This is a genomic window from Flavobacterium flavipallidum (assembly GCF_038289905.1).
GTDB classification, from domain to species: Bacteria; Bacteroidota; Bacteroidia; order Flavobacteriales; family Flavobacteriaceae; genus Flavobacterium; species Flavobacterium flavipallidum.
Genome location: NZ_JBBYHU010000009.1, coordinates 1 through 57,671 on the forward strand (window position 1 = coordinate 1; position 57,671 = coordinate 57,671).

55 protein-coding genes (1 of these 55 running past the window's edge) are annotated in these 57,671 nt (G+C 32.7%); 25 read left to right on the forward strand and 30 right to left on the reverse strand.

Annotation, left to right across the window (positions count from 1 at the left end; translation table 11 throughout):
- Positions 1-139 precede the first annotated feature (139 nt).
- The 5 genes from AAEO59_RS06360 to AAEO59_RS06380 form a co-directional block, all read right to left on the reverse strand.
- The gene (locus AAEO59_RS06360) at positions 140-1,225 is read right to left on the reverse strand and encodes an AI-2E family transporter (protein WP_341699901.1); all 1,086 of its coding nucleotides are present in this window, start codon (positions 1,223-1,225) and stop codon (positions 140-142) included.
- A 54-nt stretch (positions 1,226-1,279) separates the two neighbouring features.
- Positions 1,280-2,383 carry a PAS domain-containing sensor histidine kinase gene (locus tag AAEO59_RS06365; protein ID WP_341699902.1) on the reverse strand — a complete coding sequence of 368 codons (1,104 nt, stop codon included), beginning with the start codon at positions 2,381-2,383 and terminating at the stop codon, positions 1,280-1,282.
- Positions 2,384-2,591: 208 nt separating this feature from the next.
- Positions 2,592-3,434 (reverse strand): hypothetical protein, encoded by an 843-nt coding sequence (locus AAEO59_RS06370; RefSeq protein ID WP_341699903.1) that lies wholly within the window; start codon positions 3,432-3,434, stop codon positions 2,592-2,594.
- 18 nt (positions 3,435-3,452) lie between these two features.
- Positions 3,453-4,271 carry a 3-deoxy-8-phosphooctulonate synthase gene (kdsA, locus tag AAEO59_RS06375; RefSeq protein WP_341699904.1) on the reverse strand — a complete coding sequence of 273 codons (819 nt, stop codon included), beginning with the start codon at positions 4,269-4,271 and terminating at the stop codon, positions 3,453-3,455.
- Positions 4,272-4,378: 107 nt separating this feature from the next.
- A complete protein-coding gene (locus AAEO59_RS06380) occupies positions 4,379-4,900 on the reverse strand; it encodes a 2-dehydro-3-deoxyphosphooctonate aldolase (RefSeq protein ID WP_341699905.1) in 522 nt (173 codons plus the stop codon).
- A gap of 176 nt (positions 4,901-5,076) precedes the next feature.
- Here AAEO59_RS06380 and AAEO59_RS06385 point away from each other — a divergent pair, with 176 nt between their 5' ends.
- Positions 5,077-5,634, forward strand: a complete 558-nt coding sequence (locus AAEO59_RS06385) for a YeeE/YedE family protein (RefSeq protein ID WP_341699906.1) — start codon at positions 5,077-5,079, stop codon at positions 5,632-5,634.
- 46 nt (positions 5,635-5,680) lie between these two features.
- Complete coding sequence (locus tag AAEO59_RS06390) at positions 5,681-6,094, forward strand: DUF6691 family protein (protein ID WP_341699907.1); 414 nt, start codon at positions 5,681-5,683, stop codon at positions 6,092-6,094.
- A 90-nt stretch (positions 6,095-6,184) separates the two neighbouring features.
- On the opposite strand, the gene AAEO59_RS06395 is transcribed toward AAEO59_RS06390, so the two are convergent.
- The 6 genes from AAEO59_RS06395 to AAEO59_RS06420 all read right to left on the reverse strand — a co-directional run bounded on the left by AAEO59_RS06395 (position 6,185) and on the right by AAEO59_RS06420 (position 10,686).
- Positions 6,185-6,460 carry an ATP-dependent Clp protease adaptor ClpS gene (locus AAEO59_RS06395; RefSeq protein ID WP_341699908.1) on the reverse strand — a complete coding sequence of 92 codons (276 nt, stop codon included), beginning with the start codon at positions 6,458-6,460 and terminating at the stop codon, positions 6,185-6,187.
- 46 nt (positions 6,461-6,506) lie between these two features.
- Positions 6,507-7,340: a 50S ribosomal protein L11 methyltransferase gene (prmA, locus tag AAEO59_RS06400; protein ID WP_341699909.1), complete on the reverse strand. Its 834-nt coding sequence runs from the start codon at positions 7,338-7,340 to the stop codon at positions 6,507-6,509.
- Between the two features lie 103 nt (positions 7,341-7,443).
- Complete coding sequence (gene tpiA / locus AAEO59_RS06405; protein ID WP_341699910.1) at positions 7,444-8,196, reverse strand: triose-phosphate isomerase; 753 nt, start codon at positions 8,194-8,196, stop codon at positions 7,444-7,446.
- Between the two features lie 37 nt (positions 8,197-8,233).
- On the reverse strand, positions 8,234-8,755 hold the full coding sequence (locus tag AAEO59_RS06410) for a TlpA family protein disulfide reductase (protein WP_341699911.1): 522 nt from the start codon (positions 8,753-8,755) through the stop codon (positions 8,234-8,236).
- Positions 8,756-9,028: 273 nt separating this feature from the next.
- Positions 9,029-10,132: a BT_3928 family protein gene (locus tag AAEO59_RS06415; RefSeq protein WP_341699912.1), complete on the reverse strand. Its 1,104-nt coding sequence runs from the start codon at positions 10,130-10,132 to the stop codon at positions 9,029-9,031.
- 5 nt (positions 10,133-10,137) lie between these two features.
- Positions 10,138-10,686: a DUF1599 domain-containing protein gene (locus AAEO59_RS06420; protein ID WP_341699913.1), complete on the reverse strand. Its 549-nt coding sequence runs from the start codon at positions 10,684-10,686 to the stop codon at positions 10,138-10,140.
- Positions 10,687-10,839: 153 nt separating this feature from the next.
- Here AAEO59_RS06420 and folP point away from each other — a divergent pair, with 153 nt between their 5' ends.
- Both folP and AAEO59_RS06430 read left to right on the forward strand, forming a co-directional pair.
- Positions 10,840-11,664 (forward strand): dihydropteroate synthase, encoded by an 825-nt coding sequence (gene folP, locus AAEO59_RS06425; RefSeq protein ID WP_341699914.1) that lies wholly within the window; start codon positions 10,840-10,842, stop codon positions 11,662-11,664.
- A gap of 2 nt (positions 11,665-11,666) precedes the next feature.
- Entirely contained in the window at positions 11,667-12,302 is a 636-nt protein-coding gene (locus AAEO59_RS06430) for a hypothetical protein (protein WP_341699915.1), read from the forward strand.
- Between the two features lie 49 nt (positions 12,303-12,351).
- Here AAEO59_RS06430 and rlmH read toward each other — a convergent pair whose 3' ends face one another.
- Entirely contained in the window at positions 12,352-12,825 is a 474-nt protein-coding gene (rlmH, locus tag AAEO59_RS06435) for a 23S rRNA (pseudouridine(1915)-N(3))-methyltransferase RlmH (RefSeq protein WP_341699916.1), read from the reverse strand.
- Between the two features lie 52 nt (positions 12,826-12,877).
- Entirely contained in the window at positions 12,878-13,339 is a 462-nt protein-coding gene (locus AAEO59_RS06440; protein WP_341699917.1) for a hypothetical protein, read from the reverse strand.
- A gap of 303 nt (positions 13,340-13,642) precedes the next feature.
- Between AAEO59_RS06440 and nadC the strand changes: the two genes are divergently transcribed.
- The 3 genes from nadC to priA are packed head-to-tail and all read left to right on the forward strand — an operon-like array spanning position 13,643 to position 17,955.
- A complete protein-coding gene (gene nadC, locus AAEO59_RS06445; RefSeq protein WP_341699918.1) occupies positions 13,643-14,503 on the forward strand; it encodes a carboxylating nicotinate-nucleotide diphosphorylase in 861 nt (286 codons plus the stop codon).
- 24 nt (positions 14,504-14,527) lie between these two features.
- A complete protein-coding gene (locus AAEO59_RS06450; protein WP_341699919.1) occupies positions 14,528-15,460 on the forward strand; it encodes a YihY/virulence factor BrkB family protein in 933 nt (310 codons plus the stop codon).
- 41 nt (positions 15,461-15,501) lie between these two features.
- Positions 15,502-17,955 carry a replication restart helicase PriA gene (priA, locus tag AAEO59_RS06455; protein WP_341699920.1) on the forward strand — a complete coding sequence of 818 codons (2,454 nt, stop codon included), beginning with the start codon at positions 15,502-15,504 and terminating at the stop codon, positions 17,953-17,955.
- Between the two features lie 5 nt (positions 17,956-17,960).
- Here priA and AAEO59_RS06460 read toward each other — a convergent pair whose 3' ends face one another.
- Positions 17,961-18,656 carry a LytR/AlgR family response regulator transcription factor gene (locus AAEO59_RS06460; protein WP_341699921.1) on the reverse strand — a complete coding sequence of 232 codons (696 nt, stop codon included), beginning with the start codon at positions 18,654-18,656 and terminating at the stop codon, positions 17,961-17,963.
- A 168-nt stretch (positions 18,657-18,824) separates the two neighbouring features.
- Here AAEO59_RS06460 and rpsF point away from each other — a divergent pair, with 168 nt between their 5' ends.
- The 17 genes from rpsF (at position 18,825) to AAEO59_RS06545 (ending at position 34,686) form a co-directional block, all read left to right on the forward strand.
- Positions 18,825-19,166, forward strand: coding sequence for a 30S ribosomal protein S6 (rpsF, locus tag AAEO59_RS06465; protein WP_278035532.1), 342 nt, complete (start codon positions 18,825-18,827; stop codon positions 19,164-19,166).
- Between the two features lie 5 nt (positions 19,167-19,171).
- Positions 19,172-19,468, forward strand: coding sequence for a 30S ribosomal protein S18 (gene rpsR / locus AAEO59_RS06470; protein WP_007138295.1), 297 nt, complete (start codon positions 19,172-19,174; stop codon positions 19,466-19,468).
- 65 nt (positions 19,469-19,533) lie between these two features.
- Positions 19,534-19,977 (forward strand): 50S ribosomal protein L9, encoded by a 444-nt coding sequence (rplI, locus tag AAEO59_RS06475; RefSeq protein ID WP_341699922.1) that lies wholly within the window; start codon positions 19,534-19,536, stop codon positions 19,975-19,977.
- Between the two features lie 130 nt (positions 19,978-20,107).
- Entirely contained in the window at positions 20,108-20,581 is a 474-nt protein-coding gene (locus AAEO59_RS06480) for a DUF6495 family protein (protein ID WP_341699923.1), read from the forward strand.
- 76 nt (positions 20,582-20,657) lie between these two features.
- Positions 20,658-22,664, forward strand: coding sequence for an NAD-dependent DNA ligase LigA (ligA, locus tag AAEO59_RS06485; RefSeq protein WP_341699924.1), 2,007 nt, complete (start codon positions 20,658-20,660; stop codon positions 22,662-22,664).
- Between the two features lie 152 nt (positions 22,665-22,816).
- Positions 22,817-23,335, forward strand: coding sequence for a DUF6913 domain-containing protein (locus AAEO59_RS06490; RefSeq protein ID WP_341699925.1), 519 nt, complete (start codon positions 22,817-22,819; stop codon positions 23,333-23,335).
- Between the two features lie 11 nt (positions 23,336-23,346).
- Complete coding sequence (gene dapA / locus AAEO59_RS06495) at positions 23,347-24,228, forward strand: 4-hydroxy-tetrahydrodipicolinate synthase (protein WP_341699926.1); 882 nt, start codon at positions 23,347-23,349, stop codon at positions 24,226-24,228.
- A 135-nt stretch (positions 24,229-24,363) separates the two neighbouring features.
- Positions 24,364-25,158 carry an outer membrane protein assembly factor BamD gene (locus tag AAEO59_RS06500; protein WP_341699927.1) on the forward strand — a complete coding sequence of 265 codons (795 nt, stop codon included), beginning with the start codon at positions 24,364-24,366 and terminating at the stop codon, positions 25,156-25,158.
- Between the two features lie 9 nt (positions 25,159-25,167).
- Positions 25,168-25,485 (forward strand): DNA-directed RNA polymerase subunit omega, encoded by a 318-nt coding sequence (locus tag AAEO59_RS06505; protein ID WP_278035539.1) that lies wholly within the window; start codon positions 25,168-25,170, stop codon positions 25,483-25,485.
- A gap of 6 nt (positions 25,486-25,491) precedes the next feature.
- A complete protein-coding gene (coaBC, locus tag AAEO59_RS06510) occupies positions 25,492-26,703 on the forward strand; it encodes a bifunctional phosphopantothenoylcysteine decarboxylase/phosphopantothenate--cysteine ligase CoaBC (RefSeq protein WP_341699928.1) in 1,212 nt (403 codons plus the stop codon).
- Positions 26,696-27,580 (forward strand): type IX secretion system protein PorD, encoded by an 885-nt coding sequence (gene porD / locus AAEO59_RS06515; RefSeq protein WP_341699929.1) that lies wholly within the window; start codon positions 26,696-26,698, stop codon positions 27,578-27,580. The genes coaBC and porD overlap by 8 nt, the downstream gene beginning before the upstream one ends.
- A gap of 43 nt (positions 27,581-27,623) precedes the next feature.
- Positions 27,624-29,276, forward strand: a complete 1,653-nt coding sequence (gene recN, locus AAEO59_RS06520; RefSeq protein ID WP_341699930.1) for a DNA repair protein RecN — start codon at positions 27,624-27,626, stop codon at positions 29,274-29,276.
- Positions 29,277-29,380: 104 nt separating this feature from the next.
- Complete coding sequence (fabV, locus tag AAEO59_RS06525; RefSeq protein WP_341699931.1) at positions 29,381-30,574, forward strand: enoyl-ACP reductase FabV; 1,194 nt, start codon at positions 29,381-29,383, stop codon at positions 30,572-30,574.
- A 155-nt stretch (positions 30,575-30,729) separates the two neighbouring features.
- Positions 30,730-31,740 carry a glycosyltransferase gene (locus AAEO59_RS06530; protein ID WP_341699932.1) on the forward strand — a complete coding sequence of 337 codons (1,011 nt, stop codon included), beginning with the start codon at positions 30,730-30,732 and terminating at the stop codon, positions 31,738-31,740.
- A complete protein-coding gene (coaE, locus tag AAEO59_RS06535; RefSeq protein WP_341699933.1) occupies positions 31,733-32,317 on the forward strand; it encodes a dephospho-CoA kinase in 585 nt (194 codons plus the stop codon). The genes AAEO59_RS06530 and coaE overlap by 8 nt, the downstream gene beginning before the upstream one ends.
- 71 nt (positions 32,318-32,388) lie before the next feature.
- Positions 32,389-33,972: a sensor histidine kinase gene (locus AAEO59_RS06540; RefSeq protein ID WP_341699934.1), complete on the forward strand. Its 1,584-nt coding sequence runs from the start codon at positions 32,389-32,391 to the stop codon at positions 33,970-33,972.
- Positions 33,973-33,975: 3 nt separating this feature from the next.
- A complete protein-coding gene (locus tag AAEO59_RS06545) occupies positions 33,976-34,686 on the forward strand; it encodes a response regulator transcription factor (RefSeq protein WP_341699935.1) in 711 nt (236 codons plus the stop codon).
- 78 nt (positions 34,687-34,764) lie between these two features.
- Here AAEO59_RS06545 and AAEO59_RS06550 read toward each other — a convergent pair whose 3' ends face one another.
- The 9 genes from AAEO59_RS06550 to AAEO59_RS06590 all read right to left on the reverse strand — a co-directional run bounded on the left by AAEO59_RS06550 (position 34,765) and on the right by AAEO59_RS06590 (position 49,438).
- Positions 34,765-37,173, reverse strand: coding sequence for an alpha-ketoacid dehydrogenase subunit alpha/beta (locus AAEO59_RS06550; protein WP_341699936.1), 2,409 nt, complete (start codon positions 37,171-37,173; stop codon positions 34,765-34,767).
- A gap of 186 nt (positions 37,174-37,359) precedes the next feature.
- On the reverse strand, positions 37,360-40,191 hold the full coding sequence (locus tag AAEO59_RS06555; protein ID WP_341699937.1) for a gluzincin family metallopeptidase: 2,832 nt from the start codon (positions 40,189-40,191) through the stop codon (positions 37,360-37,362).
- A 94-nt stretch (positions 40,192-40,285) separates the two neighbouring features.
- Positions 40,286-41,014 carry an LOG family protein gene (locus AAEO59_RS06560; RefSeq protein ID WP_341699938.1) on the reverse strand — a complete coding sequence of 243 codons (729 nt, stop codon included), beginning with the start codon at positions 41,012-41,014 and terminating at the stop codon, positions 40,286-40,288.
- Positions 41,015-41,301: 287 nt separating this feature from the next.
- Positions 41,302-42,189, reverse strand: a complete 888-nt coding sequence (locus AAEO59_RS06565) for an alpha/beta hydrolase (protein WP_341699939.1) — start codon at positions 42,187-42,189, stop codon at positions 41,302-41,304.
- Between the two features lie 138 nt (positions 42,190-42,327).
- Positions 42,328-45,159: an excinuclease ABC subunit UvrA gene (gene uvrA / locus AAEO59_RS06570; RefSeq protein WP_341699940.1), complete on the reverse strand. Its 2,832-nt coding sequence runs from the start codon at positions 45,157-45,159 to the stop codon at positions 42,328-42,330.
- A gap of 122 nt (positions 45,160-45,281) precedes the next feature.
- Positions 45,282-46,235: a Fic family protein gene (locus AAEO59_RS06575; RefSeq protein WP_341699941.1), complete on the reverse strand. Its 954-nt coding sequence runs from the start codon at positions 46,233-46,235 to the stop codon at positions 45,282-45,284.
- A 120-nt stretch (positions 46,236-46,355) separates the two neighbouring features.
- Positions 46,356-48,140 (reverse strand): chloride channel protein, encoded by a 1,785-nt coding sequence (locus tag AAEO59_RS06580; protein WP_341699942.1) that lies wholly within the window; start codon positions 48,138-48,140, stop codon positions 46,356-46,358.
- Positions 48,141-48,177: 37 nt separating this feature from the next.
- On the reverse strand, positions 48,178-48,852 hold the full coding sequence (locus tag AAEO59_RS06585) for a DNA alkylation repair protein (protein WP_341699943.1): 675 nt from the start codon (positions 48,850-48,852) through the stop codon (positions 48,178-48,180).
- A gap of 1 nt (position 48,853) precedes the next feature.
- A complete protein-coding gene (locus AAEO59_RS06590) occupies positions 48,854-49,438 on the reverse strand; it encodes an acyl carrier protein phosphodiesterase (protein WP_341699944.1) in 585 nt (194 codons plus the stop codon).
- A 100-nt stretch (positions 49,439-49,538) separates the two neighbouring features.
- Here AAEO59_RS06590 and glmM point away from each other — a divergent pair, with 100 nt between their 5' ends.
- Positions 49,539-50,933 carry a phosphoglucosamine mutase gene (gene glmM / locus AAEO59_RS06595; RefSeq protein WP_341699945.1) on the forward strand — a complete coding sequence of 465 codons (1,395 nt, stop codon included), beginning with the start codon at positions 49,539-49,541 and terminating at the stop codon, positions 50,931-50,933.
- Positions 50,934-51,096: 163 nt separating this feature from the next.
- On the opposite strand, the gene AAEO59_RS06600 is transcribed toward glmM, so the two are convergent.
- From AAEO59_RS06600 to AAEO59_RS06630, 7 genes are all read right to left on the reverse strand, one after another.
- Positions 51,097-51,495, reverse strand: a complete 399-nt coding sequence (locus AAEO59_RS06600; protein ID WP_341699946.1) for a DoxX family protein — start codon at positions 51,493-51,495, stop codon at positions 51,097-51,099.
- Positions 51,496-51,637: 142 nt separating this feature from the next.
- Positions 51,638-52,186: an REP-associated tyrosine transposase gene (locus tag AAEO59_RS06605; RefSeq protein ID WP_341699947.1), complete on the reverse strand. Its 549-nt coding sequence runs from the start codon at positions 52,184-52,186 to the stop codon at positions 51,638-51,640.
- Positions 52,187-52,327: 141 nt separating this feature from the next.
- Positions 52,328-52,789: a hypothetical protein gene (locus AAEO59_RS06610; protein WP_341699948.1), complete on the reverse strand. Its 462-nt coding sequence runs from the start codon at positions 52,787-52,789 to the stop codon at positions 52,328-52,330.
- A 346-nt stretch (positions 52,790-53,135) separates the two neighbouring features.
- Complete coding sequence (locus AAEO59_RS06615) at positions 53,136-53,657, reverse strand: hypothetical protein (RefSeq protein ID WP_341699949.1); 522 nt, start codon at positions 53,655-53,657, stop codon at positions 53,136-53,138.
- A 188-nt stretch (positions 53,658-53,845) separates the two neighbouring features.
- Positions 53,846-56,374: a TonB-dependent receptor gene (locus AAEO59_RS06620; RefSeq protein ID WP_341699950.1), complete on the reverse strand. Its 2,529-nt coding sequence runs from the start codon at positions 56,372-56,374 to the stop codon at positions 53,846-53,848.
- Positions 56,361-57,275: a FecR family protein gene (locus tag AAEO59_RS06625; protein ID WP_341699951.1), complete on the reverse strand. Its 915-nt coding sequence runs from the start codon at positions 57,273-57,275 to the stop codon at positions 56,361-56,363. Before AAEO59_RS06625 ends, AAEO59_RS06620 begins: the two co-directional genes overlap by 14 nt.
- Before the next feature lie 58 nt (positions 57,276-57,333).
- A protein-coding gene (locus tag AAEO59_RS06630) for an RNA polymerase sigma factor (RefSeq protein WP_341699952.1) crosses the window boundary here: on the reverse strand, positions 57,334-57,671 show its 3' portion. 178 nt of this gene lie beyond the right edge of the window; the window shows 338 of its 516 coding nt (coding positions 179-516); its start codon lies beyond the right edge, outside the window; it ends in the stop codon at positions 57,334-57,336.

The window sequence follows — 57,671 nt, forward strand, 5'->3', positions numbered from 1 at the left end:
AGAAGAATCGCAATGGAACTTAGAGATATGATTACAGCGATTTTGATAATATTCGCAGGTGGAAATCCTGATAAAGTATTTAAAACATAAAAAAATGGCCAGAATTTCTTCCGACCATGACTACTTTCGGGAGGCTTTTTTATTTTATTTTTTGTTCATTTCCATCACTTAAAAATATGGAAATTGCTTTTAAACTTTCTGTACGATCAGCAATTAATTTAATGATACTTGTGAAAGGTATGAATAAAATCATTCCTGCAGCTCCCCATAAGATACCACCTAGGGTAATCATAAGAATAATAGCAAAGGTGTTTATCTTTAATTTATTACCTACAATATATGGGAAAATAATATAAGCTTCTAAAACCTGAACAAAGGCAAAAACAGAAATTACACCTATAGGGTACCATATTGAATTGTAAGTAATCCAGGAAATAGTAATAGGTAAAAGTGCCGAAATCATGATACCAACATAGGGAATGAATGTAAGTATAGCAGCAATAAATCCAAACATAAATGGATGGGGAATTCCAATTATTAATAGTCCGATGCTATTGAAAATTCCAACAATTAAATAAACCAAGAGCATTCCGTTAATAAAATTATGGTAGATATTTATAGTTTCCCTTAGTATTTCAATGATTTTCTTATTTTGTTCTTTAGGAAAATAAACAAGTATTGCATTTATAAATATTTTGTGATAGTAAAGAATAAGTGCAGTAAAAACCGGAATGATTATTATATAATATAAAACATGAGAAAATGAATAAAATGAAGATTCTAAAATAGATAGTAATTGATTTTCGGAATGGTTTAGTATGTTTTCAAAAAATGAAATTTGTTCAGTATTCGTAATATTCAGGTTTTTAGAGATATAAGTGCTTATTTGATATAAGGTTTCCAGAAGTTTTGATTTAAAAGGTTCCCATTCTAAAAGAAATTCTTTAGCTTGGAAAATAAGCAAACTTAATATGCCAATTAATAAAATAAACAGAGCGGATAATGCTATACCTATTGCAATTACTGGGTGTATTTTGTTTTTTTCAAGTCGTTTGCATACAGGATAAAGGATGAAACTTACCAGAATGGCAAAACTAAGGGGGATAAAAAGAAGTTTGCCAAAATAAAGTATTAATGCCGTCAGGAAGAAATAGTGCAAGAGTTCTAAGCCTGAGATAGCATTTGTATTTTTAGTATGGCTTGATGTTTTTGGAAAAAGACTCATAAACAACAAATTATTTTTTATTAAATTAATAAAAATAATCAGATTAATAGTCTTTTAATCCTTAAAAGTTATTGTAAAAGTAGATCCCATATTTAGTTGACTCTCAAGCATGATTTGGCCTCCAAGATTAGTTACATGATTGTGTACTAAATACAATCCTATACCACTACTATCAGCGTGATCATTGAAAGTTTGGTGTAATCCAAATACTTTGTCTTTCACATTGTCAAGATCAAAGCCAATTCCGTTATCTGAAATGATTAACTGTGTACCATTATTTGTTATTTTTGAACGAATAGCAATAGTGGATAAAGTATTAGGTTGTGCATACTTAATTGAATTTGTAATTAAGTTTAGAAAAATACTTTTTAAATAAGTTTTGTTGAAATTAATTTGGTCAATTCTTGAAAAATCAATGCTAATCGTAGCCTGCGAATTTTGTATTAAAGAATTTATTGATGCTAAAACTTCGTTTAATGTGGTGCTTAAAGTAATTTCTTCTAACTGTGAGTCAGGGTTTTTATTTTTGTCATTCAGAAACTTAAAATGTTCGTTTAAATTTTCTTTTAAGGTGTCAGTAGTAGCTTTTAGAATATTAATGAATTCTAATGTTTCTTCGTTTTTAATTTCACTAATATCCATCAATTCAAGAATGCTGGTAATATTGTTTACAGGTGATCGTAAATCGTGTGCTGTAGAATAACTTAATTTCTTAAAACTCTGATTGATTTCTGTTAGTTGCTTAAGATGTAGTGTTCGTTCTTTTTCAAGCTCTTTTTTATGCGTAATGTTCTTAGCTACCGCATAAATTACTTGTTCATCTTCAACAGGGATTGAGGTCCATAACAACCAAACTACTTGTCCGCTTTTCGTTACATATCTGTTTTCAAAATCAAATAGAGGAATCAGGCTTTTTAGTTCGTTTCTAGCTGTATTTGTTTTTTCTTTGTCGTTTTTATAAACAAAACTATTGATTGGATTGGCAAATAATTCTTCGTGTGAATATTCCAATAATTTAGAAACAGCAGGATTTATTCTCTTGAAATATCCATCGTATCCAGCTATGCAAAATAGATCATGAGAGGTGTCAAAAAAACTTTCAAAATTATTAAAAACCTCAAAATTGCAAGCATTATCATTTTCTCTATTTTTTGTCATAGCATTATTTAGAAATAGTGGCTTAATACAAGTAAATAGGTTGTAAAAAAGACTTGGGGAAGTGTTTTTTACAAAAATAATTTTTTTTTAGAATTATTGAAGATGAGTTAAATAAAATTATTGTGTTTTAGTATGTTATTTTTTTATAAAAAGAAAAAAGAGATTCGTTATGCACAAACCTCTTTATGAATGATCAATATTTTTTGATTTATATTTTAAAAACACCTCCAAAAGAAATGATTTTTTGGAAAAAATAAAAATCCTGTGCCGCTTTGTCTGTTGTACTTTGAGTGGTGCGTATATCCTGCATATTGATATATCCTCCTTTTAATTCACCCTGAATAAAGAAATGTTTAAAGAAAGTAATATTCAAACCTGCTTTAGCAGATATTCCATATCCTGAAGTGTGAAAATCATCATGACGTTCTTTGCCTAGTAAAGTGGTATTTGTTTTTGGGTATAAAAATCCAAAACCAAGACCTTCCGTTAAGTTTATTTGAACTTTATCAGTATTAGGAAGTTTAAATAGAGAGGAAATGTCATCAAATCTGGAAACTTCGGTATGAACGTAATTTAAACCATCGGTATGCTCATATTTTAGGAATTCAGGTGTCATTTCCGTTAATTCATGATTGTAAGTTCCATCAAATTCAGAACCAATATTGATATTTCCGTTAACTTTAGCCATTTGATTTTGTGTCATCACATATTTCATATGATCTAAACCTACAGTTACACTATAATGGTCGTTAATGAAATATCCTAAACGGAAATTAGTTTGCGGTATGGTTATTCTAGAAGGGTTGATATAATCAATATGCCAGCCTTTAGGTTTGTCATGTGCAACCATGTCTTCAACAGTAAATCGATAACCTTCACCACTAAAAGTGACATCTGATTTAGAATAACTGTCTCTGTTTCCTCCCCAGGAAATGAAAAATTTCCCTTTATTGTGAGCGGTATATTTCTCTTGAACTTTTAGTTCTTCTTGCGCACTAAGGCAGTTTGTGAATAAGAATGCCACCAAAGCAGCAGTATATAATTTTTTCACGAAAGTTTTTTTAGAAAATTAAAATGAATTTACAGTTTTTCTGATAGCAACCAATTTGGTCATTAAATCTTCAAAATAATCCAAGTGTAGCATGTTAGCACCATCACTTTTTGCATTAGCAGGATCAAAATGCGTTTCAATGAAAATTCCATCAACACCTACAGCAATACCAGCTTTGGCAATAGTTTCAATCATATCAGGACGACCTCCGGTAACACCTGCAGTTTGGTTAGGTTGTTGTAATGAATGCGTAACATCTAATACTGTTGACGCATATTGTTGCATAGTAGGGATTCCTCTAAAATCAACAATCATATCTTGGTAGCCAAACATAGTTCCTCTATCAGTAACCATAACATTTTGATTGTTACAATCCAATACTTTTTGAACGGCATGCTTCATGCTTTCCGGACTCATAAATTGTCCTTTTTTTAAATTAACTGTTTTTCCAGTATTGGCAGCAGCCACAACTAAATCTGTTTGACGTACTAAGAAGGCAGGAATTTGTAAAACATCTACATATTGTGCGGCCATAGCTGCATCTTCATTAGTGTGGATATCAGTAACAGTTGGAACATGAAAAGTTTCAGATACTTTTCTAAGAATTTTTAAAGCTTTTTCGTCTCCAATTCCTGAAAAACTGTCAATACGTGAACGATTGGCTTTTTTAAAAGAACCTTTAAAAACGTAAGGGATTTGTAATTTATCTGTAATGCCAACAATTTTTTCAGCAATACGCAATGCCATTTCTTCTCCTTCGATGGCGCATGGACCTGAAAGTAAAAAGAAATTACCACTTTCAGTATGCTTGATTTGAGGAATATTTTGTATGTTCATAGTTGATTTTTTGAAGTTGCAAAGGTAGTTATGATTTGCGACTTTGCGATTTTATTTTTTGTTTTTTTGGGGTTTAAAAAATTTAAAAATGTGTTTTTTGCGTATTACTATTTTTTAATAGTAAGACCCATTGGACACATCAAAAAACCTTTTTCGTAAATGTTCAAGTAGAGAATAATAGGTTTTTTTTGGCCTTCCCAACGAATTTCATATGCATTTAAAAATCCAGCTCCCATAGCGGTTCTTTTTGAAGGAAAGGGGCAACAGGTTTCAATTTTTGTATAACTGATTTTTTCACCCTTAGGACCTGCCAATGCATTTAAATAGCGTTCCTCATTTAATTTTTCATTAGTAGTTGTGTAGTAAAAAATATTGATAGGGTAATCTTTGTTATAGCCGTATTTTTTGTCTTTACTGTATTCTGTAATTATAAAAGTGTTGTCTTTAGAAAGTTTTGGGATAGGGGCATTATCATTTACATTTCTTAACGTTGATTTTGTGCTAATACAGGAAGAGCTTAAAAACAGCAAAGCAATAGTGACAATCACTTTTTTAGCCACTAAAAAAGCAAATAGCCTCTTGTTTTCTTTTATCTTTTTTACTATTGTAGTTATATATTGTGACTTCATGAAGATGAATTGATTTTGATAGATTGGCTTTTAAATAGTTGTACAAAGATATTGAGAACTTCAAATTTTAAAGTGATATTTTACTTTTTTTTAAGTGAAGATTTTTTTTGGCTTTTGTAACATTTCTCACATTGCATTGAATACTTTGTATTTAAATTTGCATAAAAATAATTTATATGGAATTAATTTATCATACCTGGTCGTGGTATATTTCAGGTTTCTTAATTGGTCTAGTAATGCTGGTACTGGTTTATTTTGGGAAAACTTTTGGGATGTCGTCTAATTTGAGAACTTTATGTAGTCTGGCAGGAGCAGGAAACAAAGTAGCTTTTTTTAATTTTAATTGGAAAGCACAACGTTGGAATCTTGCTGTGGTAGCAGGAGCGATGTTAGGAGGTTTTGTAGCAACTCACTATTTGAGTGATGCTTCTAATGTTTCGTTAAATCCTAAAACGATAGAACAGCTTCAAACTATGAATATTGATGCTCCAGAAGGGAAATTAATGCCGAACGCATTGTTTGCTAAAGAAATTTTTAATTCACCTAAAAGTATCGCAATTTTGGTTTTAGGTGGGATATTGATTGGTTTTGGATCCCGTTATGCAGGTGGTTGTACTTCTGGTCATGCTATTTCCGGATTAAGTAATTTACAACTTCCTTCTTTAAAAGCGGTAATTGGCTTTTTTATAGGCGGATTGATTATGTCTCATTTTATTTTACCATTAATTCTATAAATATGTAATAGGCATATTGCTTATAACAAACAATAAATATTAAAATATGAAATTGATAAAGTTTATTTTAGTTGGATTTATTTTCGGAATTGTTTTAACTAAATCTGAGGCGGTTTCCTGGTATCGTATTTACGAAATGTTTCAGTTTCAATCTTTCCATATGTACGGAATTATTATGGTTGCAGTTGCGACGGGGGTAATTGGACTTCAGTTGATAAAAAGATTTAAGGTTAAAGATATAACTGGAGAACCAATTTGTATTGAGGATAAAGAGCCGTCAACACTGCGTTATATTATTGGCGGATTGATTTTTGGTTTAGGATGGGCATTAGCTGGTTCTTGTCCGGGGCCAATTTTTATTTTGATTGGTGCAGGATTTACAACGGTTATTATTGTTTTACTAGGGGCATTGTTAGGAACTTTCCTTTATGGTGTTGTAAAAGATAAATTGCCTCATTAATTTCTTAAGAGTAAATTTTAATTAAAAGCTATTATTACCTCATAAAAAAAACATCCGCCAAAAGCGGATGTTTTTTTATGGTAATCTTGATTAAATTATTTCAGCGCTTAAACCAGCTTCTAATAACTGCGTACATTGCGGTTTTAGCTTATCTATTGAATCAGTTTTAACAGTGCATTTACCATTATAATGTACTATTAAAGAGCATTGTTCAGCTTGTTCAGGAGTATGTTCGCATACACGCATCAAAGTTTCAATTACGTGATCAAAAGTATTTACATCGTCATTATAAAGAATAATTTCGTTGTTTTTAGATGTGACTTCTTTTACACTAACTTTTTCTTTAACTTTTTCTATCGTACTCATACTGATATTTATTTATACTTTTAAATATTTGATAATTAACAAAGTACTAATTTACGTATTTAAGTGAAACCCAGTTGTTTCTTTCGAATTTTTTAACATAAGTTAAACCTTTTTCGGTACAACAAGCATCAATTGCGGGAATGTCTTCGTTGTAAAATCCGCTTAACAATAAGGTTCCTTTTGGATTTAAACAGTCAACATAAGTTTGCATATCATTTAGCAAAATATTTCTGTTGATGTTTGCAATAATTAAATCGTATTTTTTTCCTTGTAATAATGCAGCATCACCTTCATAGACACTAATGTTCTTGCAATTGTTACGCTCGGCATTTTCAATAGAATTCAAATAACACCAGTTGTCAATATCGATGGCATCAATTGGTTGAGCGCCTTTCATTTCAGCAAGTATAGCAAGAATAGCGGTACCGCAACCCATATCTAAAGTTTTCATCCCAGTAACATCCATTTCTAGTAAATGTTGAATCATCATGTGTGTGGTTTCATGATGTCCGGTTCCAAAACTCATTTTAGGTTCAATCAAAATATCAAATTCAGCTTCCGTTTTTGGGTGAAATGGAGCTCTTACATGACATCTTCCGTCTACGTCAATAGGTTCAAAATTCTTTTCCCATTCTTCATTCCAGTTTACCTGCTCAATTTCTTCATAAGAATAGTCAATTTCAAATTCTTCGGAATGAAGAATGTTGACATTTTCCAGAATCATTTCGTCCCATAAATCTTTTTGAACAAAAGCTGAAATTCCGGTTTCTGTTTCAGTAAAACTTTCGAATGCTAATTCGCCTAATTCGGCAATTAATATTTCCGAACCCAGTTCTTTTGGTTCAATACTAAAATGATAGGCGATATAAATATTTGACATAAAAATTATTTTTTTGCAAAGGTACTATTTCTCTTTGATGAACTGAAAATAAAAAAAGCGATAAAGTAAATTATCGCTTCTAATAGTTTTGTAAAGTATATTTTTAGATCGCAGTAACAATAGCTACGAAATCATCAGCTTTTAGAGCAGCTCCACCAATAAGGCCACCGTCTACGTCTGGTTTAGAGAAAATTTCTTTAGCATTTTCAGGTTTAACTGAACCTCCGTAAAGAATAGTAGCGTTTTCAGCAATTTCTTTTCCGTAAGCTTTAAGAATTGTTTTTCTGATAAATTCGTGCATTTCCTGTGCTTGTTCTGGAGAAGCAGTTTCACCTGTTCCAATAGCCCAAACTGGTTCGTAAGCTAAAACGATTTTATTCCATGATTTAGCATCCACTTGGAACAAACCATCTTTTAATTGGTTTTCAACAATGTTGAAATGATTTCCTGACTGACGGTCTTTTAATTCTTCACCAAAGCAAAAAATTACAGTCATATCATGTTTTAATGCAGTATTAACTTTATCAGCAATTAAAGCATCACTTTCGTGAAAAATTGCTCTACGCTCAGAGTGACCAAGGATTACAGTATTTACACCAACTCCAGTTAACATATCAGCAGAAATTTCTCCTGTAAAAGCACCACTTTCAGTTTGGTGAACGTTTTGAGCTGAAACACTGATGTTTGTTCCTTTTAATTGGTTTACTGCTGCAGCTAAGTTTACAAATGTAGGTGCAACAATTACTTGTGCTGTTGTATTTGCAGGGACTTTTGCGATTAATTCACTTAATAATTCACTAGTTTGTGCTGCATTTTTGTGCATTTTCCAGTTTCCTGCTACAATTTTCTTTCTCATTGTCGTTGTTATATTTGAATTTTGTTTTTACTAAATTTTAAATTGTTTCTTTTTCTAATCGATCCAGAGTCGCATTGACTTTTTCAAAATCAGTCTCTACAGCACGGTATATTACAATTTTTCCTTTTTTGTCGATCACGATGCATCTAGGAATCCAATCTAAATCTATTGCTTTGGCAAATACTCCTTTCATTTGATCTTTTGCCATATAATGCTGTCCTTTCAATTGGTATCTTTCAATTCCGTTTTTCCATTTTTCGGCATTATCATCCATTGAAATATAGACATAATTTGTTTCAGGATGTGATTCTTGTAACTCTTTCATCCTTGGCATTTCTTTGACGCAGTCACGACACCAAGTTGCCCAGACTTTAATAACTAGATTTTTTCCTTTGTTTTGAGCTAAAATATTTTTGAAAGCAATCTCACTTCCATTCGTATTTAATACTTTTTCAGCTAAAGCTTCTTCAGAAAAAGCTGATTTTTGAGCATTTGATTTTGAACAAGAAATTGTTGCAAAAACGAATAATAATAAAATAGTATTTTTTAATTTTTTCATCGTTCCAAAGTTAAAATAAACAATTTGATTGTAATTTAGAGATAGCTGTTTTTTGAAATTTATCATATAAAATAACAAAAACTAATTTTTGAGTTATAAAAATATAAATGAAAACGTAATAGTTTGTCAGAATTGATTCAATCAAATAATTCGATTTCAAAGTTTATTTAAAAAAAGCATTAAAAAGGATTCTTTCTAATTGTTTTTTGATGCTTTTTGAGTTTTAAAAAAGCTCACAAACGACTTTTAATGTCTTAAGTGAGCTTTCAATTATTATAATTTTAAATCTTTAATATCGTTGTAATGAACTTTTTGTTTGATGGTTCCTTTGTTCAAAATTACAATACTTGGATTAGCTCGTTCGATTGTTTTTAGTGCAATAGCATCACAACTATAAAAATCAAATTTCAGATTGTATTTTTTTTGAGCTTTTTCAATTTCTGCCTTGGACGAATTAGTCATACCAACTACTTTGTATCCTTTGACAGAAGCTTCATTATATAGTGAAGCTAATTTTATCATACCTTCTTCTTTGGATAAAGTTAAATCATATGTTACAATCATTAAAAGTTTTGGTTCCAGAAGCAATTCGTCTTTATAATCTGAATCGTCTTTTGTCATTGTAAAATCGTGGATAGGTGGTATATAGCCCTGACTGATGATTTTGTCTTTTCGGTCTACAAATTCAGCGCCTTCCGGAAGATTCATTAAATCTTTTTCAGTGAATTCTTTCAGAGCTCCGTTTACTTTATAAATAAATACCATTTCTACAACTGGAGTAGGTGCACCTTGTGGAATTCTCATTCCTTTTTGAATGTTGTTGCCTACTTTGTAAGGACGAAAATCAATTATTGGTAAATGATTTAAAACTAAATATGCTATAAAAATACTAATTGCTAAACTTAAATATACAATGGCATTTTGAAAACTATTATTATTAAATAGCGGTTTGATGCGCTTTTGATTTATGTATAAAATCAGGATGAAACCTAAAAGAATAACATCTTTAGTGAAAGATTCCCATGGAGTTAGGTGCAAGGCATCTCCAAAGCATCCACAATCTTTAACTACATCAAAATAAGCAGAATAGAAAGTAAGGAAAGTGAAAAATACAATCATTAACAATAAGCTCCAAATTGTAAATTTAGACTTGTAACCTATAAGTAACATAACGCCTAAAACTACTTCTACAATGACTAAAAATACAGCTAAATAGAGGCAATACGGAGTTAAAAAAGGAAGATTAAAAACGGGTTCGCTGAAATACTCAGTTAATTTATAAGAGAAACCTACTGGGTCATTTAATTTGATTAATCCGGAGATAATAAAAAGGATACCAACAAATAAACGTGAAAATTGGCTGATGAAATTTTTCATGATAATTATTTGTTATTAGTGAAATTCATTAAGATTAATGCAAAAACTGAGTAGTTAATCATGTCTTGGTAATTAGCATCTATACCTTCTGAAACGATTGTTTTACCCTTGTTGTCTTCAATTTGTTTTACACGAAGTAGTTTTTGAAGAATTAAATCGGTCAATGAACTTACTCTCATATCACGCCAAGCTTCACCATAATCATGATTTTTAGCTTCCATTAAATCTTTGGTCAGTTTTACTTTGGCATCATATAATTCAGAAGCTTTTTCAACATTCAAATCGGGCTGATCTACAACTCCCAATTCTAATTGAATTAAAGCCATAATCGAATAATTGATAATTCCGATAAATTCGCTTGACTCATCTTCGTCTACTTTTCGAACTTCGTTTTCTTGTAAACTACGAATACGTTGTGCTTTGATAAAAATTTGATCAGTTAGAGATGGTAAACGTAAAATGCGCCAGGCACTACCATAATCCTGCATTTTATTAACGAATAAGGAACGACAAATTTCAATTACCTTATCGTATTCTTGAGAAGTGTTCTTCATTATTATTGCTGTATATTTGTCTAAAAATTTTTCCAAAAATAGGGATTAAATTTAAAATGTTTGAAACTTGAAAGTTTAAAGTTCTCATAAAAAAAATGTTTTTAATGAGTTGAATTGAAAACTTTAAGGTTTGAATCAAAAAACAATGAAAAAATGACAATAAACTGCAAAGGACAGCTCATAGATATATCACAACCTAAAGTGATGGGAATTTTAAATATTACTCCTAATTCTTTTTTTGACGGTGGTAAATATGCAACTGAGGAAGAAATTATTACCAAAGTTGAAAAAATGCTTGATGAAGGTGCAACTTTTATTGATATTGGAGCTTATTCCAGTAAACCCAGTGCCGAATTTGTTACTGAAGAAGAAGAATTAAATCGAATTGTTCCTGTTGTTCAATTATTAGTAAAACATTTTCCAAATATTCTAATTTCTATTGATACCTTTAGAAGTAAAGTTGCCAGCGCTTGTATTGAAAACGGAGCGGCAATAATTAATGATATTTCGGCTGGAAATCTTGATGATAAAATGTTGGAAGTAGTTGCGCATTATCAGGTTCCGTATATTATGATGCACATGCGAGGAACGCCTCAAACGATGCAAAGTATGACAACTTATCAGGATATTGTGAAAGAAATGTTGTTCTACTTTTCAGAAAAAATAGCGCAGGCAAGAAGTTTAGGGATAAATGATTTGATTGTTGATCCTGGTTTTGGATTTGCAAAAACGATAGAACAAAATTACGAAGTGATGCAAAAATTGAGTTTGTTTCATAATTTTACATTACCTGTTTTAGTTGGTATTTCCAGAAAATCGATGATTCATAAAGCTTTATCAATTTCAGCAGATGAAGCTTTAAATGGAACTACGTTTTTAAATACCATTGCTTTAACTAAAGGTGCACAAATATTGCGTGTACATGATGTAAAAGAGGCTGTTGCATGTATAAAATTGTTTGAAAAACTGAATGCTTAAAAATGAAATATTTTAGTCTTATCGCAATTCTTTTTTTGATTTCCTGCGGAAGTAAAGAAGATGTATTACTTCCTAAATCAGATACAACTGTTGTTAGTAATGTTGAGGATCATTCGCCAATTTATATCTTTTTTAGAAACGAAGGAAAAGATACTTTGGCTGAAGTGAATCGAAAAAACAGTATCATTACGACCAATTGGATTTTTAACATAGACAAGCGTTTACCGTTACGATTAGTTATTCCTGAAGTCATAAAATTGCAGGAGAAAAAACGTAATGAAAAAGCACATCAAAATGAAAAAGCCGAGAATTATTACTCTTATGCTGATATAGTAAAAGAAAATTTAGCTTTTTTACCATTTACTAAAGTGTATTATAAAATGGCTAAGCCTAAGAAAAATGATTTTGTTATTTATTTTAAAAAAGGCAATGCTTTGGTTTCTCTAAACGGGAAAAATGTCAAAAAATCAGACTTACTACAGGAGTTTTTTAGCATTCAGTTTATTCTAAAACCTCGAATTGTTGTTCAGTTTGATAAGAATATGTCCTACGGAGAATACATCGAAAATAAAATCTTGTTGCGAAAATTTGACTTGTACAGTACCAATCCAATTTCGGTGAATGAATTTATTTTTTGATGATAATTGTAAGTTGATAGCTTACTGCATTCTGAACACTGAACACTGCTTACTGATGATGATAAGGTTCATTTCTTAGAATTGTAAAACCGCGGTACAATTGTTCGATAAAAAATAAACGAACCATTTGGTGTGAAAAAGTCATTTTAGAAAGTGAAATTTTTCCTTGTGCTTTAGCATAAACTGTTTCCGAAAATCCATAAGGCCCGCCAATTACAAAAACCAGGGTTTTGATTCCCGAGTTCATTTTCTTTTGTAATTCTTCCGAAAATCCAACGCTGGAAAAGTTTTTTCCATTTTCATCCAATAAAATCAATTGGTCAGAGGGACCAATTTTGGACAAAATCAATTCACCTTCTTTTTCTTTTTGTTGATTTTCCGATAAGTTTTTTACATTCTTGATGTCAGGAATAATTTCTAACTCAAATTTGATATAGAATGACAATCGTTTGGTGTAATCATCAATTAAGCTTTGCAAAGCTTTATTATCTGTTTTGCCTATGGCGATGAGTTTGATGTTCATTTTGAGGATGATTTTCGAAGCTGCAAAGATATTAAACTAACTTACTTTTTAATTATTTCGGATTATTGGTTGTAATAACAAAAACAATCAATATTTCGTTAGTGGTGTTAATTAGCGAATGAAAACCTTCACCACTCATGGCGGTAATACTGCCTTTTGTTAGTGTTTTTTTTCTGATAATTCCGTCTTTTTTAGTCATTTCGGTGTATTCGCCTTCTCCATGCATGACAATATAAAGTTCTTCTTCATGACGAGTGCCATGAGTATGAAATCCAGCTTCGTCACCTTTGTTGCAAAAAACCATGTAAGCCCCAATACGGTTATTAGTTAATTCGCCCTCGTCAAACATTTGTAGTAAATAGACAATTCCTTTTCCTCCGTACATTGGGTCGCGTTTGTCAACTCTAACAACAGTTCTTTCAGGTTTGTTAAACGGTGTTACACTTAAATCAATGTATTGCGATACCAATTCGATTATTTTGGCGTTTTCATTTTCAGGAGATAAAGTAGACATTGTAGTTGTATTTTTTTTCAAATGTAAAACATATTTTTTATGGATTTGTCTTCCAAAACAATTTAGAAAAAAGAATAGTGGAAAAGACTACAGATTCGCAGATTTATTTTGTAAAAAGTAAATTTTTAGGATTTTATAAAATTTAATTTGAGTTCATTTTATTTGAATTGTTTTGTTCTTAATATAAATCTGCGAATCAGCGGTAGAAAAAAACTTATGTGTTTGCTATAAGTGAAACAGAAACAAATTTTAGAATACACAAAATATGTCCTACTTTAGCAAGAAAAAAATTTCAGGTAAAAAATGATTAGCGAAGCACAATTTCAAAACGAGTTAGAATTATTAATTGCAAATGCCATTAGAGAAGATGTAGGAGATGGCGATCACAGTTCGTTAGCTTGTATTCCTGCTGAAGCTCAAGGAAAAGCAAAACTTTTGGTAAAGGATAACGGAATTATTGCCGGTGTTGAATTTGCAAAAATGATTTTTAATTATGTGGATGCTAATTTGAAAGTCGAAACTTTTATTGAGGATGGAACTCCAGTGAAATTTGGTGATGTTGTTTTTCATGTCTCGGGTAGTTCTCAGTCTATTTTAAAGGCAGAACGCATGGTTTTGAATTCGATGCAAAGAATGTCGGCTATTGCAACTAAAACGAATAGCTACGTGAAATTGCTTGAAGGAACGAATACTAAAATTTTAGATACTCGTAAAACTACTCCGGGTTTTCGTGTGGCCGAAAAATGGGCAGTAAAAATAGGAGGAGGAGAGAATCATCGTTTTGCGTTGTATGATATGGTGATGCTGAAAGACAATCATATTGATTTTGCAGGTGGAATTGGATTGGCCATAGCCAAAACCAAAGCCTATTTGAAAGAAACCAACCGTGATTTGAAAATTATCGTAGAGGCCAGAGATCTTGATGAAGTAAAACAAATTGTGGAAGCCGGCGGTGTTTTTCGTATTCTTTTGGATAATTTTGATTACGAAATGACCAGAGAAGCGGTTGCCTTTATAGGAAATGCATCAATGACGGAATCATCAGGAAATATTAATGAAGACACTATTCGTCATTATGCGGAATGCGGGGTAAATTATATTTCTTCGGGTGCTTTGACGCATTCTATTTATAATATGGACTTGAGTTTAAAGGCAATCGAATAATTTTCTTTGTAAAAGTTAGCGTTAATGTCAGTAGAGATAGAAATAAAACTTCAGAAAATCCCTTTGATACGCAATTTTGTGCGTTGGTCAAAAAAAGTAAAACTCAAGTGGCTCAGTGGATTATCGTTGTATGATTTGTTAGAATTGTACATTCTGGGAATTACAGAGGCGGCTTTGTCAAACCGTGCGGGATCTATTGCGTTTAGTTTTTTTATGGCGTTGTTTCCATTTGCACTTTTTATTTTGAACCTTATCCCTTTTATACCTATTGAAGGATTTCAGGATGATTTTCTCGATTTTGTTGCTGATGGTGTGCCACCCAATACTTTTTATGCCATTAAAAATATTATTAATGATATTTTACACAATAGTCATTCCGGTTTAGTTTCTTCGGGATTTTTATTGTCTATTTTTTTAATGGCTAATGGTTTAAATGCAATTTTAGGAGGGTTTGAAAATTCTAAGCATGTATTGGTAAAAAGAGGTTTTTTTCATCAGTATTTTGTCGCTATTGGTATGTCGTTGTTTTTAGCTTTTTTGTTAATTATAACCGTGGCGATTATCGTTGTTTTTGAAGTTTTTATTCAGCAGTTGAATGCCAGAGATTATTTAAGTGAAAATATTCCGTTAATAGTTGTTGGGCGTTATGCGTTCCTTGTTTTAATGATTTTAATAACAACATCGGTACTTTTTAAATTTGGAACTAAAAATCAGGAGGATCGCTCCTTTATTTCAATAGCTTCTGTCTTTACTACAGTTTTAACAATTATAAGTTCCTATTTTTTTGGTGTTTGGGTAATCCGATTTTCAAAATACAATGAACTTTATGGTTCTATTGGGACCTTGTTGATTGTCATGTTTTACATCTGGATCAATTGCATGATTTTATTATTGGGGTTTGAACTGAATGAGGTTATCAATAAACTAAAGAAAAGAAAAGAACAACATCTGCAATAAAGCAGATGAACTTTTAATATTAAGAGATTAAGCAATAATTGATGTATTTTGTTGAAGTAATTTTACCGTTAGCTCTGGCTAAAACTTTTACTTATAGTATTTCGGAGGCTGAGTATCATTACATTCAAAAAGGAATGCGAATTGCTGTTCCTTTTGGAAAAAGCAAAATTTTAACTGCATTGGCAGTGGATATACATCAAAATAAACCCACTTTATACCAAGCCAAAGAAATTCATCAAATTCTGGACGAAAAACCAATAGTTACTGATAATCAAATCAAACATTGGCAATGGATTGCATCTTATTATATGTGTGCGATTGGTGATGTGTATCGTAATGCTATTCCTAGTGCTTTGTTGTTAGAAAATGAAACCTTAATTACTCAAAATGCGGGCACTTTTGTTGATGAAAGGGAACTTTCTGACGATGAGTTTTTAATTTATCAGGCTTTACAACAGCAATCTTCATTAAAAGTCCAGGATATAATTGGGATTTTGAATAAGAAAAATATATTTCCTATTATTCAAAAGCTAATTGATAAAAATGTGGTGGTTTTGCAGGATGAAATTCAGGAATCCTATAAACCTAAATTAGTTCGTTATATTCGTTTGCATTCTAAATATGATTCGAATGAAGGCTTGAGTGAATTGTTAGCTGTTTTAAAAAATGCTAATAAGCAAAAAGAAATTGTGTTGACTTATTTTCAGTTAAGTGCCACTAATCATAAAAAGCCAATTTCGGTTAAAGAATTGACAGAAGTTTCTAATTCCTCTTCGGCTGTTATAAAAGCTTTAATTGATAAAGAAATTTTTGAGGATTATCATCTTCAGGAAGATCGGGTGAATTATACCGGAGATTCTGATGATAGCTTGTTACAATTAAGTGAAGTACAATTAAAGGCTTTTGATGAAATTAAATCAAGTTTTTTAGAAAAAGAAGTATGTCTTTTGCACGGCGTGACTTCTAGCGGAAAAACGGAAATTTATATAAAACTCATTGAAGAGTATTTGGCAACAGGAAAACAAGTTTTGTATTTGTTACCTGAAATTGCATTGACAACACAATTGGTCTCCCGATTACAGGCTTATTTTGGAAACAAAGTAGCTGTTTTTCATTCAAAATATAATAATAATGAGCGGGTAGAAGTTTGGAATCAGCTGTTGCAAAATTCAGAGAAAGCGCAAATTGTAATTGGAGCGAGGTCGGCTTTGTTTTTACCATTCTCTAATTTAGGTTTCATAATTGTTGATGAAGAACATGAGCAGACTTTTAAACAAGTCGATCCTGCGCCAAGATATCATGCTCGGGATGCAGCTATAGTATTAGCTAATTTTTTTCAGGCCAAAGTTGTATTGGGTTCGGCTACGCCAAGTTTGGAATCTTATTATAATACATCAATTGGAAAATACGGTTTAGTCGAACTTAAAAACCGTTACGCTAATGTGAGAATGCCGGAAATTGTTTTGGTGGATTTGAAAGACAAATATTTCCGTAAACGTATGACAGGGCATTTTAGTGATGTTTTGATTGATGGGATAACAGAAGCTCTGTCTTTAGGAGAACAGGTTATTTTATTTCAAAACAGACGTGGTTATTCTCCTTTATTAGAATGTATGACTTGTGGCCATGTTCCACAATGTCAGCAATGTGATGTGAGTTTGACGTATCATAAACACCGCAATGAATTGCGATGTCATTATTGTGGTTATTCGATTGCTAAGCCTACACGCTGCCATAGTTGTTCCGGAATTGACTTGACAACAAAAGGTTTTGGTACAGAGCAAATTCAACAAGAATTGGTGCAATTATTTCCTGAGCGAAAAATTGGGCGTATGGACCAGGATACAACCAGAGGTAAATTTGGGTTTGAAAAAATTATTGATAGTTTCAAAAACAGGGAAATCGATATTATGGTGGGTACTCAAATGCTTGCTAAAGGTTTAGATTTTGACAACGTGAGTCTTGTTGGGATTATGAATGCAGATAATATGTTGTATCATCCTGATTTTAGAGCCTTTGAAAGAAGTTATCAAACCATGACTCAAGTGGCAGGACGTGCTGGACGTTCAGAAAAACAAGGTAAAGTAATTATTCAAACCTATAATCCTAATCATAATACAATCCAACAGGTGACGAATAATGATTATATAGGTATGTATAAGGAACAACTTTATGATCGTTTGATTTATAAATATCCTCCATACTTTAGAATTATAAAAGTTACTTTAAAGCATCGAGATTTTAATAAATTAAAAGAAGGTTCGTTGTGGTTGTATCAAGTTTTGTTTCAAAATTTAGGTATTCCGGTTCTTGGGCCTGAAGAGCCAGCAATAAACCGAATCAGAAATGAATATATTCGGACAATAATGATCAAAATTCCTCAGGAATCTTCAATAGTAAGCACAAAAAAAACTATCCAAAAAATATTGAATAGTTTTGATAGTGTTGCGCATTTTAGAGCAATAAAAGTTACATTAAATGTAGATTTTTACTAAATCTATTAAGCGTAAGAAAGTGCTTTAATTAAGTCTTCTTTTTTGTTTCTGCTCAATGGAATTTTTGTTGGTCCAATTTCTGCAAATTTACTGTTGAAACGTTCTACTTTGTCAATATTGATAATGTAGGATTTGTGAACGCGAACAAATTTCTTTTTGGGTAAATCATTTTCAAACGACTTCATAGTAGAAAGTACTAAATGACTATCGTCTTCTGTAACTACTCTTACATAGTCTCCAAAAGCTTCAATCCATTTAATTCTGGCTGTGAAGATTTTTAATTTTTTCAAATTACTTTTGATGAATATGTGTTCACCTTCTTCCTCTTTAGTATCCTGTCTTAGTGCGTGTAAATCGATAGCTCTTTTTACAGAAGCATTAAATCGGTCTACAGCGATAGGTTTTTGTAGATAGTCGGTAGCATCATAATCAAAAGCTTTGATTGCATATTCAGCTTTAGATGTAATGAAAATAATTTGAGGTTTTGTTTTTAGACCGTCTAAAAAATCAAATCCACTAATTACCGGCATTTCTATGTCAAGAAATATTAAGTCTACACTATGCACCGACATACAACTTTTTGCTTCAATAGCATTAGAAAAATCACCTATTAAATGTAGGTTTGGGTGATTATTCACTAACTTTGCGATGATCATTCTTTGTATCGAACTATCATCTACAACGACACAATTAAGTTTCATATTTTTTTGAATTTAAGATTTGGCTTAGTAAAAGTATTGTAAAATATTTATAAAAACTAATGTTTGTCGGTTTTTTTTGCAATACAACGAATAAAGTTGGTTTTTGTTTTTTTATTCGGATTATTTATTTACTTTTGCACCCTTATTTAACAAAATAAATTATTTCTTATGAATCATTATGAAACTGTTTTCATTTTAAATCCCGTTTTATCTGACGTTCAGGTAAAGGAAACAGTAAGCAAATTTGAAGATTTTCTTACTAGTAGAGGAGCAGAAATGGTAGCTAAAGAGGATTGGGGTCTTAAAAAAATGGCTTACGAAATCCAAAACAAAAAATCTGGTTTTTACCACTTGTTCGAATTCAAAGTTGCTCCTGAAGTATTAGTAGCTTTTGAAACTGAATTTAGACGTGACGAAAGAGTTATGCGTTTCTTAACTGTAAGTCTTGACAAACACGCTATCTCTTGGGCTGAAAGAAGAAGAGCAAAACTTAAATCTCAAAAAGCTTAATTATCATGGCAACATTACAACAATCTGCTTCAGGAAAAAAAGACGGAGATATCAGATATCTTACTCCTTTAAATATTGAAACTAACAAAACTAAAAAGTATTGTCGTTTCAAAAAATCTGGAATCAAATACATCGATTATAAAGATGCTGATTTCTTATTGAAATTTGTTAACGAGCAAGGTAAAATTTTGCCACGTCGTTTAACTGGTACTTCTTTGAAATACCAAAGAAAAGTGTCTGTAGCTGTTAAGAGAGCTCGTCACTTAGCATTAATGCCATATGTGGCTGACTTATTAAAGTAATAATATTAATTAAGTTGTTGTCCCGATACAATCGGGACTAACTTCTAAAATACAAGGACAACAACATGGAACTTATTTTAAAGAAAGACGTTCAAAACTTAGGTTTTAAAGATGATATCGTAACTGTAAAAAACGGATACGGACGTAACTACTTAATCCCACAAGGATTTGCTCAATTAGCAACTTCTTCTGCAAAAAAAGTATTAGCGGAAAACTTAAAACAAAGAGCGCACAAAGAGGCTAAAATTATTGCTGATGCAAAAGCTATTGCTGAAGCTTTAAAAGCTCTTGAAATCAAAATTTCTGCTAAAGCAGGTGGTGAAAAATTATTTGGTTCAATCACAAATATTGACATCGTTGAAGCTTTAGAGAAAGCTGGTCAAACTATCGAAAGAAAATTCATCACTAGTGGTGTTGTTAAACGTACTGGAAAATATTCAGCTACTGTAAGATTACACAGAGATGTTATCGTTGAGTTACCATACGAAATTGTAGCTGAAAAAGCTTAATTTCTTATTACTTATATTGAAATCCCGATGCAAATCGGGATTTTTTTTTTAATCTGAATTTATTTCAGATTCTTTTTTATATCATTAATTTGCATCTTAATAAGAAGATGCTGAAATAAATTCAGCATAAATGAAATATTCTAGATTAACAAAAGAACAGTTTGAAGAATTGCATCCTGAATTTGTAAACTTTTTAGCTACGCAATCTATTGATAAGGCGGAATGGGATAAAATAAAGGAAGAAAAACCAGAAGTTGCTGAGCAAGAATTGGATGTTTTCTCAGATTTGATTTGGGAAGGTGTTTTGTCTAAAGCGGAATATTTAGAGCATTTTTCTAAAAATCATATCTTCCTTTTTCAGGCTTTTGATACGCATGTGCAGTCAATTGTTTTAAAGTCGTTGGTTGCTGATGTTGATTTTTTGACTAAAGAAGGTTTGCAATGGTTAAGTGATAATATGTTTACGGAAACTATTGAAATGAAAGTAGGGAAAAAAGTATTTACAGAGGAGCGAAATGCTTCAATTTTTTCGTTAATTCAACAAGGTGCATTTTTAAGTGACGGACAATTATTTAAACAAATAAATTCGATTATAGAATCGTAATTTAACTGTTGTTTTTTATTTAAATTGGTTATTTTAGTGGGCTGTTCGCAGAAACTAAAATGACCAATTTTTTTATATGACCGTATTAGATACCATTCAAAAATTAAGAGACGAGCTTAATCTTCATAATTATAATTATTATGTGTTGGATAATCCAACTATATCTGATTATGAGTTTGATATAAAATTAAAAGAGCTTCAGAATTTAGAAAATAATCATCCGGAATATTTTGATGCAAATTCGCCAACCCAAAGAGTGGGAGGAACGATTACCAAAAATTTTCAAACAGTTGCTCATACTTATCGTATGTATTCTTTGGATAATTCTTATTCAAAAGAGGATTTGCTGGATTGGGAAACTAGAATTCAAAAAGTTTTAGGAGATGTTTCTTTGGAATATACTTGTGAATTGAAATACGATGGTGCGTCTATTAGTATTACATATGAAAACGGTAAATTAGTTCGAGCCGTTACTCGTGGTGATGGTTTTCAGGGTGATGATGTCACCAATAATATCAAAACGATTAAATCGATTCCGTTGCAGTTAAAAGGGAATGGATTTCCAGAGCGTTTTGATATTCGCGGGGAAATCATTTTGCCTTTTGCAGGATTTGAAAAAATGAATCAGGAACTGATAGAAATAGGAGAAACACCATATTCAAATCCCCGAAATACAGCTTCTGGTAGTTTAAAATTACAGGATAGTGCTGAAGTTGCTAAACGACCATTAGAATGCTTGTTGTATTTTGTAACAGGAGAAAAACTACCGTTTAATTCACAGTTTGAAGGTTTGGAATCTGCAAGAGAATGGGGTTTTAAAGTTCCTAAAGAAGCAAAAATTGCTGATAATCTACAAGCGGTTTTTGATTTTATTGATTATTGGGATGTGCATCGTCATGATTTGCCATACGAAACAGATGGGGTAGTTATAAAGGTAAATAGTATACAATATCAAGAGGAATTAGGTTATACAGCTAAATCACCACGTTGGGCAATAGCGTATAAGTTCAAGTCTGAGCAAGTTGCAACACGATTAGAATCGATTTCGTATCAAGTAGGGAGAACTGGAGCAATCACGCCTGTGGCTAATCTGGAACCGGTACAATTGGCGGGAACTATTGTAAAACGTGCTTCTTTACATAATGCGGATCAAATTGAAAAATTAGATATTCGAATTGGTGATACGGTTTTTGTTGAAAAAGGAGGGGAGATTATACCTAAAATTATTGAAGTTGATTTGGCTAAGCGACCGGAAAATTTGGTTCCTACGGTTTATATCAGTCATTGTCCGGAATGTCAAACAGAATTGGTTCGAAACGAAGGAGAGGCTAATCATTATTGTCCTAATTTTTACGGTTGTTCTCCACAAATTATAGGTAGAATACAGCATTTTATTTCCCGAAAAGCAATGGATATTGAAGGGCTTGGTGGAGAAACGGTTGCGTTGTTATATAATAATCATTTGGTTCAAAATTATGCCGATTTATATGAACTGACAGTTGAGCAAATTTTACCATTGGAACGAATGGCGCAAAAATCGGCGGAGAATTTAGTTAATGGTGTTAAAAAATCTACAGCTATTCCGTTTGAAAGTGTGTTGTATGCTTTAGGAATTCGTTATGTAGGTGAAACCGTTGCGAAGAAATTGGCTAAGCATTATAAAAATATCGATGCTTTGCGACAGGCTTCATTGATGGATTTGATTTTAGTTGATGAAATTGGTGAAAGAATTGCTCAAAGTGTAATTGATTTTTTTGAAAATGAACAAAATAAAATCATCATTGAACGATTAAAGAGCTTTGGTGTTCAGTTTGAAATTGTTGAAAAAGTCAATCTGAATGCAACAAATATATTTGAGGGAAAAACCTTTGTGGTTTCGGGAGTTTTTACTCAATTTTCCCGTGATGAACTTAAAACTGCTATAGAGGATAACGGTGGAAAGGTAGGTAGTTCTATTTCTTCCAAAACAGATTTTGTAGTGGCTGGGGATAATATGGGCCCTGCCAAATTAGAAAAAGCAAATAAATTGAATATTCCAATAATTTCAGAAACTGATTTTATGAATATGATTGCAATTACATAATTGTAACTATGTAATTTCTGATAAGCTTACAGAACGAAGAAAATAGTGTTAAGAATTTAACAAAAAGTTTTAATTCGTCATATTACTTTTTTAGATTTGCCGGCTTTAGTGTGACTTAATTAATTAATTTTGTTTGCTTATAAAGACAATTTATGTTTTTAGATTTCTTAAAAAGTTTTTCGGTAAAGAAAATAATAAAAAACAGCTTACTTAATGTTAAGAATGGCTCTTTTTTAAGTGATATAAAAACAGTAGGCTTGATTGTAGATGAAAGTTATTTTAAAGATACAGCATCTTTAATTAATGAAATTGTTCTTAATGGAATTAAAAAAGAGAACATTGAATTGTTGCTTTTTAAAAGTAAAGTTCATGCTGATTTTGGAATTCGAACCATTAATTTAGAGTCTAGTCATTTAAATAGAAAAGCTCAAATTACAAATAAGGAAGTGAGTGATTTTATTGAAAAGGATTTTGATTTATTAATAAATTATTTTGATGTTGAAAAAGCCATATTGTTGGTAGCTTCACATCAATCGAAAGCTAAATTTAAAGTTGGTTTTTCGAGTGTAGATAAACGCCTTAATGATTTGATTATTAATACTAATCTGGGGAATTGTAAGGTTTTTGTTCAGGAATTATTTAGATATTTAAAAATATTAAACAAAAAATAGAAATTATAAACATGCAATCATTAATAGGAACTGGTGTTGCTCTTGTGACTCCTTTCAAAGAAGATTTTTCAATTGATACCGAAGCTTTAACAAGAATTGTAAATTTTTCTGTCGATGGAGGAGTTGAGTATCTCGTAATTTTAGGGACAACTGCTGAAAATGCAACGCTTACCAGTGACGAAAAAGAATTAGTAATTCAAACTGTCGTTGAGGCTAATAATGGTCGTTTACCATTGGTTTTAGGTGTGGGTGGAAATAACACGATGAAAGTGGTTGAAGAGTTAAAGACTAGAGATATGTCTCCGTATGTTGCAATTCTTTCTGTTTCTCCATATTATAATAAGCCAACTCAAGAAGGGATTTATCAGCATTTCAAAGCAATTGCTGAGGCTTCGCCGCTACCAGTAATTCTTTATAATGTTCCTGGAAGAACTTCAAGTAATATGTCTCCTAAAACAGTTTTGCGATTAGCTAATGATTTTGAAAACATTGTAGCTATTAAAGAGGCTGCTGGCGATATTGTTCAGGTGATGCAATTGTTAAAAGATAAACCAGCTGATTTTCTTGTCATTTCAGGAGATGATATGACTGCCTTAGCTTCAGTATTGGCAGGTGGTTCAGGAGTTATTTCGGTAATTGGTCAAGGCTTTCCAAAAGAATTTTCTGAAATGATTCGTTTAGGTTTGAATCGTAAAGTTGATGAGGCTTATAAATCGCAGTATTTGTTGTCGGATATTATTGATATGATTTTTGAGCAAGGTAATCCTGCCGGAATTAAGCATGTTTTTCAGGTATTAGGTCTTGCAGATAATACAGTGCGTTTACCATTGGTAACTATTGATGAAGATTTGCAAGAAAGGATAGCTGAATTTGTAAATAAAATAGATAAATAGTAGCTTTTTGCAGGTATTTTTTTAGACTAAGAAATATTTTGTATTCGCTAAATTAATAACTAAATTTGCCACCGAAACTTCGGTATGATTTTTTATAGGCTTTAGTAAGCTTGTATAAGTAAAACAAACGATAAAATGAAAAAAATTGTATCCTTATTGCTTCTTGTTGTTCTTTTTGGTTCTTGTAACGAATATCAAAAGGCATTAAAAAGTGAAGATGTTTCGGTAAAGTATAAAATGGCTGATACTTTGTATGCGCAGGCTAAATATTCAAAAGCATTACGTCTTTTTGAGCAAATAGCTCCGGAATTTAGAGGGAAACCTCAGGCTGAAAAAATGTTTTATATGTATGCACAGTCTTACTATAAAACAAAACAATATTATTTGGCAGCCTATCAATTTGAAAGTTTTGCTTCAGGTTATCCAAAAAGTGCTAAAATACAGGAAGCTTCTTTTTTAGGAGCTAAAAGTTATGCTATTTTGTCACCAGTTTATAGTTTAGATCAGGCAGATACTTTTAAAGCGATTGAAAAATTGCAGGCTTTTATTGATCGTTTTCCAAATTCAGAATATTTAACTGAAGCGAATGGTTTAACCAAATCATTGTCGGATAAGATTGAGAAAAAAGTTTACGAAAACGCCAAAGGTTATAATACAATTTCTGATTTTAAATCAGCTTTAGTCGCTTTTGATAATTTTATAATTGATTATCCTGGTACTAAATTTAAAGAAGATGCTTTGTATTATAAATTTGATTCAGCATATCAATTAGGTATTAATAGTGTACCTGAGAAAATGAAAGAAAGGCTTAATGTTGCTAAAGCTTCGTATCAAACTTTAATTAAATTTAAAGCTGATACAAAATACAAAGAAAAAGCAGACGAGATGTATGCTCGTGTTGAACAAGAATTACAAAAATATACTAAATAATTATAAGTCATGGATTTAAAAAAGACGAATGCTCCAGTAAATACAATAACGTATAATAAAACGCTTATTGAACAACCTACTGGAAATGTGTATGAAGCAATTACCATTATGGCTAAAAGAGCAAACCAAATCAATTCTGAAATCAAAAAAGAATTGACTGAAAAATTGGAAGAGTTTGCAACATATAATGATAGTCTTGAAGAAGTTTTTGAAAATAAAGAACAAATCGAGGTTTCTAAATTCTATGAAAAATTACCAAAACCACATGCTCTTGCAGTTCAAGAATGGTTAGATGGTAAAATTTATTACAGAGAATCAAACAAATAAGATACTATGTCAGTTTTAAGCGGTAAAAAGATTTTGCTAGGTGTTTCTGGCGGAATTGCCGCCTATAAAACAGCTTCACTAGTACGACTTTTTATAAAAGCAGGTGCACATGTCCAAGTGATCATGACACCTGCTTCTAAGGATTTTGTAACCCCACTTACATTATCCACCTTATCTAAAAACCCAGTTTATTCCACTTTTTACAATCAGGATGATGAAGATGAAAAATGGAATAATCATGTGGAATTTGGTCTTTGGGCCGATTTGATGCTAGTTGCACCTGCAACGGCAAATACCATGTCTAAAATGGCAAATGGTACTTGTGATAATCTTCTTCTTGCTACTTATCTTTCAGCTAAATGTCCGGTTTATTTTGCGCCAGCAATGGATTTGGATATGTATAAGCATCCTTCAACTTTAGCGAGTTTTAAAGCATTAGAAAATTTTAGAAACATTATGATTCCTGCCGAAAGCGGAGAATTAGCTAGTGGTTTATCCGGAGAAGGAAGAATGGCAGAGCCAGAAAACATCATTACTTTTCTTGAAGCCGATTTAGAAAGTAAATTACCTTTGAAAGGAAAGAAAATTTTAATTACTGCTGGACCAACTTATGAAGCAATCGACCCGGTTCGTTTTATAGGAAATCATTCTTCCGGAAAAATGGGCTTTGATATTGCAAAAAGTGCGGCCAATTTAGGCGCATCAGTAATTTTAGTTTCAGGACCTACACATTGTGTTGCAAATCATTCTTTGATTCAGGTTGTGAAAGTAACTTCTGCTCAGGAAATGTACGAGGCTTGCCATCAATATTATACCGATGTTGATGTGGCTATCGCAGCAGCAGCAGTGGCTGATTATCGCCCAAAAAATGTAGCTAATCAGAAAATTAAGAAGGCAGCAGAGAATTTTGTAATTGAACTTGAAAAAACAAAAGATATACTATCATCATTAGGTGAGAATAAAAAACAGCAGTTTTTAATCGGTTTTGCATTAGAAACTGAAAATGAAATTGAGAATGCAAAGGCTAAAATTCAGAAAAAAAACTTAGATTTGATTGTTTTAAATTCTTTACAGGATGAAGGTGCTGGTTTTCAAAAAATGACCAACAAAGTTACTTTTATTAATAAAGATTTTAAGATAGAACCGATGGAATTAAAGTCCAAAGAAGCGGTTGCTGATGATATTTTAAATAAAGTAATAGCTCATTTTTATGAATAAGATAATAGCCTTTTTTTTGTTGCTAAGCATTAGTTTTGTTCAGGCACAGCAATTAAATTGTACTGTTACGGTTAATGCTCAAAAAATGGGTAATCCAAATCAGCAGATTTATAAAACCTTGGAGACTTCTCTAAATGAATTTGTAAATAAAACTGATTGGACAACTCAGCCATTTAAGCAACAGGAAAAAATCAATTGTTCTATGTATATTACTTTGATGTCGCATAGTTCAGATCAGTTTACGGCAACAATTCAGGTGCAATCATCTCGTCCTGTTTTTAATTCCTCTTACCAAACTCCTGTTTTAAATATTAATGATAAAGAATTTAGTTTTACATATGCCGAATTTGAAAATCTAACGTTTAATGCAAATACTTTTCAGTCTAATTTAATTTCAGTGATTTCTTTTTATAGTTATGTGATTATAGGTTCTGATAGAGATGCTTTTGAATTTAAAGCTGGAGATGATAATTTTCAAATTGCGCAAACAATCGCTACTGTAGCACAACAAAGTGGTTATAAAGGCTGGAGTCAGCTAGACGGCAATCAAAATCGTTATTTTTTAATTAATGATTTGTTGTCACCAACCTATACAGAAATTAGAAAAACGGTGTACGATTATCATCAGGGCTTAGATGTAATGACGGATAATACGAAATTAGCCAAAGAGAAAATGAAAACTGCAATTTTAGGTTTGAATAAATTATATAATTCCAAACCAAATGCGTATTTAACCCGTGTTTTTTTTGATGCAAAATCAGATGAGATTACGTCGGTATTTTCAGGTGGACCAAGTATAAGTATTTCGGATTTAGTAGAAAATTTAAATAAAATTTCGCCTATTAATTCAAGTAAATGGGCTGCTTTGAAATTTTAATTATTCAAAATAACTTCATAAAACTCATAATAAAAATTATTTAATGATTACTGCCTTATCAATAAAAAATTATGCTTTAATTGAGAGATTGACGATTGATTTTTCTAAAGGATTCTCAATTATTACTGGTGAAACAGGAGCAGGGAAATCAATTATTTTAGGTGCTTTAGGATTGGTTTTAGGCAAAAGAGCAGATTTAACTTCGCTTAAAAACAAAGAAGAGAAATGTATTATAGAGGCTCAATTTGATATTTCTAAATACAATTTGAAAGCTTTTTTCGAAGCTAATGATTTAGATTATGAAGAGGAAACGATAATTAGAAGAGAAATTCTTCCGTCTGGAAAATCAAGAGCTTTTGTAAATGATAGTCCCGTAAATCTTCAGGAATTACAGGATTTAGGTTTGTTTTTGATTGATATTCATTCGCAACAACAAACCCGTGAACTTACTGATGAAAATGTTCAGTTTGATATCATTGATGCCATTGCAGCCAATCAGGAAATAATTTCGACTTATCAAATTTTGCTTAAAAGCTACAAATCTGATAAATCAAAATTGAATGCCTTGTTGAAAAAACAAAGCGAATCCAATAAAGAGAAAGAATACCATACTTTTTTATTGAATGAATTGCAAACCGCAAAACTAAAAGCAGGAGAGCAGGAGGAACTGGAGAGTGTTTTTGAAAAACTCAATAATGTTGAAAGTATTCGTGAGGCGATAGATAAATCATTATCCATTGCCAATGAAGAACAATTTGGTGTTTCCGGTAATTTAAAAGAAATCAAAAATGCAATTTCAAAAATTGCTTCTTTTGCACCCGAATATTACGATTTGTTAGAGCGCATTAGTAGTTTGGCTATTGAATTTGATGATATTTCTGCAGAAATGAATCGTTGTTCAGAACGCATTGTTTTAGATCCGGAACAATTGGAACAAACCAATCAAAAGTTACAGTTGGTTTATAATTTGCAAAAGAAACATCAGGTAGCAACCGTGGAAGAATTGTTGCAAATTCAGGCTAACTTAGAAAATGAAGTGATTGAATTAGGTACGATGGATGAGGAAATTGCTAATTTGAATCAAAGTATTGTTCAAAAAGCGAATGAATTAGATGTTTTAGCAACAACAATTCATACTAATAGAATTGCAGCAGTACCAGTTTTGTCGGAAAAAATGATAGCTATTTTGGCTACTTTAGGAATGCCAAATACACGTTTTAATATTGAATTAACTCAGGGAGAAAGTTATTTGATTAACGGAAAAGACGAATTGCAATTTTTGTTTTCTGCAAATAAAGGAACTGATTTCGGTTTATTAAAAAAAGTGGCTTCCGGTGGGGAAATGTCCCGAATTATGCTGGCTGTAAAAGCTATTTTGGCACAATATTCTAAATTGCCAACATTGATTTTTGACGAAATTGATACGGGAGTTTCTGGAGAAATTGCCATAAAAATGGGAGAGATTATGAAAGAAATGAGTAAAACGATGCAGATTTTTGCCATCACACATTTACCTCAAATTGCTGCCAAAGGAGATGCTCATTTTAAGGTTGCTAAATCTACAATAGGGGAAGATACTCAATCTGAATTACGATTGCTTAATGAAGAAGAACGTGTAGTTGAAATTGCACAAATGTTATCCGGAGCTGTTATTTCTGATTCTGCTCTAAATCACGCAAAAGCCTTGCTGAACTAAAAAAATGCCCTATATTTGCCAACCAAATTGACGACTTTTTTGAATAATTGAAGTTGTTTTTTTACCAATTATAAAAAAAAATAGAAATATAATATTGATACATTATGATCATAGAACCTAGAATGAGAGGATTTATTTGCTTAACTGCACACCCTGCAGGATGTGAGCAAAATGTAAAAAATCAAATTGAATATGTTAAATCAAAGGGAGCTATAAACGGTGCTAAAAAAGTATTAGTTATTGGTGCTTCAACAGGTTTTGGTTTAGCTTCAAGAATTTCAAGTGCTTTTGGTTCTGATGCGGCAACAATTGGTGTATTCTTTGAAAAACCACCAATGCCAGGAAAAACAGCTTCACCAGGTTGGTACAATTCTGCTGCTTTTGAAAAAGAGGCTCATCAATCAGGTTTATATGCTAAAAGTATCAATGGAGATGCTTTTTCTAATGAAGTAAAACAACAAACCATTGATTTAATCAAAACGGATTTAGGTCAGGTGGATTTAGTAATCTATAGTTTAGCCTCGCCAGTACGTACTAATCCTAATACAGGAGTTACACATCGTTCGGTATTGAAACCAATTGGTGGTACTTTTTCTAATAAAACAGTAGATTTCCATACAGGAAAAGTTTCAGAAGTTTCTATTGAACCTTGTTCAGGTGATGATATTGAAAATACAATTGCTGTTATGGGAGGTGAAGACTGGGCAATGTGGATTGACGCTTTAAAAGCAGAAAATTTATTAGCTCCAGGTGCTACAACAGTTGCTTATTCTTATATCGGACCTGAAGTAACAGAGGCGGTTTATAGAAAAGGAACTATCGGTCGTGCTAAAGATCATTTGGAATCTACTGCATTTACAATCTCTGACAGTTTAGCAGATATTAACGGAAAAGCTTATGTTTCTGTAAATAAAGCATTAGTTACTCAAGCAAGTTCTGCAATTCCTGTAATTCCATTGTATATTTCTTTATTGTATAAAACAATGAAAGAAAAAGGCATTCACGAAGGTTGTATCGAGCAAATTCAACGTTTGTACCAACAAAGATTATTTGCAGGTGCTGAAGTTCCTGTAGATGATAAAGGAAGAATCCGTATTGATGATTGGGAAATGCGTGAGGATGTTCAGGCTAATGTGGCTAAATTATGGCCAGAGGCTACAACAGAAAATCTTGCTGAAATTGGAGATTTAGAAGGTTACAGAAAAGATTTTTACAATTTATTTGGTTTCGATTTAGCCGGAGTTGATTATAAAGCAGAGACTGACGAAATGGTTCAGGTAGAAAGTATTGCTGAATAATAGGTTCAACAAAAAACTATAAAAATTACAAATAGTGATACGCCTTAATTTTGAATGTATAAATTACATTTGAAATTAAGGCGTATTGTTGTTTTAAGCTTATCTTTGTTAAAATATTACATTAATATTGTGTCATTAATACCTTTTTTGAGAATATGTATTTTTCTTTGATTATTCCTGTATATAATCGTCCGGACGAAGTAGATGAACTTTTAGAAAGTTTATCAAAATTAGATTATAAAGAACCTTTTGAAGTTGTAATTGTAGAAGATGGTTCTTCTATTCGATGTGAAGATGTTGTGCGTAAGTATCAGAACAATTTATCGATTTCTTATTATTATAAAGAAAATTCAGGACCTGGCGATTCTCGTAATTATGGAATGAAAGTGGCTAAAGGTGATTATTTTATCATTTTTGATTCAGATTGTATTATTCCAGAGGAATATTTAACTGAAGTTGATAAAGCTTTAAAAACTGATTATGTAGATTGTTTTGGTGGTCCAGATAAGGCTTTGGCGAGTTTTTCGGCTATTCAAAAAGCAATTAATTTTGCTATGACCTCTTTTCTAACTACCGGAGGAATAAGAGGTGGTTCAGAAAAAATAGACAAGTTTCAGCCGAGAAGTTTTAATATGGGAATTTCCCGAAAAGCTTTTGAAGCTTCAAACGGTTTTGGAAATATTCATCCCGGAGAGGATCCGGATTTGTCAATACGTTTGTGGAAATTAGGGTTTGAAACCCGACTATTTCTAAATGCTTACGTTTATCATAAACGACGCATTGACTGGGATAAATTTTCGGTTCAGGTTAATAAATTTGGAAAAGCCCGACCGATTTTAAATAGCTGGTATCCGCAATATAATAAGTTAACTTACTTTTTTCCTTCATTCTTTATTATCGGATTAGCGCTTTCAGTTGCTTTATTGGTATTTACATATGATTTTTTAGCTAAATTGTATTTTGTTTATTTTTTTATGATTTTTCTGGTTTCCAGTTTTCAAAATAAGAGTTTAAAAATTGGTTATTTATCAGTAACAGCAGTTTGGAAACAGTTTTTAGGATATGGGATAGGATTTATGGAATCTTATTATAAAGTCATTATTTTAAAGCAAAAACCTGAAGAAGCTTTCCCGAATATGTTTTTTAAAGTAAAAAATAATGCCTAAAATTATAGGACTAACAGGAGGTATTGGTAGTGGCAAAACGACAATTGCTAATTATTTAGTTTCGCTTGGTTTTCCTGTTTATATTGCTGATGACGCCGGTAGAAAAGTGATGCAAGAGACTTGTGTTATTGATGCAATAAAGGAAAAATTTGGTGCTGAAATTTTTGAAGATAATGTATTGAACCGAGCAAAACTTGCTAAAATTGTTTTTGATGATCCAGAACAATTAAAAATACTAAATGCTATTGTGCATCCTGCCGTTAAAAATGATTTTAATAATTGGTTAGAGCAGCATTTGGAATCATCATTGGTTTTTTATGAATCGGCTATATTGTTTGAAAGTGGAAGTTATAAAAATTTTGATACAATAATAACTGTTGTTGCTCCTTTAGAAATGAGAATTGCAAGAGTTTTAGAAAGAGATAATGCCACTAGGGAGCAGGTTTTAAACCGTATTAAGGCACAATGGACAGATGAGCAACGAATTTCTAAGAGTGATTTTGTTATAGAAAATTTAAATATTGATTATTCAACGCAAAAAATCGATGAAATTCTTAAAATTTTATCGATTAGTTAATTGTTTTGCTAGATGTTAATGTTTGGTTAATGTATTATCAAGCATAATGTTAAAATATTAATTTTGTTTTGATGAATAAATTGTTTTTTAGATTTCTGGTTCTTTTAATGAGTTTATCCCTAATAGGGATAATACTTGTTCAGGTGTATTGGTTTAATACTTCTTTTAAAGATAACGATGTTCAATTTGGCTATCATGTTACTCAGGTAATTGATAATGTAGCTGAGAAAATTGAAAAGCAGGAAGCATATAGTTTTTATGCTAAATACAATCGTTATAAAGATAGTACTGGTAAAGTGCCTAGAAAAGACGATTTGTCTGAGTTTTATTATGTTCAAAAGAATCCTAAAACGAATAAAACGATAGTTTATTCAAATAGTATTATTTCTGAAGATTACAATATTTCTTCGGCTTTGTTTAATAAAAAGTTCAGTAGTGAACGTTTTAAAAATTTTAATTCAAAGAGAACAACTGAGGTTTATAATAATAATATTATAGATAAATCAAGTTTACACCAAAGTTTAATACCAGATGTAAAGATTGAAAAGTCAGGTAGTTTAGATGTATTAGACAATGCTCAGTTTGAGATTTTCTTTAAAGACATTGCTTCGGCTATGCCTTTGGAAGAAAGGATTTCTAGGGAAACACTAGAAAAATTAATAAAGAAAGAATTACAAGTTTATGGTGTTGACACCAAATTTGAATTTGCAATATTTAGTAGCGGAATAGAGACAAAGATTAAATCAGATGGATTTCATGTTGCAAAAGATGCTACTTATTCGGTGCCAATTTTTACAGATAATGAAGGAAATGAAAAGTATCGATTGTCGCTTACTTTTCCACATAAAAAAAGATTTTTATTGTCAGAATTAGTAAGTATTACAATCTTATCTATAATATTTACGTTGATTATTTTAATTGCATATACAAGTGCTTTAAATCAATTAATCCGTCAACGTCAGATATCAGAGATTAAGACTGATTTTATTAATAATATGACGCATGAGTTTAAAACACCTATTGCAACCATCAATTTGGCGCTAGATGCTATAAAAAACCCAAAAATCATTGAAGATAAAGAAAAAGTACATAGGTATTTACAAATGATAAGGGATGAAAATAAGCGAATGCATGCTCAGGTTGAAAATGTATTGCGAATTTCAAAATTAGAAAAGAAAGAACTTGACATTGAAAAAGGTTCTAGCAATGTTGAAGATGTGATTTATGACGCCATCGAACATGTAAATTTGATTTTACAGGATAGAGGAGGAGAGATTAGAAATCATTTTGAAGCAGCCAGAACAACAGTTCTAATCAACGAAGTGCATTTTACAAATGTTATTGTTAATATTCTTGAAAATGCAATCAAATATTCGCCAGAAGAGCCACAAATAGATATTTATACAGAAAATATCAAAGATATGATTCTCATTAAGGTGAAAGACCAAGGTTTAGGTATGAGTAAAGTGGCTCAGAAAAGAGTTTTTGAGAAGTTTTATAGAGAGCATACCGGAGATATACATAATGTTAAAGGTCATGGTTTAGGTTTAGCTTATGTAAAAAGAATTGTAGAAGACCACAATGGTCAAGTATATGTAGAAAGTGAAAAGGGAAAAGGAAGTACCTTCATTATAAAATTACCTCTAATAAATTAGATTATGGAAAATATAAATAAAAAAATTCTCTTAGTAGAAGATGACTTGAATTTTGGAGCTGTTCTTAAAGATTATTTAATGCTTAATGACTTTGATGTTACATTGGCAAAGAATGGTATGGAAGGTTTTGAAAAATTTAAAAAGGATTCATACGATTTGTGTATTCTGGATGTAATGATGCCTTATAAAGACGGCTATACATTGGCAAAAGAAATAAGAGAAAAAAATGCCGAAGTGCCTATTATCTTTCTTACTGCTAAATCGATGAAAGAAGATGTGCTAAAAGGTTATAAAGCAGGTGCAGATGATTATTTAAATAAACCATTTGATTCTGAAGTGTTATTGATGAAAATCAAGGCGATTATTCAAAGAAAAGCTTCAGATGTAAAAGCAGAACAAGTACCATTCGAATTTACAATTGGTAAATTCCATTTGAATTCAAAATTAAGATTTCTAAGTTTTGCTGGTGAAGAACCTGTAAAACTTTCACCAAAAGAAAATGAATTATTAAAAATGCTGATTTTGCATGAAAATGATTTAATGCCAAGAGAATTAGCGTTAACTAAAATTTGGAGAGACGACAACTACTTTACTTCAAGAAGTATGGATGTTTATATTGCCAAATTGCGTAAATATTTAAAACAAGATGAAGATGTGGAGATTTTAAATATTCACGGTGAAGGTTTCCGTTTAGTGATTAAAAACAAAGCTTAAATTATTGTTTACCAAAAACAAAAAAAGTCCCATTTTTGGGATTTTTTTGTTTTTGGTAAAGTTTATTAAAAACTTATCTTAGTATAAATTAGGATATTTTATTGGATTACTTTCGGACATTATAGCGTAAACTTTCTCAAAAATATCTTCGGCTGAAGGTTTAGAAAAATAATCTCCGTCAGTACCATAAGCAGGTCGGTGCTCTTTGGCAGCTAAGGTTTGAGGTTTACTGTCCAAATATTGATAAGCATCCTGATTTTCAATAATTTTTTGTAAAATATAGGCAGAAGCACCTCCAGGAACATCTTCATCAATTACTAAAAGGCGATTTGTTTTTTGAATACTTTTTACAATATCATGATTGATGTCGAATGGAATTAATGATTGAATATCGATTACTTCACAATCTATTCCTACTTCTAATAACTCTTTGGCGGCCTGTTCTACTAAACGTAAAGTTGAACCATAAGATACTAATGTAATATCAGAACCTGTTTTGATGGTTTCTACAACACCTATTGGAGTTTTGAATTCACCATAATTATCTGGTGCTTTTTCTTTTAAACGATAACCGTTTAGGCATTCAACGACTAAGGCTGGTTCGTCGCATTCTAAAAGTGAATTATAAAATCCAGCAGCTTTAGTCATGTTTCGAGGAACTAAAACATTAATTCCTCTAATGGCATTAATAATCATTCCCATAGGTGAACCAGAATGCCATATACCTTCTAATCGATGGCCACGTGTTCTAATGATTAATGGCGCTTTTTGTTTTCCGGCTGTTCGATATAATAATGATGCTAAATCATCACTTAAAATTTGGATAGCATATAATAGATAATCTAAATATTGGATTTCGGCAATTGGTCTTAATCCTCTGAGCGCTAGTCCTATTCCTTGACCAATTATTGTGGCTTCGCGAATACCAGTATCGGCAACTCGAATTTCTCCGTATTTTTCCTGCATTCCTTCAAGACCTTGGTTTACATCTCCAATGTTTCCGGAATCTTCCCCAAAAACCATTACTTGAGGATATTTGGCAAATAAGGCGTCAAAATTATCACGGATAATCATCCTGCCATCAGTGTCTTTTTTTGCATTTTCCGGATAAGTTGGTAAAATTTCTTTAACTGAAAACACATTGTTTTTTGTCTCAGAATACAAGTTATCACTAAAAAGTGGTTGGTTTTTGTCAAAGTATTTTTGAATCCACGAAGATAATTCGGCTGCGTGTGCTTCGTTAATCACTAATCGTAATGATTTACGGGCTGTAACCAGAATCTCCTTTTTCAAAGGATCTTTGATAGCTTTTAAACTATTGGTTAATTTAATTAGTTGCTCTTTGTTTTTACTCAAAGGAGTTATTTTCTCTAAAATGCTAACTAATTCGTTTTTTTCTTCTACGATTGGAGTTATAAAAGAAGTCCAAGAAGATTTTTTAGTTTCTAATACTTCTTTTTTAATAGCTGCTTCAATTTCGCTGAGCTCTTCAGCTGATGCAATATTAATTGCAATCATCCAAAGTCGCATTTGTCTAATGCAATCAAATTCTCTTTCCCAGCTCAGTCGATCACTGCTTTTGTATCTTTCATGCGAACCCGAGCTTGAATGCCCTTGTGGCTGAGTCAGTTCTTTAACATGTACCAGAACCGGAATATGTTTTTCACGTGCTATTTTTGAAGCGCGTTCGTAAGCTGTTATCAAATCAGAATAATCCCAACCTTTTACAGTAATTATTTCAAATCCTTCATTCTCTTTATCTCTTTGAAAACCTGATAGAATTTCTGAAATATTCTCTTTTGTGGTTTGGTGCTTAGCATGAACCGAGATTCCGTATTCATCATCCCAAACGCTTATAACCATTGGGACTTGTAAAACACCTGCAGCATTAATTGTCTCAAAGAAAACGCCTTCTGATGTACTGGCGTTTCCTATAGTTCCCCAGGCAATTTCGTTACCGTTTATTGAGAAATTTTCCTGATTGGGGATATTATTTATATTACGATATACTTTTGATGCCTGAGCTAATCCTAAAAGCCTTGGCATTTGCGCTGCAGTAGGTGAAATATCGGCACTGGAGTTTTTTTGTTTAGTTAGATTTTTCCAGCTACCATCTTCATTTAAACTGTGGGTAACAAAATGCCCTCCCATTTGCCTACCAGCCGACATCGGTTCTTGTTTAATATCTGTGTTACCATATAATCCGGCAAAGAAATTAGCACTTGTCAATTCGCCAATTGCCATCATAAAAGTTTGATCACGGTAGTAGCCAGAACGGAAATCTCCGTTTTTGAAGAATTTTGCCATTGCAATTTGTGGTACTTCTTTTCCGTCACCAAAAATTCCAAATTTTGCTTTACCAGTCAATACCTCACGACGCCCTAAAAGACTGCATTCACGACTGGTTACGGCTATCTTATAATCATTCAATACTTCAGTTCTGAAATCTTCAAATGTCAATGTAGTATTGGTTTGTTCTTTTATCATAATTGAAAGATTATAATTCTTTGCCGCAAATTTACTTAAAAACCAAGTATTATCATAATGTATTAAAATAAAAACATACTATAAATAGGGGTTTTTGTATAAAAAAAAGATATGTTTTTTAATAAAAATATAATTTTTTAGATAGATATATGGTTTTTGTTTAATGATTGTTGTTAATTTCTTTGTTTAGAACCATTTCCGATTAAATAAGTTTATGAGGATTTTAGGTGAAAAAGTTATTACAAATCGTATCTTTTCTTTATACCTATTTTGACTTATTTCCCAACCATTAGATGAATATACAGGAAAATACATTTCAAAATAATCCGTAACTAAGTTTAGTCGAATTCCGCTATCGAAAACAAAATTTGCTTGCTGGTATTTGTTTTTTACTAAACCAGCATCACCGTATACTTCAATCCAATTCCAAATATTATAAGCTGAATTAATTGTGCTCATCCATTGATTAGCAAATGGAGTATTTAACTTAGATTTAAATCCGCCTTCCGCTAAAATGAATTGCTGGCTATAAAAGCCGGTGCTTTCTGAACGGCCATAAAAACCATAGTCAAATAAATAATCAGTGGGACGGTCCAACCCAAAGCTAAAGAAATCAGATTGGGTGTTGTTATATAGAAAACTACCGATATATAAGCGGAAATTGACTTTATGGTTATTTTCAAATAGTTTGCGATATTCTATTTCTCCCGATAATTTCCCAAAATTATTAGCAAATTGGATATCACTGACAAAATTGAGATGTTTAGTAATTTCTGTTTTGGTATTGATGTATTTGGCATTAAAAACAGAATAATTTTCAGTTGAATTATCGGTTATTATTGCGCTTTTTTCACGATTAACCATTACATTACGAAAATAGATTAATTGTTTTTTGTTGTCTCTAAAATCTTTTTCTCTTATTTGCATCAAGATATTAGGATTTAGTCTTGTATAAGTTGCATCTGGGGCATAATGTGAATAGGATCCTGATAAAGAGTATTTTACATTGTAAAGCCTACTTTCTCGGTAATTTTTATTAATAGTAAATGAGCCGGAACCAGAGATTGTTTTAGCATTTGTTGAATAGGAAGGGTTCATGTTAAAAGTAAAGGGTTTGTCTAATATTGTTTTATTATGGAGGCGTAATCCCGGGGTTAAGCCATCATATAGATTGTATTCTAGCGTAGGCACATATAATAATTGGTTATAAAAAGGATCTTCTAAATCCTTCATGAATACAAATTTTATTGGACGATTGTTTGGGAAAAAAGTTTTTAAGGATTTCCAGTTATTTCGCAAATTAAATTCTGGTACTTCATTTTTATAATTTAGAACAATTTTATTTGCATCATTTCTTTCAATGCTGAAAATACTGTCTTTAGATACTGGCTCTAACCATTTTTTGAGTACAATTTCTCCATTTTTTATTCCATAAATAGGCACAGGAACATTAATTCCTGTTTTGTTTTTTAATGTAAATTGAATACTATCGTTAGTTTTTGTCACTTTGTTAAACTTATAATCAATAAGATCTCGTGAGTAAATTATAGTTTTAAAAAACCAGTCGATATCTTTTGAAGTTTGCTTTTTTAAAGTGTTTTCAAAATCCAATGCATTGGTTTGCTTTTTATTGTTTAAAGTGTAAAAATTGCGAATACTTTGACTTACTGCATCGTTTTCAAGGTAACTGTTTAAGAATCTTAAGCTTAAGCCTGCTCGGTATTTACTGGCAATTTGTTCGTTAAATTTTATAAGTTTATCCTTTGGTTCCCCTAAAGCTTGATCTAGGTTTTTTCTAGCCATTAACATATAAAAATAGCTGTATTGTTCGTTGAAATCTAAGTTTGTTAAATTGAAGCTTTTTAGTATTTTATAGGAAGCAGCACTTCCCAACATTTTTGTATCAGGATGATTTTCTTCAATGTATTTCATCATGATGTAAACTTGAATTCCGTTGTGAACCCAGCTGTCTTTTCGATTATCCAAGTAAAGACTATTGTTTAAGAATACGTTTAAATAGGTTTTTAAAAATTTGATTTCAAAGGTGAATTCATCGGTGAAAGGTCTTATGAAAGAGGGTAGTTGGTTCAATCCGTAGAAAGGATTTCTTTCATAATCGGTTTGCGAGATTACAATTTTTTTAAAGGGATAATCACCAATCAATCTTTTTACAAATCGCACCACGCAATCAATAGCTTGTGCTTGTGCAATTGGAGTGATTTTGTCACCATCCAAATTGGTTAAAACTTCAAAACTATCATTTTTAAAGCTCGTAAAATTGGATATCGGTGAGATGATAAGGCTAAAATCTACTCTGTTTTTCCCGTTTAATTTATAGGTTATAAAATCTTCATTATCAATTTCTACTTTTGTATCTAAATCTGTTATGATTTCAAAGTTTTTACCTACTTTTAATTCGACATCAAAATCATTTACCGCATTTGCAATATCGTCTAAATTTTCATTGCTATATCTTTTGAAATCATGATTCTCATAGCGCGAAGGAGTTAAAAACCAGGATTTGAGATGCATGTTGCCAAAATCATCATAACCATATTTAGTATATTTATTATGCGGAATTTTAACATCATAATTAAGACGAAGAACTGTTTTTTCATTTGGTGCCAGTTTATTAGGAAGATTTACGGTAATGATGTCCGGATTTAATTTTGTTCTGTTCCAAGAATAAAACAAGTGTTCTTTGTTAAAAATACTAATATTTGATGTTTTACCTCTTTCGGCGTCTTTAGCTAAGTGAAAACCGCGATAAAACTCGTCAGAAAATCGAAGTGCTAATGGGGTTTGAGTGTTTGAATAAGCATTATTCCAGTCATTTAAAACTATAACAGCAATACTGTCGGTAGAAGTGTTAAAGTATTCAATTTCCTGCTTAATGTGTAAAACATGAGTTTCAGCATCGACATCTACAAAAAGTGTATTATGATGCTGAGCCATCATAGAGTTTATGGCAGCAAAAGAAATAACTAATGTTAGCAGGATTTTGAAAACAGTTTTCAAGTGTAGCTGGGGCTTTAAAATTGTTTTGAAGATACCTATTTTTGCCTAATAATAAAAATTTAAATAAAAAAAAGCTGTAAGGGAATACAGCTTTTTAAAAATTAGGTTTTAAAGTGTATTTTTTGTAGAAATTATCCAAAACTTCTACCACTTCATCTTCATTATCGACAATTTTGAAAAGGTTTAAATCTTCAGCACAAATATTGTTTTCTTGTTCTAATAAGACTTCTTTTATCCAGTCTATTAAGCCAGTCCAGTAGCTTCTTCCCACTAAAATAATAGGAAAACGGGCAATTTTTTTGGTTTGGATTAAAGTAATCGCCTCAAACATTTCGTCCAAAGTCCCAAAACCTCCAGGCATAACCACAAAACCCTGAGAATATTTGACAAACATTACTTTTCTAACAAAGAAATAATCAAAGTTAAGGTTCTTATCTGGGTCGATATATGGATTGAAATGTTGCTCAAAAGGCAAATCAATGTTTAGACCTACCGAAGTGCCATTACCTAAATGAGCTCCTTTGTTTCCGGCTTCCATTATTCCAGGCCCACCACCAGTAATGATTCCGTAACCTGCTTTACTGATTTTAAATGCAATTTTTTCGGCTAATTGATAGTATTTGTTTTCAGGTTTGGTACGTGCTGATCCAAAAATAGAAACACAAGGACCTATACGGCCCATATTTTCAAAACCATTAACAAATTCTGACATGATTTTGAAAATCGCCCAACTGTCATTAGTACGGATTTCATTCCATGTTTTTTGTTTTAATCTATCCTGAATAATTTTTTCTTCGTCGTTATCAAAATCTTCCAATTTCATCTTTTAAAGTTTTATTTTAATTATTACAGATTGAATAATTAAAGGTTAATAAATTTGAATTAAAAAAGATTAGTTTTTTAATTAATTTGGAGCGTCTTGTACTAAATTAAGGCTTTTTGCTTACAAAAACTATAACAGCATATCTTAAAATTTGTATAAAAAAATCTACAGAAGCCAAGTGCTTGTTCGTTAGTCGTTTGTGGAAATGAAAAAGCAAAATCAGAAATGATTTCGCTTAGTGTTGCTTGATTTTGTGGCTAAACTTTACAATCAGTTTAACGTAAAAGTTACTTTTTATAAATATCCAAAATCCAATTATAAAAGCTGTTTTTCCATAATCCTACAGAGTGACCTTCATCATAGGCTAAACCAAAGCCATGATCGCCTTTAGAATAAACGTGTAATTCCGATTGGTTAACTTCGGCAACTACAGCAGATAAAAATGGTAGTGCTCTTTTCATTGTCCATTTTTTGTCATCTCTGGCGATTGCCATAAAAAAGGGAGGTAAGATTGATTTGTCTTTTACACTTTCAAGTAGTTTTAATCTATCTCCTGCATAAATTAGACCTGTAAAGGCTGGTTTCCAAGGTGAATTTTGACTAACACTTGTAAAAGTCAACCATTCCGATATAAATCCACCTGCTGAAAAACCAAGTACACCTATTTTATCTTTATCAAATTTTAATTTGTCAGCCAATTCAATCATTGTTATCACGCTCGCATTGACATCTTTTTTAAGTGCTTCAAAATACACTGTTTCCATCGGAATTTTAAATTTTCCTTTTTCATCTTTAGTGTTAGTTCGATATTTTACAACCATACAGCTGATTCCTTGTTGCGAAAGCCAAATTGCCAAATCGGTTCCTTCTTTGTCAACCCAGTTGTTAACAAAACCTCCTCCGGGAAATATGATGGTTGCAATGTGTTTATTGTTGGTTTCAGAAGCAGGAAAAAGCATATAAGTTGGTTCAGAAATGTTGCTGAAAACACGATTTTTTTGTGATAATGAACCTGATTTTACAAGCGAATCGACATAGGTTTCTTTTTGCTCATGTAGAATTGGGTTGTCTTTGATTCCGTCTGGAAATAAAGGAATTTCTTTAGGGATTTGCGCAAATATTGAAAAGCATTGTAATAGAAAAAATAGGAATAGAGAGGATTTAAGTTTGGTCATGGTTAAAATAATTGTTTGGTTAACTGGTTTTTAATCAAATATATAAAAATATTTAGTAAAATATAATTTACAGAAATGATAATAGCAACCAAAAACCTCCCCGCCCTTTGGTACCCCTCCGGAGGAGGGGAATGGGAATTAAACCAACTCTTTTTTCAAGAACTTAGCAGTATAGCTTTTTTTGACCTGAGCTACTTCTTCAGGAGTTCCTTTGGCAACAACAGTTCCGCCGCCTTTTCCGCCTTCAGGACCAATGTCGATGATGTAGTCGGCAAGTTTGATAACGTCCAGATTATGTTCGATAATCAGGATGGTGTTGCCTTTATCGACTAATTTATTGATTACTTCCATCAATACGCGAATGTCTTCAAAATGCAATCCTGTAGTAGGTTCGTCCAGAATATAAAAAGTATTTCCGGTATCTTTTTTAGACAATTCTCCTGCCAGTTTGATGCGTTGGGCTTCACCACCGGAAAGCGTAGTACTTTGTTGTCCCAGAGTGATATAGCCCAATCCAACATCCTGAATGGTTTTGATTTTACGGTGAATTTTAGGAATGTTTTCGAAAAAAGGAACAGCTTCATCCACTGTCATCTCTAAAACATCTGAGATTGATTTTCCTTTGTAACGAATTTCTAAAGTTTCTCTGTTAAAGCGTTTTCCCTGACAAGTTTCGCATTCTACATACACATCAGGTAAAAAGTTCATTTCAATAGTGCGAACTCCAGATCCCTGACAGGTTTCACAACGACCTCCGGCAACATTAAAACTAAAGCGTCCTGCTTTGTAACCGCGAATCATACTTTCGGGAGTTTTAGTGAATAAAGTTCTTATCTCGCTAAAAACTTCTGTATAAGTCGCCGGATTAGAGCGCGGAGTTCTACCTATTGGACTTTGGTCTATATCAATCACTTTATCAATGTGTTCTAAACCTTCGATTTTTTTATAAGGCTGCGGCTTTTTAACGCCGTTAAAATAATAGGCATTCAAAATAGGATAGAGCGTTTCATTAATCAAAGTAGATTTTCCACTGCCAGAAACTCCAGTCACACAAATCATTTTTCCTAAAGGCAATTCGATAGAAACATTTTTCAGATTGTTTCCGGTTGCACCTGACAATTTTAATGTTTTTCCATTCCCTTCACGACGTTTTTTTGGAATTTCAAACTTCATCTTACCATTGAGATATTGAGCGGTAATTGTCTGGGAATTAAGAGTTTCTTTAGGTGTTCCGATACTTATGATTTCACCGCCAAATTTTCCAGCTTTTGGGCCAATGTCGATTACATAATCGGCGCGTTCAATCATGTCTTTGTCGTGTTCTACCACAATAACTGAATTACCTATGTCTCGTAATTGTTCCAATGAGTGAATCAGTTTTTCATTGTCTCTTTGGTGTAAACCAATACTTGGTTCGTCCAAAATGTATAAAACACCAACAAGCTGCGAACCAATTTGTGTCGCTAAACGGATGCGTTGTGCTTCACCTCCCGAAAGTGATTTTGAACTTCGGCTTAATGCTAAATAGTCCAAACCTACATTCATCAAGAAGTCTAAACGATCCTTAATTTCTTTGATTACTTCAGAAGCGATAAGTAGTTGTTTTTCTGATAAATGTAAATTTAAATTGTGGAACCATTTTGTTAAATCAGAAATATCCATTTGACACAACTCGGCGATATTTTTCTCATCGATTTTAAAAAACAAAGCTTCTTTTTTCAAACGGGAGCCTTCACAAACAGGGCACTCTAATTCGTCCATAAAATCTTTTGCCCAACGTTTTATTGTGCTAGAACCACTCTCGTCATGTTGGTTTTTAATGAAATGAGAGATTCCTTCAAAATCTATTTTGTAATCACGGGCAACACCTAATTCTTTAGAATTGATCGTGAATTTTTCTTTACCACCATTCAAAATCATTTCCATAGCTTCTTCCGTGATGCTTTCAATAGGATCAGTGATTTTGAAATTGAATTTTTGTCCGATGATTTCCAACTGTTTAAAAATCCAGCTGGACTTGTATTCGCCAAGAGGGACAAAACCACCTGCTTTTATGGAAAGCTTTGGATTTGGTATTATTTTTCGAACATTAATTTCGTTTACCGTTCCTAAACCATTACAATGTTCGCAAGCTCCTTTTGGAGAGTTGAATGAAAACAAATTAGGCTCTGGATTTTGGTACGAAATTCCCGTTGAGGGACACATTAAATTTCTACTAAAATAGCGCACTTCTTGTGTATCCTGATCTAAAATCATCAAAACATTTTCGCCGTGATGCATTGCTGTATTGATACTTTCAGATAATCGTTTTTGAGTATCTTCATTGTCATCAATTAGCATTCGGTCTACTACAATTTCGATATCATGGGTTTTATAACGGTCTAATTTCATGCCCGGCGTAATATCCAGAATGTCACCGTTGACACGTACTTTTAGAAATCCCTGTTTGGTAATTTGCATGAATAACTCGCCATAATGTCCTTTTCGGGCGCGAATTACCGGAGCAAGAATATTGATGCGCTTGTTAGCAAAATCAGTTACAATCAAATCTTTTATTTGCTCGTCTGAATATGAAATCATTTTTTCGCCGGTATTGTAACTGTAAGCATCGGCTCCACGAGCGTAAAGTAAACGCAGGAAATCGTAAATCTCAGTAATAGTTCCTACGGTAGAACGCGGACTCTTAGAAGTTGTTTTTTGCTCAATAGCAATAACAGGTGACAATCCATCTATTTTATCTACATCAGGACGTTCCAGTCCTCCTAAAAATTGTCTGGCATAAGCAGAAAAAGTTTCTACGTAACGGCGCTGTCCTTCGGCATAAATGGTATCGAAAGCTAAAGAGGATTTTCCAGAACCCGAAAGTCCTGTAATAACTACCATTTTTTCACGGGGGATAGAAATATCAATGTTTTTAAGATTGTGAACTCGGGCACCTAAAACTTCAATTGTATTGTCTTTGTCTAACATAATTAATTGCTAATTGCTTCTTTCATCGCAATGACAGCAAAGTTACTATTTTGATTTGGCTTTATAGTAGAACAGTTGGGAAGTTTATGTTAAAATGGGGTATAAAAAAACGCTAATTGCTTTTAGCGTTTTCTTTTTCGGTTAGCCATATAGTTTTCAATAGCTAGCTTGCTCGTGTACCAGTTTCGACCTTCTTTATAAGCGTCAATTTTTCCGGTTCGGGCTAATAAACTGATGTATTCCTGACCATAAAGAGCATCAGGTTCACTAACAATATCTGAAATTTTTTGATAATCATTGTCGTTGTCTGGCATGGCATTCAAATAAATATTCAAGGTGCGTTCAAGTGCCTGACACATTAGTAATATCATTTTTTGATAATTACCATTATTAGCCTGATTTAATGCTTCATAATATTTTTTACGGTCATTTTTAAGAATGATTGCCGGTGGAAAACCACAACGCATCAATAATAAATTCATAGATAAACGAACCGTTCTTCCATTGCCATCAAAAAAAGGATGAATCCAAACTAATTTATGATGAAAAACGGTGGCTAGTTCAATATCATTTAATTGTAATGGATTAGTATTGATGAATTGAATTAATTCATCAACTAAATCAGAAACTTTATTCGCATTTGGTGGGACAAAATTAGCTCCGGTAATGCGAACACCTCCATTGCGAAGCCTTCCGGCAAATTCGTCTTCAATAGAACGCAATACTAAACCATGTAAAGATAAAATATCAATACTTCTTAGAATGTAATTATCATTTAGGATTGAAAACAAATAATCAATAGCCTTGTCATGATTGTGTGTTTCAAAATGTTCCCGAAGCGATTTTCCTTTTACGGTTATACCTTCCTGCAATACCATTTGAGTTTCTCGGAGACTCAGTGTATTTCCTTCGATACTATTAGAATTGTAAGTCCATTCAATCGAAAGACTTTCTCTAATTTTATTTAAAGCCATAGTGGGTAATGGTCGAGAAGATTGTAAAAGTTGTTTTTTTTCATACAATCTATCGAATACTTCCTGAAATTCTTCTCGATATGTCATGTCAATATTCCACATAACTCAAATGTTATTTATAATCGGTAAAGTTACAAATTTAATCTATCCGATATTAATTTTTAAAAATAAAAAAAACACCCTGTATAGGATGTTTGAATAATTTTAGAATAGAAAATGATTTTATTCGATAGTCATCGATTTTAGTTTACTTCTGTAGGCTTCCAGTGCTTCCGATTTTGAAATGAAACCATAATATTTTTCGTCCTTGATTACAGGTAAATATGTTTTTCTGGTTTTTTCAAATTTGTCCATGACCACCTCCATGTTATTAAATGGATATATAATATCGGCGGGATTTTTCATGATTTCTTTAATCAACGTGTATTTGACTCTGTATTTGTTAAAAATAACCTCTCTGATTTCGTTAAAATGAACCACGCCTAATAAATGTTTTTCCTTATCAACAACAGCAAAAACGGTTTGGGTAGAATGCGAAATCAAATCCACTAATTTTTCCAAATTATCATCAGGAGCCAGTGTTAAATAATCGGTATGGATGATTGAATTCGTATTTAATGTAGACAAAACATTAGTGTCTTTGTTGTTAGTAAAAGCATGTCCTTTTTGAACCAAACTTTTAACATCCATCGAGTGTTTTTCGAAGGTTTTTGAAATTGCAAAACTGATAGAAGCTACAATCATAAGTGGAAGCATTAGGCTGTAACCACCAGTAATTTCAGCTATAAGGAAAATGGCTGTCAGCGGCGCATGGAATAATCCACTCAAAATTCCGGCCATTCCTATCATCGTGAAATTGCTTATAGGTAAGTGAGTTAATCCAGTAAGGTTTAAGGTTTTTGCAAACACATACCCCACATAAGAACCCATAAAAAGGGAAGGAGCAAAATTTCCTCCGTTTCCACCGGAACCCAAGGTAATCGAAGTAGCAAAAACTTTCATCATCATTGTTGCTGCTACAAAAAACAGAATAACCCATTTGTTGTTTTGGAACGAACTAAATAAGGTATTCTCTAATAATTCCCCGGCATTATTGTCGGCCAGCGTTCGGATACTTTCGTAACCTTCGCCAAAAAGCGTTGGAAAAATAAAAATCAGTACCGCTAATATCGAAGCGCCCAAAAGTGCTTTTTTGTATGGGTTTAATCGCAGGTGAGAAAAAAAATGCTCTGTTCTTTGAAAATTTCGGGTGTAAAAAACCGAGATAAATCCGGTGCAAACTCCTAATAAAACATAAAACGGAATGTTGTGGTAATCAAATTCTTTTTGTTGTTGAACTTTTAATAAAATGGTTTCGTCTAACGTAATTACAGAAACTAAAGCTCCGGTTGCCGCGGCAATCATGATAGGAGTAAAGGCTGAAATACTCACATCGACCAGTAAAAATTCAATTGCAAATAATACTCCGGCAATAGGAGCGTTAAACGCAGCACCAATACCTGCTGCAACACCGCAACCTATAAGTAGGGTTCTGTCTTTGTAGTTCAGTTTGTAATTTTGCGCAAAATTAGAACCAAAGGCAGCTCCGGTAACCACAATTGGACTTTCTAAACCTGCCGAACCTCCCAAACCTACCGTCAGGGAACTGGTCATGATATGCGCATACATTTGTTTTCTAGGGATGATACTCGCTTTTTTAGCCACAGCGTATAATATTTGCGAAGTTCCTTTTTCAATCGTTCCGCCCAGCAGACGTTTGATTACAAAAACAGTCAGTAAAAGTCCGGCAATGGGAAGGATACTGTTAATGAAACTTAATTTCAAAATTTTGTTGATATAGGTTGCAAAAACAAATACCCAGTGAGCGAAAGATTTCAAAACAATTACGGCAAGGGCTGAGCTAATACCCACTAATACACTCGAAAGGAAAATAAATTGTTTTTCAGTTAACAACGATTGGGCTATACCAATTATGCTTTCCAGTTTTGCTATATATTTTTTGAACATTATTCTGTTTTTTTGAAATTGCTAAAATACTATAATTTTAAGCGTCGGCTAAATTTTTAAGGGCTTCTTTTCGGCTTAAAGGCTTTAAGTTATTAACCAAAACAAATTCTTTTACGGCTCCTGAATTCGTTTTTGCATATTCCCGTAATGACCAGCCAATTGCTTTTTGAATAAAAAATTCTGTTGAATTTTGATGTTGAATACAAATGGTTTTGAGTAACTCAAAATCGGTTTTTTGTTTGTAACCCAATTGGAACAGAATAACACTTCTGTTAAGCCAGATATTGTTTGAATTTGAAAAATTTCCCATAGTTTCTTTAATAGCATCAGGAAATTCTAAAAGATATTGTCCCAGAATATATTTCGAAATCGTATCCACATTGTCCCACCAGGAATTTGTGGTGAGTAGTTTTTCAATCAGTAAAATATCTTCTTTTGTGTAATTCCCTTGGAGCTCTTTGATTAGAATTTCTATGGCGCAATAGTGTAATTCTCTTTGTTCTTTTGCATACAATTCTAAAGCTATTGCTCTGGCATTTTTTGAAACTTCCACTTTGTTTGCTTTCCAAATTTCTTTAAATCGTTGTCTTCTTTCGGTTGTTTTGATGCCAAAAAATGAAAAATGATTTTTCATGTATTTCGCCATTGCCAATGCGTTTTCGGTATTGCTTATTTCGCAGAAAGCTGTTTCTAATTGTTTTACAAATTCCATTCTAAAGTGAATTTAATTTTGAGGCACAAAAGCTTTTGATGTCTTCGAAAAAAGAGCTGAACTCTGTTTCAAATTCCTCATAATATTCCTGAAGTTCTTCAGATGCAAAACGCATATTCGATTTGTTGTCAGTTCGACGATCCATCCGGCTTAAGATTTCATGGATTCCGTCAATGCTTTGATAGCTCAAGAGCCAGTTTTGTTTTTCCATATATGGTAAAATATTTTGTGCTCTTTCGCTGAGTAAATTATAATGCGTATGCATGGATTGGTAAAAACGACTGATATATTTTTCTAGATTTTCATCCGAATAATTGCTCCAATTTTTGGCCAAAAAATGATCGTAAAAAATATCAACGATTACTCCGGCATAATGATGATAACGTTCGTGAAGGCGTTTGGTACTTTCTCTGAAGATGGGATGCGCATCTGTATAAGTATCGATGGCTCTGTGCAACAGAATCCCTTTTTGAATTTCCGGGGAATATTTTTCAAATTGCTTTCCGCGAATGCCATCGGCCATGAAATTGCCAATTTTTACAAATTCGTCATTGCCGGAAAGATAGATGTGTGCTAAGAAATTCATTCGTCTAAAATATGAAATCTAATTGACTTTTGTTAGCTGTCAATTGTTATATTTGTGACCAATATTCTTAAAAATAACCAAACAATAAAATAAAACAAGAATGACATTAATTAAATCAATATCCGGAATTCGTGGTACTATTGGAGGTCAAACGGGTGAAAATCTTACTCCGGTAGATGCAGTAAAATTTGCTTCGGCTTATGGTACCTGGTTGAAAAACACCTATGGAAAAGACAATAAAAATCTGAAGGTAGTTGTAGGACGTGATGCCCGAATTTCAGGACCCATGATTCATAATTTAGTGGTGAATACTTTAATAGGTTTAGGTATTGACGTTATTGATTTAGGATTGTCTACAACGCCTACGGTTGAAGTGGCTGTACCCTTAGAAAGTGCCGATGGTGGACTTATCTTAACGGCTTCACACAATCCAAAACAATGGAATGCTTTGAAATTACTGAACCACAAAGGAGAATTCTTAAATGGAGTAGAGGGAGAAAAAATCCTGGCGATTGCCGAAGCAGAAGCTTTCGACTTTGCTGATGTGGACAGTTTAGGTGAAGTGATTGAAAACGACGCTTACATGGATATTCATATTGACGAAGTATTGAATTTACCATTAGTAGATATCGAAGCGGTGAAAGCGGCCAAATTTAAAGTAGTGGTGGATGGCGTTAATTCTTCGGGAGGGGTAATTATTCCTAAGTTGTTAGAATTAATGGGCGTGGAAGTAGTAAAATTATATTGCGAACCAAACGGACATTTTCCTCATAACCCGGAACCTTTAAAGGAACATTTGAAAGATATCTGTGAATTGGTTGTAGAAGAAAAAGCTGATTTTGGTATCGTAGTAGATCCGGATGTGGATCGTTTGGCATTTATTAGCGAAGACGGAGAAATGTTTGGTGAAGAATACACTTTGGTAGCTGTTGCTGATTATGTGTTGAGCAAAACGCCTGGAAATACCGTTTCTAATATGTCTTCTTCCCGTGCGTTGCGTGATGTAACGAATGCCCATAACGGCAATTACGAAGCGAGTGCAGTAGGAGAGGTGAATGTAGTGGAATTGATGAAAAAGAATAATGCCATCATAGGTGGTGAAGGAAACGGTGGAATTATCTATCCGGAGTCGCATTATGGTCGTGATAGTTTGGTAGGAGTGGCTTTGTTCCTGACGCATTTGGCTAATAAGAACATGAGTGTTTCGGCTTTGCGTGCTTCTTATCCAGAGTATTATATGAGCAAAAACAAAATCGAATTGACTCCGCAAATTGATGTGGATGCTATTTTAGTGGCGATGACAGAGAAATACAAAAACGAAGATATTTCTACAATTGACGGAGTGAAAATTGATTTTGCTAACGAATGGGTACACTTAAGAAAATCCAATACCGAACCAATTATCCGTATTTATACCGAAGCACCTTTGCAATCTCAGGCGGATGCTTTGGCATTGCGCATTATTGATGAAATCAAAGCAATCGCAGGAATTTAATTTTCCATATAAAATTTAAAAGCCCTTTCAGATTTTCTATTTGTAAGGGCTTTTTTTATAGCATTTATGGAAATAACAGTCTATTACTTTTTTGTCACATCGAGCGCTGTCGAGATGCGCAATTAAGGTTCTCGACTGCGCTCGATGTGACAATAGGACTTTTTTAATCCCATTGATTAGAGGATGATGCTGCCAATTTTCCACCTCCGGTAAAGAATAAGCATAAAGCTCCGGAAATATATAAACCTAATAACTCTAATTTCCAGCCACCATGTTCGCTTAATTCAAACAATTCTGAACTGTGTGCTAAAAATAGCGCAAACAAAGCTCCAAAAACATACACTGCCGAAGCTAATCTTGTTCTAAATCCGATAAGGATTAATATAGGAGCTATAACTTCTGTGATGTAAACTCCATACGACATAAAAGCGGGTAATCCTTTTTCAGTCAACATACCTCCAATTCCTTCAGTATGACCAAATTTTGCGATTCCGTGCAACAACATTAATCCTCCCACAGCGATGCGAAGGATTAATAAACCTAAATCAGTATTTTTATTCATAATTCATTTGTTATATTTTGAACTAAAATACTGCTGTTTTATTTAAAAAGATGTTTTTTGGCAAAATTTTAGGATTATTTCGAATTCATTTTTTGATGATTTCTCCCCTCGCTAGCGCGAGCGTCCCGCTCGTGCCCACCATCTAATTCCTATCAATTTCCAAAATAGATTGGTCATTATTACCATAATTTCTAGCACTACTATATTTCCAATCTATGGGGTCGGTTACAAATCCTGTTACCACAGGATTATTGTGAATATATTCTAACTTTTGCTCAAATACTTTCAATGACCAAATCTCGATTGGTTGATTATTTTGTTGCCAAAACTGTCCATTGGTAACATTACTATTCTTTTTTCCAGCTCTCTCAAACATCCAAAGCATCCATTCTTTTCTACTTTCTTGCGGATTAGCTTCTATGAGTTGGAGCATTTTTTTTGAGGTAAATCCTTTAAAATCTCTTATCAATCCTGAAGGATCATTTAATGCGGAACGAAAAATTAAATGTACATGGCTCGGCATGATACAATAACCATAGAGTTCCATTCCTTTATTCTTTCTGCAAAAATCTAACGATTCTATTATACACCAAAAATAAGCATCTCTGGTAAACACATCTATCCAGTTTACGGTTGCAAAACTGATGAAATAAGCTCCTGATTTTTCTCCAAATTTATATTTTCGGCTCATTGTTTTAAAATAGATAAAAATAACTCGTTCCACTTTGTGGGCACGAGCGTGACGCTCGCGCTAGCCTGGGGTAAGTACAAATTTTGCAAATGCAAAACAAACTTTCCATAAGCACCAAAACCCAACTTACTCTTCTAGCGGTTATATGCCGTTTTTAAGTACATATTTGATTTCAGATTTTGTATATTTTCCTTCTATATACCATGTTAATAACTCTTTAAATGTCATGTCAGTAACCTTTCTTGATGGTTTATAAAACGAAGGCTTATTTATTTTTACGTTATTTAAAGTTAGTAATTCAATTGTCTTAAGCGGAAGCCAAACAGAAAGGATTAAAAGGTTATAAAGTGCTATTTCTGAATTTGCGATTTCACCTTCTGAATGGAAATGTTCGTCATAATTGAAATCAGAATGTTCTAATTCGAACTTTTCCACAAATTTAGTTAGCAAATAATAATTGTCCTCGCCATAAAAGCTTAAGTCTTCGGCAATTTTGGTTTTTAAAGACTCAACGTTTTCTCCAGCTTCTTTTTCAAGAAAGTTTTTTACAGTAATGTAGGCAAGTTTTAATTTCTCAAATTCCACTAATCTTTCTTCTTGCATAAGTTTTGTTTTAAAATGGCATATAACGTCAGTCTGAGAAAAAACTTCCGTTTTTGTTTCAAACAAATATATATAATAGTTTTATGAAAAAGCAGATTTTCCCTCGCTAGCGCGAGCGTCCCGCTCGTGCCCATCCTGAATTTTTTAATTTCTTTGTGTCCACGAGCGTGACGCTCGCGGCAGCTGGGGATTTTCTACTTTGCTAGTGCGAGCGTCCCGCTCGTACCATATTGCTATTCCATTTTTTGTGTTTTGTCCTAAAATAAGTGTATATATTGTTACGGGCACGAGCGAGACGTTCGCGCTAGCGAACCTTAAGAAAAACGCTCGCGCCAGCTGGGGTAATTTATTTTAATTCAGGAAGTTCGACACCTAAATTAGTTGCTTTAGCTCTTAAATCAATAAATTCTTTTTTGGAAAGTGTAGAAATGTGCTTTCTAATATGATAGCACTTTCCATTTGATAAATCGATTTTTAAATTAGAATCTATCCAATGTGCGTGAGGATTGGATGGAAAATGATCTGCATCGTTTTTGTGAATGATGAATACTTTACCCTTGCTTTTTATTTTAACTTTTGTTTCTAATTCCTCAATTTCATCAGGTACTTTAAAATCAAAATTTATTTCATTTCTTATTTGATTAAAATCATAATTATCAATTACATTATCGATTTCAGCTACTGTAATAGGATGTTCATAAAACTCTAAAGATAATTTTGCTGCAAACTTATCTAAATACGAAGCCATAAGAATCTTTATTAAATCAGATTCTTGTATATCAAGATTTGGATAATTTATTTTTACATTCTGGTGTTTTGAGATTAAATATTCCATAAAATCATCAAAATCCAATTTTAGTTCTTTCATTACGTTATTGTGTGATTATTGCATACAACTTGTTTATACTCGCTACAAACCAGCGACAATCTATCTCATTTTGGATGTATAGTCGTTACTGTATAGCATATTTTACCCAAATATATAGATAAATTATTACAAATTTCTACAGTATATTTTATTTGAGGAGATTTTTTTTATTAAGAGAAGTTTGTTACTTAAAAATTCACTCTGAAACTTACATTAGGTGTCAAACCCAGTGATTTGTTGTTAACCTGTACGGTTTTTGAAGTATCGTTAGGATCTACTTTGTAGTAACGATTGATAATGTTGTTTTGATTGCTAACATTGATAATTCCCGCTCTTAGGATGGCTTTTAGCCTTGGACTAAAACTGAAATCATAGCTCAGTGACGTATCCAAACGTAAAAAATCATCCAGATTCAGGCTGTTAGGGGCATCGTAATTCACAAAATAGTTGTTGCCGTTTTTGACCGTTTCATTGCCTGCAACGGGTTTGGTATACGGAATGCCGCTGTGGTAAATGGCACCAAAGGAAATTTTGAAATGCTGCTGAAGGTTAAAATTAAACCCAAAGGTCACTGAATGTCTTATATCCACATTATTCGGGAAGGTGGAAGGGGAGAAACTTTCAAAGTAGTAATTGTTTTGGCTAAAGGTATAACTCAACCAAGTACTGTATTTTTGGGTGGTTTTGTTAATTAAAAATTCAATACCTCTGTCGGTGTAGCTGCCATGTGCATTTTGGTATTGAAAATTGTTGTAAAAACCTTGGTTGGAAGCCGTAATTCCGTTCACTACTTTATAAAAACCATTCAGTTCCATATTCCAGTTGGCCTCATTAAAATCAAATCCTAATGAAACTTGCTTGCTGGTCGCAATCGGGATATTTTGATTGTCGACCAATTGCCAGCGTCTTTTTTCCACACCCAGAAAATCATCTTCAAAATCGATTATTTGGGTGGAACTTTGATTCTTAAATTCGCTTTCTACTTTTAAAGCCAGTTGCTCTGAAAGTTTTTGTCTGAAATTGATGCGGGGTTCCAAAAGGAATTTTTGGAATTTTTGGAAATAATTCAGTCGGACGCCTAGACGAAAATAGGTGTTGTTCTTGTTGTATTCGGTTTCGGTGTACAAAGCCTGATTGAGTAACACACTCTTTTTGGTACTCGAATAAAACGGATTGTTCACTCGGGTTTGATTGAGCATCCCCGTTTCGTTTAGCTGATAACCGGATAAAAGGCGGATATGTTCATTAAAAGCATAATACAAATTCAATTTGGTCGCCGTTTCAATCACTTCATTCGCTTCGGTCAACATCTGATCGGTGGCAATGCGATAATCGCGGGAATCAATGTTGTATCTGGAGTAATAGCTGTTGAATTGCGTGCTTAACTTTGGTGTCCATTGGGCATTCCAACTTCCGCCTAGTCCGATATTCTTTTGCGAAAGCGCACTGGATTTGGATTTGCTGTCATCGGAGTTATTGGTTTCCGTATAATTTAATTCATTAGTTATCCCAATAAAATTGGCTCTAAATTGATGTTTGTCGTTTGCATCATAAAGAATTTTGGCGGTATAATCGTAGAAATAAAAATCGGAACTGCTGTTTTTAGTGGTATTATCAGCATTGATTTCAGTGTCCTGAAAACTCTTTTTGTAATAGTTGGTATAAGTAGGCGTGTTGACAAAATCGGTAATGGAATGACGGGCGGAAAGATCGATTTCCAGATTTTTGGCTAACGGAATTTGAACAAATACATCACCGCTGATCAGGTTGATACCTCCACCGCCGGAAACGGAATTTTTGATTTCGCTATTGGTACTCATATTAATCATACTTGAAACACCATCGCTAAATTCGGCACTGGTACCGTTTTTAGTCACCACAACCTTGTTGGTTAAATTAGGATTGTAAGCCGAAATTAAACCAAAAAAATGACCGGAATGATACATTTTGATATTGTCCCAAAGCATAAGGTTTTGGTCGTTCGTTCCACCGCGTACATTGATATTGGCGACACTTTCATTAGCACTTTCAATTCCCGGCAGTGTTTGAATGGATTGTAAGACATCAGGTTCTGTCAATCCGGGAAGGATGCCAAATTTTTTGGTGTTTAAAATGGTACTTCCATCGATAGCTTTTTGTAAACCGGAAGTTAGAAACACCGGAATCAATACGGCATTGAGTTCTTCTTTGGTTGGTTTCAAATAGATCGTTGGACAATCTTTTGCGGAAGCGAAAAAAGCGGTTGCTTTGATTTCTTTGGTTTCAAAACCTAAATGAGAAATAGTAATGCTGGTTTCCAGAGGAATATTCTCCAGATTGAAACTTCCGTTTTTTGAAGCAATCGTTACTTTCGAATTATTGGTTCGGATAGTTGCTCCCGAAAGGCTTTTTTGGGAATCTTCGGTCAGAATAAATCCGCAAATACTAATGGTTTTATCCAGCCGTGAAATGGTAATATAGCGACTGTCGAGTGCTTTGAAATTCAGCGGGACTTTTGCGTTTAAATAGTCAATGGTTTGCTGAAGATTGAACGCATTAGAAGGTTTTTCGATACTAATGGTATTGATGTCTTCTACAGCATACGAAAATTTAATACTGAACTGTTGTTCCAGGTTTTTAATAATAGCCGTTAATGGAGTTTTGTTACTGCTTGTTTGCGCAGTACTAATACTCCCAACGGAAATGAGCAAATAAAAAATCCATTTATTGAACTTCATATTGGTACAATGTAACGGTGTTGCCTTTTATGGTATAGCTTAATTGTAATGGAATAGTGATGGATTCCAGTGCGATTTTTTGATTGGTATGCGTGAAACTTCCGGTGAATAATTTTGTGGTATCAATAGCTTTAGTATCAATTTTAATATCATATTGACGCTCTAATTCGGCGATGACCTGATGGAATGGAATACGTGTAAAACTGGATTCTTTTTGTAACCAGGAAGGTGTTTGAGCATCAAAATCATCTGTTTTTTCAATCTGTTTGTTAATGACTCTAAAGCTTTTTCCGGGAGGTAATTTTACGGTTGTATTATTGTAAGTTACACTTACCAAACCTTCAAAACAGCTTACTTCGTAATAGTTGTCTCTTTGTTTGACATCAAAATGAGTTCCTAGCACTTTTACTACTCCGTCGGTGGTTTTTACACTAAAGGTTTTCCCTTTTTGAACCTGAAAATAAGCTTCTCCTTCCAGAGTTAAATCTCTTTTCTTGTCCCAATTGTGTTCATTGAAAGTAATTTTGGAAGAAGCATTCAAAAGCACTTCCGAATTATCCGGTAATTTAAAGGTTTGTGTTTGTGCAATTCCGGTTTCAAAAGTTGCATTAGTGTTCAAAAACAGCCAATAAGCCGAGGCTAAAAGAACCACAAAAACAGCTGCTACTTTAAAAACAGTACTAAAATACAAAGGGCGTACTTTAGTTTTCTTTTTAGTTAGTTTTCTGTTCTTAAATGCAGCCAAAGCTTCTTCGGCATTTATTTTTGGTGTATCGATGTGTGATGCATAATGCGCAATTTTTTCTATGGTGTCAAAACCCTCCGATTGTTTTAAATCAGCAGTTTCGTCAGCCGAAAGTTCACCATCAAGCCATTTTAATATTTCTTTTTCCTTTTTCATGAGTTCTCGCTATAATGATAAGACAACTGTATCGTTTTTTACCCTACTATTCAATGCATTAAATATTTTCTATTTGTTCTTTTAAAATTTTCAAAGCGCCCGACATTCTTTTTTCAACCGCTTTTTGACTGATGTCCAATATTTCGGCAATTTCTCTGTATTTTTTTCCGTCAATTCGATTCATTAAAAAAACTTCGCGTTGAGCTTCGCTTAGAGAACTTAGTGCTTTTTGCAATTTTATTTTGAATTCTTCTTCTTCTAAAAGGTATTCTGGACTTTGATTGGTTTTATCTAGCACTGGTGTTTCTTTGGCGAAAGCCATAACTACTTTTTGATGTTTGACCGAGTTAAGAAATAAATTATTTACGGTTGTAAATAGATAGGTTTTGACTTTAG

Coding starts and splice junctions, on each gene's coding strand:
- AAEO59_RS06410 (WP_341699911.1), bottom strand. CDS start 8,755: ATGAAAAAATTAAAAAATACTATTTTATTATTATTCGTTTTTGCAACA.
- AAEO59_RS06545 (WP_341699935.1), top strand. CDS start 33,976: ATGGAAAATATAAATAAAAAAATTCTCTTAGTAGAAGATGACTTGAAT.
- AAEO59_RS06580 (WP_341699942.1), bottom strand. CDS start 48,140: ATGTTCAAAAAATATATAGCAAAACTGGAAAGCATAATTGGTATAGCC.
- recN (WP_341699930.1), top strand. CDS start 27,624: ATGATTACTGCCTTATCAATAAAAAATTATGCTTTAATTGAGAGATTG.
- AAEO59_RS06440 (WP_341699917.1), bottom strand. CDS start 13,339: ATGTCTACTTTATCTCCTGAAAATGAAAACGCCAAAATAATCGAATTG.
- AAEO59_RS06395 (WP_341699908.1), bottom strand. CDS start 6,460: ATGAGTACGATAGAAAAAGTTAAAGAAAAAGTTAGTGTAAAAGAAGTC.
- AAEO59_RS06365 (WP_341699902.1), bottom strand. CDS start 2,383: ATGACAAAAAATAGAGAAAATGATAATGCTTGCAATTTTGAGGTTTTT.
- AAEO59_RS06590 (WP_341699944.1), bottom strand. CDS start 49,438: ATGAATTTCTTAGCACACATCTATCTTTCCGGCAATGACGAATTTGTA.
- AAEO59_RS06360 (WP_341699901.1), bottom strand. CDS start 1,225: ATGAGTCTTTTTCCAAAAACATCAAGCCATACTAAAAATACAAATGCT.
- AAEO59_RS06505 (WP_278035539.1), top strand. CDS start 25,168: ATGGATTTAAAAAAGACGAATGCTCCAGTAAATACAATAACGTATAAT.
- glmM (WP_341699945.1), top strand. CDS start 49,539: ATGACATTAATTAAATCAATATCCGGAATTCGTGGTACTATTGGAGGT.
- AAEO59_RS06415 (WP_341699912.1), bottom strand. CDS start 10,132: ATGAAAAATTTCATCAGCCAATTTTCACGTTTATTTGTTGGTATCCTT.
- coaBC (WP_341699928.1), top strand. CDS start 25,492: ATGTCAGTTTTAAGCGGTAAAAAGATTTTGCTAGGTGTTTCTGGCGGA.
- coaE (WP_341699933.1), top strand. CDS start 31,733: ATGCCTAAAATTATAGGACTAACAGGAGGTATTGGTAGTGGCAAAACG.
- AAEO59_RS06380 (WP_341699905.1), bottom strand. CDS start 4,900: ATGAAGTCACAATATATAACTACAATAGTAAAAAAGATAAAAGAAAAC.
- nadC (WP_341699918.1), top strand. CDS start 13,643: ATGATTAGCGAAGCACAATTTCAAAACGAGTTAGAATTATTAATTGCA.
- AAEO59_RS06460 (WP_341699921.1), bottom strand. CDS start 18,656: ATGAAACTTAATTGTGTCGTTGTAGATGATAGTTCGATACAAAGAATG.
- rpsF (WP_278035532.1), top strand. CDS start 18,825: ATGAATCATTATGAAACTGTTTTCATTTTAAATCCCGTTTTATCTGAC.
- rplI (WP_341699922.1), top strand. CDS start 19,534: ATGGAACTTATTTTAAAGAAAGACGTTCAAAACTTAGGTTTTAAAGAT.
- tpiA (WP_341699910.1), bottom strand. CDS start 8,196: ATGAGAAAGAAAATTGTAGCAGGAAACTGGAAAATGCACAAAAATGCA.
- AAEO59_RS06500 (WP_341699927.1), top strand. CDS start 24,364: ATGAAAAAAATTGTATCCTTATTGCTTCTTGTTGTTCTTTTTGGTTCT.
- fabV (WP_341699931.1), top strand. CDS start 29,381: ATGATCATAGAACCTAGAATGAGAGGATTTATTTGCTTAACTGCACAC.
- folP (WP_341699914.1), top strand. CDS start 10,840: ATGACAATAAACTGCAAAGGACAGCTCATAGATATATCACAACCTAAA.
- priA (WP_341699920.1), top strand. CDS start 15,502: ATGTATTTTGTTGAAGTAATTTTACCGTTAGCTCTGGCTAAAACTTTT.
- AAEO59_RS06530 (WP_341699932.1), top strand. CDS start 30,730: ATGTATTTTTCTTTGATTATTCCTGTATATAATCGTCCGGACGAAGTA.
- uvrA (WP_341699940.1), bottom strand. CDS start 45,159: ATGTTAGACAAAGACAATACAATTGAAGTTTTAGGTGCCCGAGTTCAC.
- AAEO59_RS06565 (WP_341699939.1), bottom strand. CDS start 42,189: ATGACCAAACTTAAATCCTCTCTATTCCTATTTTTTCTATTACAATGC.
- AAEO59_RS06575 (WP_341699941.1), bottom strand. CDS start 46,235: ATGTGGAATATTGACATGACATATCGAGAAGAATTTCAGGAAGTATTC.
- AAEO59_RS06490 (WP_341699925.1), top strand. CDS start 22,817: ATGTTTTTAGATTTCTTAAAAAGTTTTTCGGTAAAGAAAATAATAAAA.
- prmA (WP_341699909.1), bottom strand. CDS start 7,340: ATGTCAAATATTTATATCGCCTATCATTTTAGTATTGAACCAAAAGAA.
- AAEO59_RS06600 (WP_341699946.1), bottom strand. CDS start 51,495: ATGAATAAAAATACTGATTTAGGTTTATTAATCCTTCGCATCGCTGTG.
- AAEO59_RS06550 (WP_341699936.1), bottom strand. CDS start 37,173: ATGATAAAAGAACAAACCAATACTACATTGACATTTGAAGATTTCAGA.
- AAEO59_RS06605 (WP_341699947.1), bottom strand. CDS start 52,186: ATGAGCCGAAAATATAAATTTGGAGAAAAATCAGGAGCTTATTTCATC.
- AAEO59_RS06430 (WP_341699915.1), top strand. CDS start 11,667: ATGAAATATTTTAGTCTTATCGCAATTCTTTTTTTGATTTCCTGCGGA.
- dapA (WP_341699926.1), top strand. CDS start 23,347: ATGCAATCATTAATAGGAACTGGTGTTGCTCTTGTGACTCCTTTCAAA.
- AAEO59_RS06540 (WP_341699934.1), top strand. CDS start 32,389: ATGAATAAATTGTTTTTTAGATTTCTGGTTCTTTTAATGAGTTTATCC.
- rlmH (WP_341699916.1), bottom strand. CDS start 12,825: ATGAACATCAAACTCATCGCCATAGGCAAAACAGATAATAAAGCTTTG.
- AAEO59_RS06615 (WP_341699949.1), bottom strand. CDS start 53,657: ATGAAAGAACTAAAATTGGATTTTGATGATTTTATGGAATATTTAATC.
- porD (WP_341699929.1), top strand. CDS start 26,696: ATGAATAAGATAATAGCCTTTTTTTTGTTGCTAAGCATTAGTTTTGTT.
- AAEO59_RS06390 (WP_341699907.1), top strand. CDS start 5,681: ATGAAATTGATAAAGTTTATTTTAGTTGGATTTATTTTCGGAATTGTT.
- AAEO59_RS06480 (WP_341699923.1), top strand. CDS start 20,108: ATGAAATATTCTAGATTAACAAAAGAACAGTTTGAAGAATTGCATCCT.
- AAEO59_RS06385 (WP_341699906.1), top strand. CDS start 5,077: ATGGAATTAATTTATCATACCTGGTCGTGGTATATTTCAGGTTTCTTA.
- AAEO59_RS06420 (WP_341699913.1), bottom strand. CDS start 10,686: ATGAAGAACACTTCTCAAGAATACGATAAGGTAATTGAAATTTGTCGT.
- AAEO59_RS06585 (WP_341699943.1), bottom strand. CDS start 48,852: ATGGAATTTGTAAAACAATTAGAAACAGCTTTCTGCGAAATAAGCAAT.
- ligA (WP_341699924.1), top strand. CDS start 20,658: ATGACCGTATTAGATACCATTCAAAAATTAAGAGACGAGCTTAATCTT.
- AAEO59_RS06610 (WP_341699948.1), bottom strand. CDS start 52,789: ATGCAAGAAGAAAGATTAGTGGAATTTGAGAAATTAAAACTTGCCTAC.
- kdsA (WP_341699904.1), bottom strand. CDS start 4,271: ATGAACATACAAAATATTCCTCAAATCAAGCATACTGAAAGTGGTAAT.
- AAEO59_RS06450 (WP_341699919.1), top strand. CDS start 14,528: ATGTCAGTAGAGATAGAAATAAAACTTCAGAAAATCCCTTTGATACGC.
- AAEO59_RS06625 (WP_341699951.1), bottom strand. CDS start 57,275: ATGAAAAAGGAAAAAGAAATATTAAAATGGCTTGATGGTGAACTTTCG.
- AAEO59_RS06560 (WP_341699938.1), bottom strand. CDS start 41,014: ATGAAATTGGAAGATTTTGATAACGACGAAGAAAAAATTATTCAGGAT.
- rpsR (WP_007138295.1), top strand. CDS start 19,172: ATGGCAACATTACAACAATCTGCTTCAGGAAAAAAAGACGGAGATATC.
- AAEO59_RS06620 (WP_341699950.1), bottom strand. CDS start 56,374: ATGAAGTTCAATAAATGGATTTTTTATTTGCTCATTTCCGTTGGGAGT.